Genomic DNA, 57,671 nt, shown 5'->3' on the forward strand with positions numbered 1-57,671 from the left:
TCCGTTGTCGAACTCCTTTAGGATCTTTGCGATCTGCTGTGGTGAAAATTTACTCTTTCTCATAATACTGTCTAAATTAAGATAATTATTCTACTTTTAAACAGTTCTGTTTTAGGGGGAGCTTACACATTAGATATCTTAATGGCCATTTCCATTTTAAACCTAATTGGGCAATAGCATATTGTTGTTCTCTTCCAAGCCACTCAATAATAACAAATATGATGACTAGAAGAAATATAGGTTTTACAAAATCATCTTTCTCGTATATAGGAATTCTAAATAGCGAACTTGAGAAAATTTCAGAAATGTAACTAAAAGCATGACTAATGTTTTCTGCCCTAAAAAATATCCAAGCAAAAACAGTTAGCCCAAAAGTTAATAGCATTGATAACAACTCTTTTAAGTTTGGCAAGTATTTGCCTTGAGCAACAACATTTAAATTATTTCGATTGTTATTAGTAATAAAAATAGGCAAGAAATACAAAGCATTTAAAGCTCCCCAAACAATAAAAGTCCAATTTGCTCCATGCCAAAATCCACTAACAATGAATATTATAAAAACATTTCGAATTTTATTCCAAGTTCCACCACGACTGCCTCCTAAAGGAATATACAAATAATCTCTAAACCAAGTGGAAAGTGATATGTGCCAACGTCTCCAAAATTCTGCAATGTCTCTTGAAAAGTACGGAAAGGCAAAATTTTGTTGTAAATTGAATCCAAATAAGCGTGAGGTTCCAATAGCTATATCTGAATAACCAGAAAAGTCACAATAAATTTGAAACGTAAAAAATATTGCTCCAAGAACCAAAGTGCTTCCCGAATATTCAGATGAATTATTGAAGATGATATTTGCATATTGAGCGCAATTATCAGCAATTACAATTTTCTTAAATAATCCCCAAAGTATTTGTCGCATTCCGTCAACAGCTTTTGAGTAGTCAAAATGTCGTTTTGAGTAAAATTGAGGAAGTAAATTAGTTGCTCGTTCTATTGGTCCAGCAACCAGTTGAGGAAAGAAACTTACAAAAGCAGAAAAAGCAATAAAGTCTTTAGTTGGTTCAAGTTTTCGTTTGTAAACGTCTATTGTGTAGCTTAATGTTTGAAAGGTGTAAAAACTAATTCCAACAGGCAAAATGATGTTCAGGGAATTTGCATTTATTTCCGTTCCAAAAAATGAAAAAGCATTAATAAAATTATCAAGAAAGAAATTATAGTATTTGAAGAAACCAAGAAATCCAAGATTTACTAGAATGCTGGTCCACAATAGCATTTTTCTTTTTGTTTGATTTTCTTGTTTTGAAAGACTAATTCCAATTAGATAATCTACTATTGTACTAAAAAGGATTAATGATAAGAACCTCCAATCCCACCATCCATAAAAAATGTAACTTGAAATTACAATTAATAAGTTTTGTGATTTTAGGTTTTTATTAGTGACAAACCAATATAGAATAAAGATAATGGGCAAGAATATTGCAAAGTCGATTGAGTTAAATAGCATTCTTTTATTCTAAATGTTCAATGGCTTCGAGGTTTTTCAGCATGCCGCAACTTATATTTACAAGCACTAAGAACGCTCATATCTGCCGTCTCTAAGCCAATAGGAGCAACTTTAATGTTTCAAATTTCAAATCCCCAATCTACCACCTTTCCACATACTTTCCTATAAGTAGAACTACGTATATTTTAACTAAAAATCTACATTTTCCTTAGCCATCTCCCAACATCCTCCCACAATCCTCCCAAAAAATCGTATTTAAAGAACCCACACCCGAACCATTGTCGAACAAAACTGGGAGAAAACCCCTGAAAAATCGTCCCAACCAGACAAAAGCAGACAAAACCCGACATGACCAGACAATACCCGACATTACACGACACGGTGTTGGTTATCAGTAAATTGCGTTCTACTTTGGTCGGGAGTTTAAAAATCATATTAATCTAAATCGTTAAAATTATGGCGGTATTTGAGAAGGGAATCCTAGGCGGATTCTCCGGAAAAGTAGGCAACGTGGTAGGTGCACGTTGGAGAGGTAAGAACATCATGAGAAGTTTACCTCAACGGGGCAACTATGTCCCAACAGAAGAGCAATTGATCCAGCGCGAAAAGTTCAGTGCCGTGATCAAGTTCCTAACGCCCCTAAAACCTATTGTGGGCAAGTATTTTGGCCAAAAACAGGGTCACAAGTCCATTTATAATTTGGCCACTTCCTACCATCTTAGGGAGGCCTTGGTGGACGATGGGGGCGTGTATCGGATAGATTACCCAAAAGTATTGATCAGCAAGGGCGAGTTGCGCGGACTGATGGATCCGGCAGTGGCCATGGCGGCAGGGCAGGTGTTGGAACTTGCCTGGTCCGACAACAGTGGTCAGGGCTATGCCCATGACAACGACCAGCTGATTGTGGTGGTGTTCAGCCCTGATGCCGATCTGTATCAGTTGTCCATTGCTATCGGTAGGCGTGATCTTGCGGGTACCAGCATCGCTCTGCCTGCATATATGGCTGGGCTTGATATACAGGTCTGGGCTACTTTTGCAACCGCCAATGGCAAAGTGGCGGCCATCAGTATGTATCTTGGCGAGCATACGGTAAGCTGATCATGCCTTTTTCTTCAATCCAAAAACCGCTCAAGCGTTACCATAAAGGTAGCACTTGGGCGGTTTTGTTGGCATGAATGTTGCCTTCTGCTCGTTTTTGAGCGGTCATCCCTCTTTTTTAATGGTCTTATTTGAAGAGATCGGGATTGATCTTATTGATCATCATTTTGTTGAGGAGATTTAAAGGGTAAAACACGGTGCCACTTACTTTAGAAAAGGGGATTTGACGGGCGTTGCGCCAGCGTAACAAAGTGCGGTCACTCACGTTGAAATGACTCATGAGCTGAGCCGTGTTGAGCCAATTTTCGTTGGTTGGCAAGACAGTTTGGGTATGGGGTTGCAGATGGGGTTCGGTGTTAAGCGCAGCAGCTTTACCAGAGATAATGCGTTTCATAGTTACGGGTTTAGTTTAAATTAGAATGACGAATATATATAAAATAAGCATACGAATAACATTGGTCGCAAACTTATGTGTCTGATTTTCAGCATTTAAACCTTGTAATGCCTATGTCATGCGGTGTTGCACCATTTGGAGATGTCTTGAGGTTTTGAGTATCTCAGCTTGGATGTGACTTGGATAAAGGATTAAAGTAGGAAACCTAGTCTGAATTAGAAGTGGTGATAGGGGTTGTGGCCTAAAAAATTGAAAAAAATGGTTTTAGGACAAAGGGCTACAGAATAACTTTTTTCAAAAAGATTCAGCCTTCGGATTAAAGTGCCAATAGACCATCTAAGCATTAAAATTGGCGTTGAAAAATCAAGCATGTTTCTTAAAATAGGCTCTTATTTCCCGCGCGGTATCCCGGGCGGTTTTCCCTACGCCATAGATGGTCCCCGAGGCAAAGCCGGTCCACGAGCCATAGCCCACCAACCAAAGCTGCGGTTCTTTTAGGGAGCGGGTATCTTTGGTGGCGATGCGATTGTTTTCCACCACATCCAAAGCTTCCAAATGCTTAAGGTTTGGTTTAAAACCGGTGCACCAGAGCACCGCATCAAAAGCTTCCTTGTTGCCGTTTTCCCAAACCACGCCGTCCTTATAAAACGAGACAAATGGTCTGACCGCATGGTACACATCGCGTTTGAGGCCATCCCGAACACTTTCCACAAGGACAATATCACTTAAGGACACCTGCCGATTAAAGGCCTCGGTGGTCTCGTCAAAAAAATTGGAAGTGGCTTGATTGAACAGGTAGCGGCCATCAATGTTTTCAGGTAAAAACCGCGGAGGTTCCAAGGTGACCCAAGTGGTGTTGGCTACTTTGGAAACTTCGGATAGGATCTGGGCGCCAGAGTTGCCACCGCCTATCACCATCACTTTTTGATCTTTAAACGCGTCTCCACTCCGATACTCCACCGCATGGCGTTGTACGCCTTGATAAACATTCTGATTGGGATAGGATGGAAGGTAGGGGTTTTTGGCTGTTCCCGTCGCACTGACCAGGGTTTTGGCGTAGAAATTTCCGTTGTTGGTTTCTATCTTGAACAATTCATCTGCCTTGGTGACCTGAAAAACAAAAGTATTTCGTTGCACCGGAAACTTATAACGGGCTTCGTAGGCTTTGAGATAGGCGATAAATTCGGCCCTCAGCGGGTATTCGTGATCGGTTTCCGGCATTTGCCATCCAGAAAGGGAACTGTAATCGGTAGGTGAAAATAATTTTAGGCTGTCCCAATAGTGCAACCAGGCGCCACCAGATTCCTTTTGATCGTCCAAAATGAGATAATCCAAACCGCTTCGTCTTAAAAAGTAGGCCACAGAAAGGCCCGCTTGTCCGCCGCCGATGATGATAAGATCGTATATCTTCACTCTAAATTGTTGTTATAGCGTTGTGAAATAGTGGTGTTCTTGGTGTTTTCATGGCATTACTTATCTGACCCTATTTTGTGATTTTAATTCCGGAATTGACTTTTAACAAGTCGGCAATCAATTCGTCGTTATTTTCAGGCGCCATATAGATTTCATCATATTTGTTGAACTTAATAATCAGTCCGTTTGTGGCCATGGCTGCCTTAATGCCGCTCCACATGGTTTTATTGACCACTATTTCTTTGATGTCTGAAATGTCTATGCGCCCTCTTAAAAATCCAGAACGGTAAATTAATTGATGCTTTTCAATTTTATAAAACGTATCAAAATAGATCCATAGCACCAGAGCTAACGGACTCAGCAATGGCAGAAGGATGTATGGGTTTTCGGTAAAGGTATCTTTATCGAGAAAGAAGATGGCTATGGGTAATAGCACCACGCCAATCAAGAGATAATTGATCAACCCTTTTCTATTTGCCTTATATGTTTTCATTTCACTTGATTATTAAAAGGTAGCTTGGTGCTGTGTCTTTTAGGATGGGACCTCGTTGCCCATAGCTTTTATGCGTTGGGCGCAGTCTGAAGCAATGATCAACCCAGCCGCCATCATGATGATGTCTTTTAAGACCAACCGTCCCGCCCCAGAGAGGTAAGGAAAGCCGTAATACGGGGTGGGCATATCGCCGCCTAAATTGGGCACATACACCTCGGGCGTGGTGATGAGAAAGGTGAGAGTCACTATAGACATCCCGAAGGTGAGCAGCCCACCCCAAAGTCCGATCTTAGGAAACCAGATGCCTAAGAGGGTTAAGAATCCAAAGATCACAATAACAGCACCCAGTCCGTATGAGAAGATATAGGTGCCGTTTGATTCGTGCCAGGCAATATTCTTTGCCACCATTTTACCTTCAGGGTTTTTGTGCAAGTGATAGGCTGCCACCGTTTTGCCTTCAGCATTGACGGCGGTGTCGTTGGTGTGATTATAGAAAAAACTCATAAAAGGGCTATTGGTAACAAAAGGCACGATGCCGTCCGCTTCATATTGAAAGACTTTTAAGCCACCAATCCACACCATCACGATACAAATGGCGATGCGAATAAAGTTGATAAATAGCGATTGTCCGTTGCTTAGAATGTTGAGTAGGTTTTGCATTGTAAAAAAAATTAATGACAAACATACAAATAACCCAACAGTAAATCATGGATGGCTATTAGAAGACTTCTGCAGATTCTGGAGCAGAAGTCCCTTCAGGGCTTAAGCTGAAACGGTTCAATCCATGGTCAATAAGATTTTTCCAATATGCGTGCTGCTTTCCATAAGTTGCTGGGCTTCAGACGCGGCCTTTAATGGAAATGTTTTATAAACTATAGGTTCAATTTGTTTAGAACGAAAGAGTGGCCAAATGGTCTGTTCCACGGCTTCTGCAATCATGGTTTTGACGGCATCGGATTGTGGCTTTAAGAGACTGCCGGTCAGCGTTAGATTTTTGCGCATCACGGTGAGCAGATCAATTTGAGCGTCCATACTTTTCATGCCGTTGATGTTAACTAGACGCCCCTTGTGGTTCAGGAGGTCCAGATTCTTTTGGGTGTAGTCGCCACCAACCATGTCTAAAATGACATCGATGTTTTCGTCTTTTAAAAGCGTTTCAAAAGCTTGTTTCTTGTAGTTGATGACCGTTCCGAGCTGCCTTGCATTTAAGAACGCCATTTTTTCATCACTGCCCACGGTGCTGTAAATTGTGGAACCTAAAGCTTTGGCCATTTGTAAACCTATGCTGCCAATACCACTCGTGCCGCCATGGATCAATAATTTCTCTCCAGGCTTCAGTTGACCCAAATGAAAGACGTTGAACCACACCGTGAACACAGTTTCCGGTAGGGCTGCCGCGTCAATTAAACTGATGCCTTCTGGAATGGGCAAACAATGCGAACTCTCTACGGCAACGTATTCGGCATACCCACCGCTGGGGATCAGGGCACAGACCTTATCGCCAATTTGGTGATTCGTTACGGTACTGCCCATTTCAACGATTTCGCCCGAAACTTCCAGACCGGGAATCATGGTTCCTGTTGCAACATTGCCATAAGCGCCCAGATTTTCACGCGTGCTGATATCACTCCTATTGAGGCCTGCGGCTTTTACTTTGATCACTACTTGATGGCTTTTTGGTAGTGGTATGGGGGTGTCCTGTAATTGTAATACTTCAGGGCCGCCAGACTTTGTAATATGTATCGCTTTCATGCGTTCTTTTCTATTAGAGTTCCCTAAAGATAAACTATTTAGACGTGAGGGACATTGGCAAGAATCGCTTTGATCCTGCAACGGATTTGATTAGTGAAATTGTTGCGGTCCATCTCTGATTTCAAAAGTGTATGCCATCATAAAATGGTCACATCTTTGTTAATATATTATGATTATTTATTGTTTTATAAATCCATAAAAATGTATTTTCGTTTTTCTTAAACAATTTTAAATGCTAGTGACTGAGTTTAGACCCATTATAAAGGTTATTGAAGAAGCGTACGAGATCCCGCATTTGAAGGCCACACGCAAGATTTCAGCCTTATTGCCGCACGATTACTATACGTCAGAAAAGCATTATCCTGTGCTTTATCTGCAGGACGGGCAGAATTTGTTTGACCCAATGGCGCCTTTTGGTGATTGGGCCATCGATAAATCATTGGAAAAATTAGCGCAAGAAGGATTTAGCGATATCATTATTATTGCTATTGATCACGGAAATAATGAGCGTATCAATGAATATCTCCCTTATTATCATCCGCGTTATGGCGAAGGAAAGGGGAACCATTACATTCAATTTATCATTGAGAAACTCATTCCTTACATCAATAAAAATTACCGAACGCTCACCGATTTTGAAAACACCGGCATTGGTGGAAGTTCTTTGGGTGGGTTGATCAGTTTGTATGCAGGTCTGTCAAACCCAGGCGTGTTTGGTAAAATGATGATATTTTCTCCGAGTCTATGGATTGCAAAAAAGATTTTTAATCAAACCGAGTCCTTTCAGCCCTTGCAAAAATCGAAGATTTATCTCTATTCTGGTGGGATGGAAAGTGAAGAGCATTTGCCAAATGCCAAGCGATTGGAATCTATTTTTAGGGCAAAGATGGTGGAGAACCATGATATCGATTTTAAATTTTCAATCAACGAAATTGGCGTTCATGCCGAAAAATATTGGAGACACGAGTTTCCGAAAGCCGTTAAATGGCTCTATTTTAATTAAATACTATGATTTTCAAACACGTTTCAACAGTTAATACCCATAAAGATGTGATTGTGCCTTGTAGAAAAGGCCAATTGGCGCATCTGACAAAATTTATAACCATCAAAGAACCTGATTTTAATGGCGAATTCTCTACCGTCCAAATGCTGTATGGTGCCGAAGGGAATCGCGTTTATCTCTTAGGTCTTGGGGAAGAAAAAGATGCCGTAAAGATTGATGAGGCCTTTAGAAAGCTGAGCTTTGATTATAAGAAATACTGGAAAGCGCCAGTTCAGGTAGTGTCTGATGATTTGTCTGAGGCAGAACTACAAAAAGCAATCCTCGGACTTGAAATGTCGGCGTATGACATTGGAACTTTTAAAAGTAAAAAGGACGAGGCCAATGCCATCACTTTTGAGATGGTCAATGCCAATGACATTACCAATATTCTTGAAGAAGCGCAGACCATCGGTGCGACCATCAATCGTATTAAAACCTTGGTAGATGCTCCCGCAAATCAGAAAACCCCTGAGTTTTTGGGCCTATGGGCTGAAGAATCGGCTAAGGACTCCAATTATAAATGCATCGTTCTGCACGAAAAGGAACTCAAATCACAAGGGTTTCATGCCGTGATGGCCGTGGGTCAGGGCAGTGTGAATCAGCCAGTGGTCATCGTGACCGAATATATGCCGAAAAAGGATGGTGGGGTTGATATTGGCTTGGTAGGGAAGGGGATCACCTTTGATACCGGAGGTCTGTCCATAAAACCTTCTACCAATTTACATTATATGAAAAGTGATATGGGCGGTGCCGCAGTCGTCTTGGGCGTGGTGGAACTGGTCGCAAAATTGAAACTCAATGTCAATATCGTTGGCGTGGTTGCTTCTGCAGAAAACGCTGTGGACAGCAATAGCTACAGACCTGGAGATGTCATTAAAAGCTATTCAGGAAAAACCATTGAAATTATTGATACCGATGCCGAAGGGCGCTTGGTATTGGCCGATGGCTTGAGTTATATCATTAAGGAATTTCAACCAAAACAAGTGATCGATCTGGCTACTTTAACCGGAAGTGTGGTGCAAACCTTGGGCTATACTGCCGCCGGCATGTTCACCAACAATACAGAGATGGCACAAACACTCTCTAAAATAGGCTTTGACCTTAACGAACGGGTGTGGCCCTTGCCATTGTTTGACGATTATGAAAGTGATTTGCATAGTGATATTGCCGATTTACGTAATTATAGCGGCAAGCCCGTGGCGGGAGCTATTACGGCAGCAAAGTTTCTGGAAGCGTTTACCGACGATCATAAGGCGTGGATGCATTTGGATATTGCTGGAGTTTCCTTTGGAGATTCACCGTATTCAAAGATGAAAAGTGCCAGTGGCTATGGCGTGCAATTAATTGTAAATTATATTAAGCAGATTTCAGGGAACTAAATGTTTATTTTGTATTTTGTATCAGAATTTAGATTTTATAATTCATAGCTTCACTTTTTTAAATCTTAAATCATCTAATTGATTTTTGATGTTCAAAGCTCCGCTACTCAAACGCCAAAACACTATGTCAAATAAACGACCACTTAATTTTCTATGCGTAACCACCTACCATAAAGGTGCCGATTTCATTAAAAGCTGTAAGGCAGAAGGAAATAACGTTTATCTCCTGACCAAAAAGAAGTTGGAGCATGAGGTTTGGCCTTGGGAAGCCATTGATGATGTGTTTTATGTGGAGAATTGGAACCAAAGTGATGTGACCAAAGGCATCGCCTATAAGTTCAGAACGATAAAGTTTGATCGTTTTGTGGCTTTGGACGATTTTGATGTTGAAAAAGTAGCACTTTTACGCGAGCATTTTAGAATGCCGGGTATGGGACGGACAACGTCGCACTATTTCAGGGATAAATTGGCCATGCGCGCAAAAGCATTGGTTGAAGGTATCAATGTACCAGAATTTACAGCCTTGTTTCATGACGCAGATATCAATGCTTATGTAGATCGGATAGATCCGCCTTGGTTGTTAAAACCGCGTTTGGAAGCTTCGGCAACAGGGATTAGAAAAGTCAATTCTAAAGAAGAGCTGTGGCAAATTATTGATGTGCTGAAGGATGAACGCGATAATTATTTGGTTGAGAAATTTGCGCCCGGTGATGTGTACCATGTGGACAGTTTGGTCGTGGACAGTAAAGTCATTTTTTCCCGTGCGAGCAAATATTTGGATACCCCATTTGAAGTGGCCCATGGTGGTGGTGTGTTCAGATCAGCAACGTGCAAAATAGGCTCTAAAATTGAAAAAGCGCTGACCCAAATGAATATTGATGTCATGACCGCTTTTGGGATGCAGTTTGGTGCGTCGCATACAGAATTCATTGCGTCTAAGGAAACTGGCGAATTGTTTTTTCTAGAAACCTCTTCAAGAGTAGGCGGTGCTAATTTAGCCGAAATGGTAGAGTTTGCTTCAGGAATCAATCTTTGGGGCGAATGGGCACGGATTGAATCGGCTACCTTAAGAAAAGAAACGTACACCTTGCCTGAGGTCAAGAATCAACATGCGGGTATCGTGGTGTCCTTAAGCAAGTTCGAGCATCCAGATACGTCCAGTTTTAACGATACTGAGATTGTTTGGCGCATGGATAAAAAGTGGCATATTGGGATGATTGTGGTGTCTGATAGTAGTGAACGCGTTATGGAATTGCTGGATAGCTATACGCAACGCATCGCTACCGATTTTCATGCGAGCATTCCTGCGCCGGATAAGAGCCTGTGAGGAAGGGATTGGGTATTAGGTATTAGGTATTAGGGATTAGGTATTAGGGATTAGTGGTTCAGGGTAAAATTAATTGAATCACGAAATTTAAACGCAAGATTTTTGACACAGATTTCACGGAATCGGTCATCCCTTTAAATCCCCGTAGAAAAGCAAAATCTCTTTGTGGAACTCTGTGCCTCCTCTGTGGAACTCTGTGAAATAGCTCTTCAATCATCCATGAGTTAAGCCTCATTATAACGTCGAGAATCCATCAAAATCAGTGAATATCCGCCTAAATCAGTGTCATCAGCGTTCCATAAAACCATCAGCGTTCCATCAAATCAAGGCTCAAAAAACCCCGTGCTACCTCCAACCCAAGTTTTATCCTTATTGTATTTCACACCCACCATTTCACCCTTACTCAAACGCATCAAATTACTGACAATTTGTGTTTTGTTGGTTTTACCGTTATGGAGCAACATCATTCGGATTTCACATTTCGCAGGATCATCCATCGTTTCGATAATAGGGGCGTAAGCTACCTTTTCTTGCAATAAATAATTCGATTTGTCTGCCACAGCATCAATCATCGCTTGGTCCACATGAATCTGAACCCCGGCACCCGCAAAAGAATACAGTGGTTTTAGTACATAATTCTCTAAATCGGTTGGGATGGTTTCAAGTTTGTCTAAGTAATAAGATTTCGGCACATAATCGCCCTTTAACAAAGGCATCGTGTATTTACTGATCCTGAAAAACCAATTGGGATGTCCAATCCATTCAATATCCACCTCGTCCTTAAAATCAAATTGGCGACTTAAATCGGGACGCTGGTCCAATTCGTCAAAAATAATACGGTTGTAAATCTTTAATACTTGAATCTCAGAGCCATTATCATCCACATAAAATAATTGCTTTCCTCTTTTGATCAGCTTGGAAATGCACAATACTTTGATGCCCAATAAGGCTTCTGTAGCGAAAAAATCAATGGCAGTCGCTTGCAGTTCTGGCTCAATTTCTAAAAGAATCACTTGTTTCGGATCGGTGTCACCCACAATCTCCGTGCGTAAGGATTCGATATAGGCCTCTGAGGTCAATCCGTTAAGGTGTTGCGAATAATTTTCCGGAATGCCGTCATAATGTTTGCGGTACATGCCGCCTACCAATTCCTGAAAAAAGTAAAGTGACGGGAAGCCTTGCAATTCAATAAGCTTTGGGGTTAAATTGCCTTTTTCATCTAGACAAACACCAAAATCGAGTTGAATGAATTTGGAGTGTTCATCTTCATTGGGCACTCTCATGCTATCTTTGAAAAATGCGCCTTCAGTCAGCTCTTTAAAGTTAGGCTTATCGATGACTTTCATAATATCCTCACAAGCTTCAATTAACTTAGTTTTTAATTCCTTGGGAATAAATACCGGTGTTTCGGCGATTTTAAACTTAGGTGTATAGTTAAATTGCGAGCTGATGTCTGCCAGCATGCCAGCATACTTTTCTTCTGAGAACTGAGCGTTAAACTTGTGGCGTAAGGAGGCAATCATAGTGTTTTATGAGATTAGTTGTGCTGACAATTGTTTCATGGCGCGTTCTATGAACTTTGGTAAAATAATTTTGTGGGTTCTGATGATTTTATCTGGATCGTCCATTTTATCCATCATATCATCATACTTTTCTTCACCAAAATTGGCAATGACCTTATACTTATTGGCGTCGGCGAGAAAATGTGCTCTCATGCCAACCGGGTCTGCTTCAGGATGAAATTGGGTGCCTACAAACTCTTTTGAGAAACGAACCGCCATAATGGCACGTTCATAACTCACATGGCTTCGTAATTTTTCAAGACTTAAAATGGAAGCACCTTGCTCCTTAAAAACCTCTAAACGTGGCTGAACCAACTGCCAGTCACGTGAATCCACTGCATAAAACGGATCGTCCAAGCCTTCTAAAAGTGGATCTTTTAAACCCTTTTTAGTTTTGTGAATCGGTAAAACGCCAAAAGATGTGCTCCGTCTTGGCTTCATTTCTCCCAATTTAAAATAGTCGCATACCACCTGAAACGAATAACAGATAAAGAACATATATTTCTTTTGGTGCTGTGAGGTTTTATTAAAATCCCACAGGTCTTGTACTAATTTGAGATAAGGAATACGCCATGGGCCATCTTCAAGCGGACTGTCAGGACCGCCACTGGAAATATAAATATCAAAAGAGGTGTCAGGTATTTCTTGAGCACCTCTTACATTAAATATGGTGTATTCCACCTCTTCTTCATAACCACCCACAATATCAGCAATACAACGCAAACCTTGATTGGCTTGGTTGTTATTCATATCGAGAATGGCTACTTTAAATTTATCTTTAAGCATGTGCGTTTTTCTAAGTTCCTAAAATGGTTTGCTCCATAATATAGTCTACCACTTTAGTCAAATCCTTGGTTTCCTCGAAAACAGCAAGTTGTCGGTCAGCGCCCGTGCCATTTTTTATCATGGTTTTGACATGTTCTATTTCTTTTCGGGAACCGAGCTCGTCCACAACATCATCTACGAAATCAAGCAATTCGAGCATTAATTCTTTTGTGTTTACTTCACATTCCTTGCCAAAGTCGATCATACTGCCATCAAGTCCGTATCTACTGGCGCGCCATTTATTCTCATTGATCAAGGCACGATGGTAGAGCATAAAGTTGAGATTTTGTGTTCTCAGCTTATAAAGTTTCGCCACTAAGGCCTGAACCAATGCGGCAATACTCAAGGTTTCTTCAATGGTCATCGGTACGTCACAAATACGCACTTCCAAGGTTGGGAAAAACGGATGGATACGAATGTCCCACCATATTTTCTTAGGGTTGTCAATACACTTCGTTTTGATCAGTACATTGATATAATGCTCATATTCCGCAACAGTTTGGAAAACTCCTGGAATTCCTGTTCTTGGAAACTTGTCAAATATCTTTGAGCGAAATGACTTGAACCCTGTATTTCGACCTTCCCAAAACGGTGAATTGGTTGATAAGGCGTATAAATGTGGTAAGAAATAGCGCATGGCGTTGGTTAAATGCAAGGCTAATTGCTTGTCTTCAATGCCAATGTGAACATGGAGTCCGAAAATTAAATTAGAGCGCGCTGTATCTTGCAGCTCATCAATAATTTCGGCGTAGCGCGGATTTGGTGTGATCAGTTGGGTTTCCCATTTCGTAAAAGGGTGGGTTCCTGCAGCACCAATCCTAAACCCTAATGAATTAGCTATTTCAGAAATCGATTTTCGCAAATGGGTAAGATCCGTTCTGGCCTCTGTAATATCATTACAGATATTGGTGCCAACCTCTACCACAGCTTGGTGCATTTCTGCCTTGACTTGGTCATTCAGTATTTTTTCGGCTACGGTAACAATTTGTTGGTCATGGGAGATGAGTTCCCGTGTTTTTGGACAAATGACCTGATATTCCTCTTCAATGCCTAGTGTGAATTTCATATGATAGTTGGTTATTTAAAAACCTTTCAGTCCCGAAATGTCGAGACTGAAAGCTTAGTGAATCTCTATTTAAAAACAGTCTTTTTACCAGTAATCTGATCTTTAACAAATGTGCCCCAAGTGAGGTTCATTTTGTCTTTCTTGTATTGTTTTGCTTTGTTAATGGCCATGTTGGCAGCGTTTTCTACAATCCAGTCGAAGTTTTCCTGACCAACAGAATGGATATCCGCATCCGGTGCTGGATTACAGAAATCAATGGCATAAGGGATGCCGTCACGAATGGCAAACTCAACCGTATTAAAGTCGTATCCCAATGCCTTATTCAAGCGGATACAATAGTTTTTAACCAAGTCTAAAATCTCTTGTTTTACAGGAGGCCCATCAATCACGTAGCGTAAATGATGTGGGTTTCTTGGCTCATATTGCATGATATGGACGTTGTCTGTATCTAAAACATAGCATCTGAAATACTCCGTAAAATTGATTTCTTCTTGCAGCATCATGACCAAATTCTCTGTTTCAGCATGTTTTTTCCATAAATCTTCTGGGTTCTCAACACGATACACGCTCTTCCAGCCACCGCCATCATGAGGTTTCATATAGGCTGGGAAGCCAATGGTATCAAACATATGTTCCCAAGCAAATGGAAATTTCATGTTGCGGAATGAATTTTCATCGGTATCGGGTGGACGATGGGAAGTTGGTAAAATAAAGGTTTTTGGTACCGGTACGCCTACTTTTTCTGCCAGCGCATTATTGAAGAACTTTTCATCAGCACTCCACCAAAATGGATTGTTGATGACTGCAGTTCCTGAAATGGCCGCGTTTTTTAAGTAGGCCCGATAAAATGGAACGTCCTGAGAAATTCTGTCTATAATAACCGCGTAATCAGTAGGTTTAGCTTGCTCTACCATATCTATGGAAACAGCTTCTGCTACAATCCCCTTTACTTTTTTTTCATTGACGCGATCAATAAAGGCTTGAGGGAATGTATTTTCTTTTCCGAATAGGATGCCTATTTTTTTCATAAATTTAAGTTTTTCATTTCCCCAAAAGGAGGAAATCTATTTAATAGTTGTTTTGGTTGTTTGTTTTTAGAAGTTAAAGTTTTGAAAGATATTCTGGAAACATTTGACGCCATAATGGCCAATCGTGTTTTGCCCATTTGCGCACGTCATACCAAAAAGGAATGTTCTTGTCATGGAGTATTTTGGCCATTTTGTCATTGGCTTCCAGACAAATATCCCATTCGCCAACGCCTAGAATAATTTTCATTTTCCATAAATCGGGATGGTTGTTGCCCGGAAGATAGTCTATGGGATTGTTAAAGAATACATTGTCATCATAATGCCTTCCAACAAACGACGTGATATCAAATGCACCACTCATACTGAACATATGACTGACTTTATCAGGATGTTTGAAGGCGAAATTTGACGCTTGGTATCCTCCAAAGCTTGGTCCGGCAACGGCTACTTTAGATAAGCCTTTTTCATGGCAAATGGAGTTGACCACTTCATTCAATATAAACTGATCATACCAATTATGGTTTTTGGCCCGTTGTGCGGGATGGATTTGTTTGTTATACCAACTCAACTCGTTGATGCCGTCTGGACAGTAAATCTGTACTTTACCTTGTTCAACAAACCATCGGACGGATTCCACAAGTTTCATGTCTTTACATTCATTGTGTTTGCCCATGGTTGTTGGGAAAAGTATCACGGGATACCCTGAATGTCCAAAAACAAGCATTTCTATGTCTTTACTAAGGGTTGGTGAATACCATTTAAAATGTTGTTCTTTCAATATATTAGCTTTTAATGGGTTAGGGTACCGTTGTAAACTATGAGCGGATGCTTCCTTTTTTTGCAGAAGTTTAGTATGCTCAATTACAAATAAACAAGTACAACAATATACTTTTTTTAATTATAATTACAATAGCATCCATCAGGATTCTTAAATTTTTATGAATAATCTAAAGAATACGGATTAATCTTATTTTTTGTGACGCATTTTTAAGTATAAAAGTCGATTAACTTCATTATGGACCATTATTTAATCCAGTGCTTTTTTTGAGTAAATGTAATGAAGGTCATTTATTTACAGTTCATCATTCTAATATGACGGTTCAGAAACCCAAGTTTGAGGAATTTATAGAGTAAAAGGATATTTGATCTTATAAACCAATACTTAATAAAATGAAACATTTAATTATGATTACCGTATTATTAGTGACCGGGATTTTATCGGCACAAAGTAATTATGACAAAGGCATGGAAAAAGCTTTTGAACTTTGGAAAAACAATCAATTGCCCGAAGCCGAGCAACTTTTTGAACGCATCGCTGCCGCCGAACCTGATGCATGGTTGCCAAGCTATTACAGTGCCCAGATGAACAGTTTAAAAACCTGGGGAGAAAAGGACGCTAGCAAAGTAAAGGCGCAATTGGAGAAAGCGCAGAACTTTCTCAATGATGCCATGGCTATTGAAAAAGACAATGCCGATTTAATTGTCATGCAAGCACAGATTTGGACCAATTGGGTGGCTTTTGACGGAATGACTTATGGAATGAAATATTCCGCAAAAATAACAGACCTCTATAATAAAGCCTATGCCTTGGCACCCAATAATCCTATGGTGGTGCTCGGTAGGGCTGAGTGGAATATGGGAAGTGCACGTTTTTTTGGACAGGATATCAAACCGTTTTGTAAAGATGTGGAAAAAGCAATTCAACTTTTTGTTAACTTTAACCCCGAATCACCGTTCCATCCCAATTGGGGACGAGAGCGTGCCCAACAAGTCGCAGATTCTTGCAAAGACTAATGCGTTGATAATTAAATGAGCAAACAAGCTAAAAATATCATCATCACCCTAATTATAGGTCTGGCAGTCTATATCATCGGGAATTTGATGTCTAACGGATTTCAATATGATAATGTCAATGACTTTTTAAAGGATTTACTGTTTTATGAACTCTATGCGTTTGTATTGGGGTATTCCAACATGACGTTTCATGATCTATTATCGCGTCGGAAACCAGGTTCAAAACCATCTCGTATCATTATTGGTCTTATTGGTTCAGTGATCATTACTATCTGTGGTCTTTTTTTACTGCGGATGTTTACCGCGATGGTCTATCAGAACCAAAGTTTTGCCACATTTATTGAAAACGATAGTTTCAGAAATTACCAATTCGGACTTTGGGTATCGCTCACGATTGTTATTATTTTCCATTTCATTTATTTTTATAACGAATATCAAAAAAATAAATTAAAGGAGCAAAAGGTCATCGCCACTGCGGCCAGTGCTCAATTTGAAAGTTTAAAAAATCAGATCGATCCCCATTTTTTGTTCAATAGTTTGAATGTATTGACCTCACTGATTGAAGAGAATCCTGATAATGCCCAACGTTTTACGGTGTCTTTATCAAAGATTTACAGATATGTTTTAGAACAAAAGGATAAGGAACTGGTGACGTTAGCAGAAGAACTTGAGTTTGCCAAAACCTATATGAACTTGTTGAAAATGCGTTTTGAAAACAGTCTTACTTTTGAAATTCCAGAACATTTCAACAATGAAGACGCCAAGGTGGTGCCTTTGTCCCTGCAATTACTTTTGGAAAACACCATCAAGCACAATACGGTGAGCGAATCAAGACCCTTGCACATCAAAATCACGGTGGAAGATAACTATTTGGTCGTGCAGAATAATTTACAGAGAAAAGAAGTCCTTCAAACCAGAAAAGGCGTGGGACTGCAAAATATTGTCAATAGATATGATATTCTAACCAAACGGAAGGTGTTGATTGACGAATCAAGCGCATTCTTTAAGGTGAAAATACCAATATTGACCAAACAAATTTCAATCATGGAAACAAAATATTTATACAACGAAGACACCGCCTATTATCGGGCAAAAAAGAGAGTGGAAGACATCAAAGGCTTCTTTGGGAACTTAGTGTCTTATTGCGTCGTCATTCCGTTTTTAATATTTATCAATTATAAAACCTCATGGAACTATCAATGGTTCTGGTTCCCAATGTTGGGATGGGGGATGGGCGTGATCTTCCATGCCTTTGGTGTATTTGGTTACGGCAAGGAATGGGAAGAACGAAAAATAAAAGAAATCTTAGAAAAAGAACAACAGACTAATACCTGGAACTAATGGAAACCAATTATTTTGAAAAAGAACGTTACGAGCGCGCAAAGAAACGCGTTAAAAAGATCTCCGATTTTTACAGCCACCTCTTGGTATATGTTGTGGTCAATTTAATGATTGTAGTCATTAATGTCCAGCAATTGGATCCCGGTGAAAGCTATTTTAAATGGCAGAACTTTACCACCCTGTTTTTCTGGGGCATCGGACTTTTGGCACATGGCCTGTCGGTATTTATGCCGTATATTGTTTTAGGTAAGAATTGGGAAGAACGAAAAATAAAAGAATTTATGGAGAAAGAGCACAAGAGTAAATGGGAGTGAGGGTTCGAGATTCCAAATTCCAAATTCCAAATTCCAAAAATCAAAAATCATCAATCACCAATCAACAATCATCAATCATCAATCAACAATCACCAATCATCAATCACCAATCATCAATCCCTAAAACCTCACACCTCAAACCCATTTACTAATCCCTAATCCCAAATCCCTAATTCCATTCAAAAAATGAAAGTAATCATCATAGAAGACGAAAAACCATCCGCAAGACGTTTGCAGCGCATGTTGGCCAACTTACAGATAGAAGCCAAGACCATGTTGCATTCTGTTGAGGAATCCATTGCTTGGTTTTCTGAAAACCCTCATCCCGATTTGATATTTTTAGACATCCAACTGAGTGACGGTCTGTCTTTTGAAATCTTTGAAGCTTTAGAAATCAATTCGGCAGTAATTTTTACAACCGCCTATGACGACTATGCTTTACAGGCCTTCAAACTCAATAGCATTGATTATTTATTGAAACCCATTGATGAAGAGGATCTCGCAAAGGCCGTTGAAAAGTATAAGACGCGGGTACCGATGCAGAAATCGGTGGTGATTGATTTTGACGAGATTCGGAAAATGTTGGTCAATCCTTTGGATCGAACCTACAAAAAACGGTTTTCCATTAAAGTGGGGCAGCATCTCAAATTGATTGCTGCAGACGATATTGAATGTTTTTACAGCGAAAACAAAGGCACCTATGCCCATACCAGCGACGGAAGAAACTATCTTTTAGACGTGAGTTTGGAACAATTGGAACCAGACTTAGAGCCGAAAGTGTTTTTTAGGGTCAGCAGAAAGTTCTTTGTCAATGTCGATGCGATTAAGGATATGATCAGTTATACCAATTCACGGATCCAAATCAAATTAAAAACCTTTAACGAGCAGGATATTATCGTGGCTCGAGAACGGGTCAAGGATTTTAGGGAGTGGCTGGAATAATTAATTATTGATCCTATTGTCATCAAAGGCCGATGGCAATAGCTTTGGAATAAACTTAATGAATAAAGGCAGCAAAATGGCACCACCAGGCAACATGAAAATGGCCAAACTTGGAATGGACTTGAAAATATCCAACAGTTGTTCCTGAATCTTTTTGTGTTCTTCATCCGTCAGATCTCTCTGGGTGGACTGGGTCAATAGCACCATCAATTCTTTGCTTTCCCTAAGTTCCTTTATCAAACGTTTACTGTTTCTGCTGATGAGCTTGATTACCATCTTGCTGGAATTGTCATAAAAACTCTGAACAAAATTCTTAGAGCCTAAAGAGGCGATGCGATTGTCATTATGTGAATAAAAGTTATCGATATCAAGAATGGATTGTTTTAAAACGGATAGCTCCAGATTTAAATGACTGCAAAACTGTGTCAAAAATTCATTCTCACTTTGGTCAACGGTTTTATCCGTCCAAGACGCCATACAGGCCAGATCTATAGTGTATTGTTTTTCTAAAGAAGTTTTAAGTGCTGTGATCGCATCGCCATAATCCATAGGATGGTTATTGTGGTAACGTCTTGAGGCTTTGAACAACTTGGTCAAGCTATCATCATATTTGCTCTTTTGATGCTTGGATTCAAAAACTTCAATCACAATGGTTTCTATAGCATTTTCTATATTTTGTAAGTATTGGTCTGAAACACTATTGGTCTCTAAAAACTTTTCATACGCCAGCACATCAACAAACAACAGCGCATTGATAATAAAATAATTGAAGTTTTTGGTAAAGATGTTGTCATCAATATGAATCCGCTTATGGATCAGATCTTCCAGAAGTGCAGCAGATTTCTTCTTGCCCAAAATGGCTTTAAAAATCGAGGTTTTACTTACCGTAATGGCACTATAAAAACTGATGACACTATCAATAAATTTTTCTTCGGAAGGGTTGTTTTCGTAAAAATAAAAGAACGCCAATATGAGATTTGCCTTGCACAGTTCTTCATCGGTGAGGTCGTTTTTAGGAACCACATTGCTCACAATCCCCACATTACTTCCATAAATAAAGCCACAAAACTTAAGTTCTTGATAGAAAGATTCGAGTGGTTTATGCACAAAGGTTTCCTCTCTTGAAACTTCGTTGAGTAGTTTTTTTATCCAGCCAGATGCAGAAGGATTCATAATTAACGATCAATTAGGCTGCAAAGATACTTAATTTAATGAGCTTGATGTTTTTTTTAGTTATCGATTCTAATGAAAAACCAAGGCTTTTCCTTCGCCTAGAGCGACCAATCTCACTTTTTTTTCATTTTATTTAAGTTTTTACAAAACCGTGATTTTTATTTTTCCGTAGGTATGCACAGAGACATTAATAATTAACAAAAATCTCAATATTATGAAAAAAACAAAAATTTTATTAGGAGTAGCAGTTATCACGGTAGCGGGCTTCTTCGCACTTGCGGCAGATCACATGGATGCGCCAGCAGTGACCGGTGGAACAAATGACATCACCGACTTCTATGCCTTTCAGGGGCAAGACAACAACAACATCGTCTTTGTAACGAATGTTCAGGCGCTTTTATCTCCAACCGACACTCAGTCGGCTATGTTTGATGAAAACACGATGATTGAAATCAACATTGATACTAATGGCGATGCGGTAGAGGATTTAGTTATTCAAGCCATTCCAAAAGACGGGAAGATGTATTTCTTCGGTCCCGTAGCGCCAGCTCAGGCAGGTTTGATGAGTACCGTACGTACTTCAGGAATGGCGTCAAGTGTGGCCATCACAAAACCGGGTGCCAATGCGACCATCGTAACCAACGCAGGCATGAGCTTCTTTGCAGGCCCACGTGATGATCCCTTCTTTTTTGATGTGGACCAGTACAAAGCCATTATTGCAGGTACGGCTACGGGATTTGAAAATCCAGGTACAGATACTTATGCAGGAACAAACGTGATGTCTGTAGTCGTGGAAGTACCAAAATCAATGATTGGCGGCACAGGAAGCATCAACTCATGGGTAGAAACAAAAAGAAAACAATAAACTCTAAAAAACTTAATTATGAAATTCAATAATATGAAAATAGCTGCAATAGCAGTTTTAATTTCACTCACTGCATATAACTGCAGTAATGACGACGACTCGAATGGACCAAAAGATCCAGAATTCTCTGGCAATTATGTCCAAGAAGATCAAATGGCAAGACCAGCCATCAACACGGTATTTGTTGCCATGGCGCAAAAGGATGCTTTTAACGTTACGGTCCCATCCAAGCAAGGAGCCGCTTACCAAGCAAGTTTTGAAAGTAGATTGTTGGCTTTGAATCCAGGTTACACTACCAATGCTTTAGGAATGGACGCAGCAACTTTTACTGGAGCATTGGCTACAGATGTTCTGACGGTGTCTTTAGATGGAACGACCACATTTTTTGATGGCACCAATGTGCTGACCGGTCGTACTTTGGCGGATGATGTGATTGATGTGGAACTGCTTTTGATCTTTGGTGGCCCAATGGGTGCCGATAACGGTACGTTATCCAGTGACAATGTAGATGCGAATGATAAACCATTCTTGAGCTCATTTCCTTATTTGGCAACGCCACATATGTAAAATTACCAACCCTGAAATAATGTCCCACGTTATTTCAGGGTTATTTTAAACGACAAAAAAACTCAGAAAAAACTCAAAAAACACAAGCACATGAACTCAAAATATATCTTAGCACTCTGCTTTTTAGCTATATTAAGTAGTTGTACTACGTCTTCAAAAAAAGTTTCAAACACGTCCGATTACAATCGCTTTTTGGATTTGGCTGAAAATAAAACTTGGAATGATGCCCAAAAAGATTATAATTTTTGGAGTATAAAACTAGAAGCCGCACCCAACCAATATAGTTACTTAAGTAAAATTGCGAATACTAACGGTGCCATGTTTGCATCAACAGGAAAAATAGATTACTTGAAATCGGCAGAAAAAAACCTCAGAGACCTTAACGAGATAAGAAATTATAAATCTTCCGGTCCTATGAAAAGTTTAGCTGCCAATTATATATCCCAACACAAATTTAAAGCAGCCTTACAGTTGTTGAATAAGGCCGAAATGAATGGCGATAATCTTCTTGGCACTCAAAAAATGTTATTTGATGTCCATTTAGAATTGGGAAATTATAAAATGGCCAAAGCCTACCTGGAGAAATTTAAAAACATGTCAGATTTTGATTATCTGATCCGATTGGCCAAATGGAGTGATCATCAAGGCAATTTGGATGCTGCTATTACCTATTTGGAAAAAGCCAAAACTATTGCAGAGTCCTCAAATTTAAAAGGCATTAAACAATGGGCTTACACCAACTTAGCCGATTTTTACGGACATGCGGGTAGAATTGAAGATTCCTACACCCATTTTTTAAAAGCATTAGAAATCGATCCAAATGATGCTTATGCTAAAAAGGGAATTGCTTGAATTGTCTATTCACATGAAAAAAATCCAGACGAAGCCTTACGGATTTTAAATTCGGTGATGAAGGATTACCATGCGCCCGATTATTATTTATTGAAATCTCAAATTTATGAGTTCAAAGGTGATATGGCAGCCAAAAACGAACAATTGAAATTATATATCAATGCGGTTAAAAATAGGGACTATGGCGATATGTACAACCAATACAATGTGCAGTTGTACACCCATGAAAATCAGAATTTGGAAGCAGCTATTGCCATTTCTAAAATTGAAATAGAAAATAGACCAACCGCACATTCCTATGATTTATTGGCATGGTCCTACTTTAAAAACGGAGCATTGCAAGAGGCGCTTTCTCTGACCAGAAATCACGTGCTAGGATATACTTCAGAACCTGTGGCATTATACCACAGCGCAGAAATTTTAAAAGCCGCTGGCGAACTTGAAGAAGTAAAAGCACTAAAACCAGATTTGATGGCAAGCGCTTATGAATTGGGTCCAATAATGGCAGAAAAAGTAAGCCAACTTTAATCAGACATAGATATGAAATTTGCAAAATCAACAACACTGTTTGTAGTGTTGGGTGGCATAGCTATGACCCAAGCACAACAAATAAAAGGAAAGATTACAGACACGAAAAATCAGCCATTGGAAGCAGTTTATATTTATAATCTCAACAGTAAAAGTCATGCACACAGCTCTGAAAACGGTTTGTTCATTATAGATAACAATGCGATAGGAGATAGCCTTAAAATAGGATTACTGGGTTACGGAACAAAAGTTATTGCGTTGAACACCTCAAATTTTAACGACATCATCACAACCATATTGGAAGAGAAGGCTTTTCAACTGGATGAGATGGTCCTGACGGAAGAATTGAATCCCGTAAGTACAATCAGTCGTTTGGATTTGAATACCAATCCGCTTAACTCGTCTCAGGAAGCATTGCGAAAAATTCCAGGGATGATCATAGGTCAGCATGCGGGAGGAGGAAAGGCGGAACAAATCTTTTTAAGAGGATTTGACATTGATCATGGAACGGATATTTCTATTTCAGTGGACGGCATGCCCGTAAATATGGTCTCTCATGCCCACGGACAAGGTTATAGCGATTTGCACTTTTTGATTCCAGAAACCGTGAATAAAATTGATTTCGGAAAAGGACCGCATTATGCCAATCATGGCGATTTTGCAACCGCTGGCTATGTCGATTTCTCAACTAGGGATTATCTAAAAGAAAGTTCGATCTCTGTAACAGCGGGACAATTCAATAGCTTGCGCACCTTGGGATTGTTCAATCTTTTGGAAAACACAAAAAACCAAAATGCTTACATCGCAGCAGAATATCTGGCCAACGATGGGCCGTATGTGTCGCCACAAAATTTTGACCGGGTCAATATCTTCGGAAAGTATGTTGCGTTCTCACCTAATAATGATAAAATATCAGTTACAGCTTCCCATTTTACGAGTCGCTGGGACGCTTCTGGCCAAATTCCGCAAAGAGCTGTTGATGATGGAAGTATCGCACGATTTGGTGCCATTGACGATACCGAAGGTGGTGAAACCGAACGTACCAATGTAAACGTAGAATTCAATAAATACATCTCAAATAACACCAGGTTTAAAACCAATGCGTTTTACTCACATTATGCTTTTGAGCTGTATTCTAACTTTACTTTCTTTTTGGATGATCCTATTAATGGCGATCAAATTAAGCAAAAGGAAGACCGCCAGATTTTTGGATTGAATACGACTATTGTTCATGATACCAATTTGGGCGATACGCCATTAACGCTTACTTCAGGTTTGGGATTTAGACAGGATCGCGTGGATGATATCGAATTGTCACACACCTTGAACAGAAAGACCGTTTTGGAAAACATCCAATTGGGCGATTTGAATGAAACAAACCTTAATGCTTTTGTAAACGCCGAATTTGAATTCGGTAAATTCAGAATCGCCCCAGCTATACGTTTGGATTATTTCAAGTTTTTATACGATGATCAATTACAGACCGAATACCAAAGTCTGTCAGAAACGAAAACGATAGTTAATCCGAAATTGAATTTCTATTGGGATGTGAAGGACAATTACCAAGTCTTCTTAAAGTCGGGAATAGGCTTTCACAGCAATGACACCCGCGTGGTGGTGAGCAATCAGGGCAAAGATATTTTACCAAGAGCCTATGGTTTGGATTTGGGCGACATTTGGAAACCGCTTCCAAACTTAGTCGTCAACACGACCTTATGGTATTTGTTTTTAGAACAAGAGTTTGTATATGTTGCGATGCGGGAATTGTTGAACCAAGTGGAAAAACGGAACGTTATGGATTGGATTTTGGGTTTAGATATCAGTTTAACGATTGGTTGTTTTTGGATACCGATTTGACCTTGACCCACGCCAGAAGTATTGATGACCCAAAAGGACAGAATTATATCCCGTTGGCACCTGCTTTTACTATGGCGGGAGGTATGTCCGTCAATGATTGGAAGGGTTTTTCTGGCGGATTGCGGTACCGATTCATCGATGACCGTCCGGCAATCGAAGATAATTCTATAGTGGCTGATGGCTATTTTATCGCCGATTTCAATGCCAATTATAGTTTTGACAAGATCACAATAGGTTTTGCCATTGAAAACTTGTTTGATGTGGATTGGAATGAAACCCAATTTGCTACGGAATCACGACTTAAAAATGAAGCGCAATCCGTAGAGGAAATCCATTTTACTCCTGGAACGCCATTTTTTATTAAAGGCTCCATTGCCTACAGATTTTAAAGTGAAAGATTTTAAGTAGTGTTAATTTGAGGGAGTTAACATTCGCGGAAAAGAACCATGTTCTTTACTGTAATGAGACCACGTGAGTTGTGGTAGTTTTTTAGAGTTTTTTGTTAGTGGAAAGTGCTTGGCTATAACGATATGGTCATGTGCTTTCTTGTTTTAAAGAGTTTGCTGCATCAGTCCATCAATGGTGCGATTCCCATTTTATATTGAAATTAAAATCAGTAGTGCCCTCTTAATCTTCGCTTTCGTCGCTAATATTGAAAATACGTTCTTTAGCCTGTTTTGTGTAATTGCGGCCAATAGGGATTTTTCTATTGGAAATTTCCACCGTATTGCCTTCCAACGCATCTATTTTATTGATGGAAACCGTATACGACCGATGGATGCGCATAAAATTAGATGTCGGCAATTCTTCGGTGATGGCGGTGAGCGATTTGTGAACTACATAATCGCCAATGACGGTAATCACCTTAATATAATCCTTCAGACTTTCGATATAAAGAATATCGTTGAGGTTGGTCTTGATAAGTTTTTTGTTGACTCTTAAAAAGATGTGCGGTTCTTGCTGTAATCCTGGGTCGTTTTTGGTGGTGCTGGCGTAAAAATGTTGATAGACTTTATTTATGGTTTTTACAAACCGATCAAACGGAATGGGCTTTACCAAATAATCCAAGATATTGAGTTCAAAACTTTTTACCGCATATTCACGATAGGCCGTTGTAATGACAATTAAAGGTTTGTAGCTCAAGTTTTCAATAAATGCAAATCCAGTGAGTTGAGGCATGTTGATATCGAGAAAAATGAGGTCGATTTTTTCTTTTTCCAAAATCCGATAGGCATGTAACGGATTTGTAAACGTGGCCACAATCTCTATATCATCAAAACTCTTTAAATGGGTTTCAATCACAGTAATGGCCAAAGGTTCATCATCAATAATTAGGCACTTAATTTTCATTTTTATTATCTTTTAATCGGGTGATGTCATTTTATGTCCAAGCTAACTTTATCGTCATAAATCTCCCGCGCAGTCTGCATAACAAACCCTAATTATACGGGAATTTTCAAGAACAAGGTGTAGGTATCGTTTTCAACCTTCGTTTCTAATACAAAATTATTTGAAAACAGCAACATCAATCGTCGTTTTGCATTTTCGATACCAATCCCGCTCGTCTCTTCTTTGGTAGCTTCGGGATTGAAATTGTTGGTCATCGTCACTTCCAAATAGCCTTTTTTGGAGACATTGAAACTCATGTTTATTTTTAAGTGTTCATTGTCTTTCATACCATGTTTAAAGCAGTTTTCAGCAAAGGAAAGTAATAATAGTGGTGGCACTTCAACGTCCTCAATATCGCCAGTAATGTCCACTTCGGCGTCCACGCGATCTTCAAACCGAAGCCGTTCAATATCAATAAAATTATTGATATGGGTGATTTCTTTTAATAAGCTGGCTTTAGAACTTTTCACTTCGTATAAAATATACTGCATCATATCAGATAGCTTGATCACCAATCGAGGTGCGTTGTCAGATTTGTTTAAAGTAAGCGCATAGAGATTGTTCAACGTATTAAAGAAAAAGTGCGGTTGTATTTGGGTGCGTAAATATTTGAGCTCGGTGCTCATTTGAAGTTGGGCCAAGTCTTCATTTTTTCGCTTTTCAATGGACCAATCGATCACCAATTTTATGGCCGAAACAAATCCAATCACATACAGTTCACCTAAGATCACTACAATAATATGGTTCAGTTCCATGAATTGACCAGATTCGCCTGCTTCCGGCCAAATGTTTTTAGTCACCAAAAAATAGATAAGCCCAGTTCTGATCATATAAATCAAAGCCAACATAAATGACAAGGATGCAATGTAATTCCAGTACTGTTTGCGAAGGATAAATTTTGGAATCAGATAATAGATATTGATATACACCAGAATGATGTGGATTGGAAATTCCACCAAGTTGGATTTAAAAGAATACCAGTAATCATCAAAATAACTTCCCCATCTCACAAAATTAAAAATGAAATATACCAGCCAAAACATGACATGGTATCTGATGGGAATGGTGTCGCCTATTTTCTTTTTGAATAGTGAAATAATTCTTGATTTTGATTGGATTTATTGCATAAAAACCCAGCTATTGTGTGGCAATTTTAGTGATATAATCAGTAATTAACAATTAAATTGACAAATCTTTATTTGGTTGAAATCGCTTGTCGAGTTTATCATGCCGTCTATGAGCAAAAGCATGTCGTTGATATAAATTCTTTTAAAAATATTTTTTTAATGGATAGTTTGGCAAGACTAAACAAAAACGAAATAATCAAATTATGAAACAAAACTTACGTACACTTTTCTTGTTTTCTTTTTTGTTGTTGACTGTCCAATTGATGGTTGCACAGGAAAAGGAAATTAAAGGAACAGTAACCTCCAAAGCAGATGGCCTTCCGCTTCCGGGAGTTAATGTCATTGTGGAAGGTGCCTCTAAAGGGGTTCAAACCAATTTTGATGGGCATTATGGCTTATCCGTAAATGTGGGTGACATACTTCACTTTTCATATATCGGAATGAAAACACAAACGGTCAGCGTTGGCGCAAATGCAACTATTGACGTGACTATGGACGAAGCTCTAGAATCGCTGAGTGAAGTGGTTGTGACGGCCTTAGGGATTAAACGACAAAAGAAAGAATTGGGCTATGCTGTCCAAGAGGTTCAAGGTGACGACTTGAACCGGGTAATTACAACCAACGTGGCGTCATCACTTTCAGGAAAAGTGTCCGGTGTAGATGTGTCCATGCCGTCCACCGGTGTTGGCGGAACTACCAGAGTTATTATTCGTGGGATTTCTAGCATTGGAGAAAACAACCAGCCTTTGTACGTTGTTGATGGGATTCCTATTGACAATAGCGGCCTTTCTAATGATAGTGAAGCCACCAGTCAGTGGTTTAATGGGAGTGACGATGGCGATGGGATTTCAAGTATCAATCCGAATGATATCGAAAGTCTTTCGGTTTTAAAAGGCGCAGCTGCGGCGGCACTTTATGGGTCTAGAGCGTTAAATGGTGTTGTTTTGATCACTACAAAAAAAGGAAGTTCAGGGAAACTTGAAGTGGAACTTATCAGTGGGATCAGTGTTGATCTTGTCAACGCCAATTATAAGGACTTTCAAACCGATTACGGTTCTGGAACCAATGGTCGATTGCCAAATCCTGACAGAGGACCTTCTGAAGTTTATGGCTATACCACCAGTGCATGGGGACCAAAATTCTCCAATAGTGTTGGACAATCTTTGGTGATTTTTGACGGCTCAACCAGACCATACGAAAGAGTCGATAATATTAATGATTTTTTCAGAACGGGTTACACCACCAACAACGGCATCTCGTTATCGGGCGGGAGCAAAAATGGATTTATCCGATTTAGCTATAACAATATAAAAAACGAAGATGTCATCCCTAAAGCTGGATTGGAAAGAAACAACTTTAGTTTAAACGGAACTCTAAAAACCGAAAAATTTACCTTTGATGCGAAAGCCAATTATATTACTGAAAGCGCAAAGAACAGACCGGAACTGGGAGATTCACCCAATAACCTGGGTTATTCTTTAAGCGGTATGGCGCCAAATATCGATCAAGCGTGGTTGAAAAACTACAAAGCAGAGGATGGCACTATTTACAGATGGAACACGAACGATTATTTATTGAATCCGTATTACGTGTTGAATGAAAACAGCGGCGAAACAAAAAAAGATCGTTTTATTGGCTATGTCAGTGGTTACTATCAAGTAAACAAATGGCTTGGTGCCAATTTCAGAACAGGGATAGATACCTATAGCTTTGGTTCAAAATATTTTATGGGCAGCGGTCACACCTGGCCAGGTCGTGCCAATGGTTATCTTGGTTTAAATAATATCAATGTATCCGAAATCAATACCGATTTAATCTTCAATATTGATGGGATTAAGTTAGCGGAAAACTTAACCTTCTCCAGTATTTTGGGTTTAAACAGAAGGGACTTTTTTAGAGAACAAAACTCTAGATTTGGAAACAATATTATAGAACCAGGCACAAAGTATATTAGCAATTTTGCCATTCAAACAGAAAACGCACCTTCGGAAACCAAAACACGGACAAATTCGGTATTCGGATCGGCTAAGTTTGATTATAAAGGGTATCTATATGCTGAATTTACAGGAAGACAAGATTGGTTCAGTGTCATTGATGATGCTGCATTTTACCCAGCGGCATCGTTGAGTTTTGTGTTTTCTGATGCTTTTGATGCTACGGGAGACGTTTTTTCTTATGGTAAATTCAGATCCTCATGGGCGCAGGTGTCCAACGCGCCAGGTGCTTACAAAAACGCTTTAAATTATACGGTACTTCCTTCTTTTAACGGGAGTAGTGTTATCAATATTAAAAATGATGCTGCACCAAATCCTAATTTAACCTATCAATCAAAAACAGGGATTGAGTTTGGAGTCGATTTAGCATTTTTCAAAAATCGCTTAAGAGCCGACTTCACAGTATACCGTGAAGATATTGATGATCAAACTATGGATTTGCCATCTTCGGCAACCTCAGGATATGAATACATTTCTGTAAATGCTGGAAAATTACGCAACGAAGGTGTTGAAGTACTTTTATCAGGGTCACCTATTAAAACCAACGATTTTACATGGGAAGTCACGTTGAACTATAGTAAAAACAAAAACGAAGTCATTTCACTCCATCCAGATATTGACACCTATGTCATCTCTGAAGCGCGTTGGGCAGGAGCAGCGATAGTAGCACCAGTTGGTGGGCAATATGGCTCTATTGTTGGAAAGGATTTCTTAAGAACCGATGCCGGTGAAGTAATCCACAGTGCCAACGGCCTTCCATTGTTTACGAATGATAAGGTCGTTTTAGGGAATGGTATTCCTGATTGGACTGCTGGTTTAAACAATCGTTTTTCATATAAAGGATTAACACTTCAGTTTTTATTAGATATCAAACAAGGCATGGATGTGTATTCTATGACCAATTCTGTTGGAGCCACCAAAGGTCTTTTAAATGTGACCACTGAGGGTAGAGATGCCTTTAACACCGCAAGAGAACTCGCTGAAGCTGCCGATCCGGATTTTAATATCAATACTTGGGTGCCTACGGATGGTTATGTATCTACTGGAGTCGTCAATACAGGTACAGCAGAAAATCCTGTTTATGTTCAAAACACAACGCCTGTAAATCCACAGAGTTATTGGAATACGGTTTTCAATAATACACCGGCACCATTTATTTATGATGCCTCGTACGTAAAGTTGAGAGAATTGAGTTTAGGCTATGATTTTCCTAAAAACCTTGTAAGTGGTCTAAAAATGACGTCCCTTAACATGTCTTTTTTTGCAAGAAACTTGTTGACGTTCAGTAAAGACTTGCCAAACATTGATCCAGAATCGATGTATACCTCAGGTAATGGACAAGGATTTGAATATGGTTCCTTACCATCACGTCAATCTTATGGCTTCAATATTAAAGTTACATTTTAAATAAAATAATATTATGAAATATAAACACATCATAGCTATAGTAACGATTCTTGTTGCTTTTAGTAGCTGTACGAAAGATTTTGACACCCTGATCGAAGATCCGATTGCCCTGTCTCCAAACCCTGACGGACAACTTTCTTTTGTTCAGTTAAGTATGTCTGGCGACCGATATTACCAATGGCGCGCCAACTTGATTTATTCGGGTGGTTTTGTGCAACATTATTCTGGAGCTTGGAACGTTACGGAGTTTGGCGGAAGATTCAAGAAAAACGATGATTATGCACATGCTTATTGGAGAAGAGCGTATTCCATTGAAATGAAAAACATTGTGGATATTATTGCAAGAACCAATGATATTCCTGAAAAAGCAAATATCAATGCGATTGCAAAAATTGTTCGTGTGATGATCGGACAACGTTTAACCGATTTATACGGCGATGTGCCTTACTCTGAGGCCGGTGTTGGCTTTTCACAAGGCATTGTAGCTCCAAGATATGATAAACAAGAGGAAATCTACAGGTCATTCTTTGTTGATTTGGAAGAAAGTTTCAATCAGTTGAATGTTGATGGTGGCACAGTTACTGGCGATCTTTTTTATAATGGCGACATCACAAAATGGAAGAAATTAGCGAATACCTTGCGTTTACGAACAGGAATGCGTATTTCTGAAATTGCACCTGCCGAAGCAGAAAAACAAGTCAAAGCAGCTTTGGCCAATGGCGTTTTTGAAAGCAATGCCGACAACTGTATCATGCGCCACGGCGATATCGCATTTAATGGGGATTTGTCCGATTACCGAGGCAATGGTTTGGCACATGCGTTTATTGGAAATGATAATGCCGATCACTTTACCTCCTTGTTGATTGACTTTTTAAAGGATCATGACGATCCGAGATTACCAATGATTGCAACCCCAAAAACATCAAGTGGTGTGAGTTGGGGCGGACCAATTCAGCCAGGTGAAGATTTATATGTAGGCGTTCCATCCGGCTCTTTTCAATGGGATGTTTTTGGTGGCGCTGCGGCAACTTCGGGAATCCAAGATTATTTAAAAGAAAACACCACGCCATTTCTACATGTGAGTTATTCTGAAACTCAGTTATTGTTAGCTGAGGCCGCTTTTAGAGGTTGGGTTTCTGGATCAGCCGCCGATTATTACCAAAACGGTGTGGAAGCGGGAGTTAAACAATTGGCACTTTATGGGGCGGCAGAAGCTTCTCAAGGAGATATTAATAGCTTCTTAGCGGCAAACCCATTACAGACAGGTAAGGAATTGGAGCAGATCAACACCCAACTTTGGGTGACCTATTTGTTCAACAGTATCGAAGCCTATTCCAACTGGAGACGGACTGGGTTTCCAGTATTGGACCCAATCACCGTACCTGACTCTGAAACAGGAGGCGTCGTTCCAAAACGTTTGTATTACCCGAACGATGAATTGCAGAAAAATGAAACCAATTATTTAGAGGCTATTGGTCGCATGGGAGGCAATAACGATTGGTTGAACAAAGTTTGGTGGGATGCTAATTAATTAAAATTTAATTCACATCACCCTAATACATTTTTAATAGCAAGTTTATAAGCGAGGCGATCTTTTTCTCCTCGCTTATTTTAAAATAATCAGACATGAAAATTAAATTACTAGTTCTAACAGACCTTATCTTTTTTCAACAGCAGATTAAGGTGCAAGTGAACCAAAATCACTTAAGCCCAACTTTTGCCATACTAAGGTGGCTGTATTGGACGCTATAGACCCACGCATTTTAAATGCTAAGACCAGTTATTTACTACCTTAACTGTAACCGTTAGCTTTACTGTTTTAAAACCTTAATTTTATAGACATTTAAACTTGGTAATATGAAAAAAAGTTCGATTCTAATAACCCTTATGCTCGCTGTTCTACTTCTAAATGGATGCGGCGCTGGCCATTCTAAGGAATACGCCAATATAAATGACCAGGAGAAGGAAGTTGCCAAAGTGGTCATTGGATATATTCCGACTTGGAAAGACATGCGGAAAACAATTGATGCTACCGATTTGAACATCTTGACGCACATCAATTTATCTTTTCTTAATCCTGATGCATCAGGAGCATTTTTGTTGAACGGCGAGCCAATCTGTAGTGATGGTGCTTCGGCGGATATAAAATATGTGGTGAAAAAAGCCCACGATAACGGCGTCAAAGTATTGGTATCTTTAGGCGGCGGAACCATTCCCCAATGTTCTGGAGATTGGAAGGGGCTCTTGCAATCGTCTCATAGAACTACCGTGGTCAACAATTTGAAAGCCTTGGCAGATTTCTATAACTTGGATGGCATTGATGTGGATATTGAAGGTAGACTATTGAATGATATCAGTGAAGCTGGCGATTATACACCGTTTATCCAAGAGTTAAGAGCCGTGCTTCATCCGCTTGGTAAATTGGTTACCTGTGCCACGGCAAGTTATGTTGGAGGGATGATTCCAAAATCGTCCATTCCTTATTTTGATTATGTCAATATCATGGCCTATGATAACCATTGGATGCGTGCTGAAAATCACGCCACTTTTGAAGATGCGGTGAGAGATATGGAAATGTGGCTCGATTTAGGTTGTCCAGCGGATAAATTGGTGTTGGGCGTCCCATTTTATGGATATATGGGAACCGTGGGAAGTGGTGGCGTAGCCTACAAAACCATTGTCGAACAAGATCCCAATGCCGCACAAGTGGATGCCTATAAAGAGTATAAGTACAACGGTATCCCAACCATGCAGGCCAAAACAGAATATGCCATCAAACATGGCGCTGGAATCATGATTTGGGAAATTTCAAATGACGCTTCTGATAGTTTAAGCTTATTGCAAGCCATCGGAAAAAAAACTAAAATAAGGGAAGACCGTTATAAAAAGGGCAGGGGTTAACCAACTGCCCTCATTTTAAAACAATAAAAAGAATTTTGTCCGATTTGATCATCGCAAGGTTCTTGTGGAAATGATCTCAGACCTATTTTATTGAATATTGAAAAACTTTTAAATTCCTTTTTAGTACATTCAAAAAACCACCATAAAAGATATCTACTTAATAATCTGCTTCTTAATTAACAATTCAACTGTAAAATACTTATTTGATGAAATTTTCTGTCGTGTTCTAGATGCTGTCTATCTGCCAAATAACGTCGTTGATATAATTTCTTTTAAAATCATCTATTTTAGTGATAGTTTGGCTAAGCCCTCCATTCTATTTAATGTAGAAAAAATTAACTGACTAGGAATCAAACGGAATATTATTGAAAAGTATTTGCAATCAATGAAACGCCACATTTTTAAAATTCAAATTTAAATGAACAAAATAATCTTAATTCTTATCCTTATCTGCTTTTCAAATCACCATGCAAGCGCTCAGAATGTCTTGTCAGAAAGCTTGGATTTAATGCCTTGGCCCAAAAATGTAGAGAAAAAAAACGCTGAGTTTATTATTGATAATAGCCTGAGCATTTCAATATCTCCTTCTGGTCAGGGACGCGTCCATCATGCTGCGGTTAATTTTTTAAGACGTCTCAGTGGCAGAACTGGAGCGTTTTTAAATGAAGGTTTTCCTGTAACAGACCAGCAAGGTGCCATCCAAATTACTTTTGAGAAGGTATCCAATCTAAGCATTGAAAACGACGAATCTTATAGCCTAGATGTTGGTAATTCGGGCATAACCATCACTGCCAAAACCGATGTTGGCGCCATCAGAGGCTTGGAAACCCTTTTACAATTGATTCAAAATGACGGTACGAACTATGTTTTCGCAGGAGTGACGGTCAACGATACACCCCGATTTGTTTGGAGAGGTTTGATGATTGATGCCGCAAGACATTTTCAACCTGTAGGTGTTATAAAGCGGAATTTGGATGCGATGGCCGCCTTAAAAATGAATGTGTTCCATTGGCATTTAACCGATGATCAAGGCTGGCGGGTAGAATCAAAAGTATATCCTAAACTTCACGAAGAGGCTTCAGACGGTTTGTACTATACACAAGAACAAATAAAAGACGTGGTGGCGTATGCCGATAATTTGGGCATCCGGGTGATTCCTGAATTTGATGTGCCGGGCCATGCCTCCGCTATTTTAACCGCCTACCCAGAATTGGGAAGTAAAGACGGTTATGACTACTCAATTGAGCGTTTTTCTGGGGTGTTCGATCCCACGCTGAATCCTACTATTGATATTACTTACGAGTTTTTGGAGCGATTGTTCACCGAGATGTCACCCTTATTTCCAGATGATTATTTTCATATTGGCGGTGATGAAAATGAAGGCAAACATTGGGATGAGAGCAAGGCCATTCAGAAATTCATGAAGCAGCACAATTTAAAAACAAACCACGATTTACAGACCTATTTCAATATCAAATTGGAAAAGATTCTCAATAATTTAGGCAAAAAGATGATGGGCTGGGATGAGATCATGACCGCCAATATGCCAACCACAACGGTCATTCATTCCTGGCGCGGTCAAAATGAAGGTTTCCCTGAAGGCAACTCGTTGATTTCTGCTGCAAAAAGAGGCTACCAAACGGTGTTGTCAAACGGATACTATATTGATCGGATGGAGCCAGTGGAGAAGCACTATTTGGTAGATCCTATTGGTGATGTAAAATTAACAGACCTAGAGCGTTCCCGTATTTTAGGTGGCGAAGCGACCATGTGGGCCGAATTGGTCACCCCATTGACCATCGACAGCAGAATCTGGCCAAGAACCGCAGCAATTGCCGAACGATTTTGGTCGCAAGCTGAGGTCAAGGATGTGGACAACATGAAAAAACGTTTGAAGCAGGTGTCTTTCAACTTAGAGGAATTAGGGATCACCCATATTAAGAACCGAGATGTTATTATAAGAAATATGACCGACAATCAGGATATTTCAGCGTTGGTCACCTTATCCAAAATTTGCGAACCTTTAAAGATCTATTCCAGAAATAAAGGGGGCATTGAATACAAAACCTATTCGCCGTTTACACTTTTTGCCGATGCTTGCGTGGTAGATGCTGAAGACGCTTTACCTTTTAACCGCGCAGTCCATCAGTTTACGAGTGATCGAAGCAGCGTTAATGCCAGTCAGGTTTTAGCCTATCTAAACAGCTGGGCTGGTAATCATGAAGCATTTAAAAAATTAACTAAAAATCCAAAACTCACACCATTGGAACCTTTGTCCGAGAATCTGTCTTCCACCGCTCTTTTACTTTCAAAAGCGCTGGAAAGCAAATCGCTGACCTCAGAAAATCTCACCAAAATTAAAGAGGGGATGCTTATTTTAGAACAACCTTTTGCGGATGTTGAGGTGGCGGTTTTAGACGGATTGAACAACTTAATGGCCTTTTGTGTAAGTCATTATTTAGTGAATTAGTTTTTATGTGGCCTTTGTCAATGAAATGCCTGCGGTGGCAACTGCAGGCTTCATTGGCAAAATTAACCCAGTTACAAATCTACCACTTCAAGATTGCCTCTATCGGCCATGGTGATGTAACATTTTTTATAATCGTTGCTGAAGGTGATGTTTGAAACATTCTTGCCTATCAATTCTATTTCTTTCACTATTTCTCCTGAAGGCGACAATACCACCACGGTTCCTTTTCCGTAACGACAGACATAAAGATTTCCGCTATCGTCAAATCGCATGCCGTCCAATCCAAAATCGTCAAAGGAAATAAATTCTTGTTTATTTTCGATAAAACCAGTGTCAAGAATGTCATAAACCCATATTTTTCTCTGGACCGATTCATTGACATATAGTTTTTTTCCATCTGGACTTACTTCAATCCCGTTGGTCGTTCCCATATTATCCTCCAACAATTCAAATCCGTTTTCTCTGGTCACTTTCCATAGTTTACCGGTATTGTCTGTCCAGTTTGGATCGCTGGCGTACAGCGTGCCATTTGGTGCAATGGCGATATCGTTTGGTTGATTGGCGGTTGGCTCGTGGGCAAATACGGCTATGTTTTTGCTTCTCAAATCAATTTCCAGAATGTTGTGATTGACAAAATCGGCCACAAACATCTGGTGTTTTTCGCCAAACCGTATGCCATTACCAATGCTGCCATTGGGCAACTTTACAAAAATAGTACTTTCGCCACTTGGCGTTACTTTTCCGATAGTGCCCTGTTCTTCAAAATTTACCGCATAAATATTGCCTTCGTAATCTGTTGCTGGACCTTCAACGCCGCTTGTAAAACTTCCTTCTTTTGTGAAATCGCGGCTCTTTAACTGTTGGGCGAATGAACTGGATAGGACGAGTAATAAAGCTAGATTTGTAATTAATTTCATTGATATGTTGATTATATAATATGTTTTTAAGTAATTTCTACATGCAAATTGTTGAGTACCGACTCTAAATCTACTAAAGAATTTTCTTCGATAAGATTGGTGTCGATGATCAATTCATCAGTATCGGTTTTGAGTTTATAATCTCCGGCAAACTTTCTTATGCCCTTAATGTCCACTAGATTTATTTTTTTTGAAATCAGATGGTTTTTGGTGATGGTTCCGTTTTCTATGGTGAGATATTGCTTGTTGTATTCAAAAAGATAGACGCAGAAATATAAAATCCCAAGAATTAAATAGCCATAATTAAAAATGTTGTCAGAAAAAAAGATCACGGCTGTAATTCCGAAGATTACCCACATTATTCCAACGATCATTAAATATTTGAGGCGCTTTTTTTTGAATTTAATTTTCATTTTTGAGTTGGTATTTATAGGTGATAATTCTTGCATATTCGAAGATCTAAAATACTAAAATTAACCGAGGTTCTTGAGAATTTGAAGGGTTTTCCAAGTAAGCATAGACCAAGCGATAGCTTATACACGCCTTTGTTGGCAACTGTAATTTAGTCACTATCGTATGTCACTGTTTCCCCTTTAGCTATGAACACTAATGCGTCAAAATGATTTAATAAATTAATTTTATTACTTTTTAAATTAAAAATATACATGTCATCAAAAATCTTATTTCCTAGTGATATATTTTCGGAAGTCAAAGTTTTTGTGTCGACAAAGTAATTAATGTCCAAAGATGGTAAAAGTGATAAAATACTATTTTTATTTTTGCTGGCTTTAATGATAGATTTTTCATTTCGATTAGGTAGTCTTATTGAAGCAACAGCAATGTGATATGAACTATTTGGGTTTAATTCTCTAAATTGATATCCCATCGTTTGACCTTCCATTGATTCGTCATTAGATTTTGACATATGACCATTTGCCAACCAAACAATAAATTTTTTATTTACATTTTGTCTAACCAAATAATCAAGATTTTTAGCCATTTGCTTGTCTCTTATTGGAATGCCATTTTTGTGGGATATATTGTCTTTTACGGTATAAAGTTTAATTGCAGATTTAAAATTCTCTAATATTTGATACCAGAGTTTATTCGCTTTAATAGCCTCGTCGGATTGTATTTCTACAATATAATTTCTAACGTAATTAATTTCTTTTTGGGATAATATCTTTCTACTATCAAATTGATTTGCAATAATTAGATTGGTTATTCTTATAAATTCATTATCAAGTTTGATTCCGCCGTCATTTAGAATTTCCGATAGTTTGGTAGTGAAATTATTACGTGAATAATCAGAATGTAACTTATTGTCAAACCCCCAGATTGTTACGTTATTCTTTTTAAGAAAATCAAAAAGTTCCTCACATTGATTTGACTTGCTCCACAATGGATATAGATTCGATTTATTGTGGTCAAATAGTAGAGCAAAAAAGTCACTTTCAAAGGCGATATCCTTGTATTGATGTTCAATTACTAAATATTTTATAAATTCAGTTTTAGCAAGAAAATCTGTACCGCTGAAATGTACAGCCTCTCCAAGAAATACAGTTTCTTTTTCACTAACGTTTTTGTCAATGATTTTCTTAACCTCTTCGGTTAACAAATTATTTATTGAATCCAATTCATAAATATCTTTCACGATTTGAGAAAAGATAATATGATTTGAGAAAATTAATATTAATAGTAAGAATGCTTTTTTCATTATTGTTGCCAACTTATATATACAGCCATCTAATATACTGAAAACATCCAAGCACGTGGGTATATAGTTACTCTACAATAATCTTTAATCGAATTAGTTTCGCAATAGAGGTATGGTTTTTCAACTTATCAATGATTGCCCCACCAACAGCACACCAATTCCAATTAATCCCATATAAACATAATTTAAAAAAGCACCATCTTTTAGTTGATGGTTCAAATATCTGCCTAAAAAAATAGCAGGAATGATCACGGGAATTGAGATCAAAAAATAATAGGTGACCGTCCAACTCCATAGGCCTTGATACCAATACCCTAACATGCCAATACTGCTGACAGGTAGAAAATAACCTTGAAGCGTAGCTCTGAAGTTTTTAGGCGTCCAATTTCGAAGATTACCGTAAATAACAATGGGTGGGCCATTCAATCCATAGGCTCCGCCTAGGATTCCCGATAGAAATCCGCAAACAAAAAGCCAAGTTTTATGATCGGTTTTTAATCTGAAGTTGCTTTTTGAAAGTAGGGAATAACTTGAATATAGGATGATCAGTAATCCCAAGATCGTTTTTATGATGTTTTCACTGCCATAAATAAGAAGGTATAAGCCTATCGGAATTCCCAGAATCGCAAAGATGATGAGCCATTTCGCACTCTTTAAATGGATTTGTTTGCGGTCTTGTACAACCACGATCGCCGCCACAAAAATGGAGATCAATACCGAGAGCGGGACGGCAATTTCAATGGGAATCAATAGAAGTAGTAATGGCACGGCAATTAAAGATTCGCCAAAACCAAAGGTAGAACGGACTAATGTTGCAATGAAAACGATGAGTAGAATGTAAAAAGTTATTAAATCCATAGGTCATTAAAACTTCCTGTTTTTTGATTTGAGATCCATATTGTTTTTTGGGGAAATGATTTTCTACTCTTGTTCTGTTAGAAGTTGCTCCTCTGGAGCTATGTATCAATTGGATGTTTCTATCTGTAAATATAGCCTCCGCTGGAGCTCAAAGAATCAGATATTTGTCATGTTTATTTAGTCCGGTTTTTTAAAAACTCCTGATGTTTTTACCCAAACTTTTGTCCCAGTCTCAATAATTTATTTCTCTGGATCAAATAAAAGATGGTTGAGATTGAAGGCATAATGAATAGCGTCAAAATCCAAAAAGTCTTGTGGTATATTTTGTTCTTTACCATATCACTCAAAATAATGATCCAAGTGGAGAAGAATAGCATTAATCCCATGCTCAAAAGGATTTGCGAAAACTCCCAATGTTGAATTTTAGCCAAAGCTCCAACAAGTGTTAGAATAAAGTTTCCTATCACTAACACCCATACTGTCTTAATACCAATTTTAAAGTCTTGATTTTTCATGGTAAAGGTTCTTGGTCGTTTTTATAAATCGTTTTTACGTCTATTTTATCTGCCTTCAATAATTTTGAATTTGTAAAAGTAAATCTACTCCCTCAAACTCCAAATCTCATTGATAGGATCACCTTTGCTTGAGAATCCTTTATGATGCCATTGCCCATCAATCAGTTCATAATTAAATTTCAAGCTCATTCCCACTCTGGAATTGTCTCTTGAAAAGAATTCGATGTTCTCCGTATAGTCGCCATTTATAGTGGTGTAGCTGCCACCGCCGGTGCCCATAAATTCCTTGGTTTCTGTATTGTAGGCGATCCATTGGAATCGGGTTCCAGAAAGAATTTTCATTGTTTTACGTGGGCCGCTAGTGTCACGGGTTTGAGCTTCACCATCTACCATACGACCGGACATTAACCAAGCACCTTGCAGTTTTCCTGGTTCGCCCTGATCTATTCTTGTGAATTTTATTTTCGAATCATGAATTTCGAGTTCATTATCGGTAACATTCACTTTATAACTTATTTCAGTGCCAACATGTTCAGGATTATCGGTGTCAAATTCTATTTTTTCTGTGAGGACATCTCCTTCTAAGATCCAACTGCCGCCATGGGTTTCAATAAATTCACCCGTAATGGCATGAAACGTTGTTGACACTTGATAGCCATTCACAAAAGTGAGCACAGTTTTGAGTTGATCACCATTTTCAGAAGTGGAATGGTTTTCCCAGGCACCAGTAATACTTTGTGCATGAATTCCAAAGGACAGTACCATGCAGACGAGCGCTAAACTTATTTTTTTCATGATTTTAGATTTTTATGTTCTTTTAAAAATGAATTGCTTTAAAATAATCTGGATCTTTTCATATTTAAGAATGTGTCAATAATGAAGACCAATTGCTACAGTCATGCCTCTAATATACTGAAAATATCCAAGCTTATTGTTCTATAAACAAGCCAATGGTACTACTGATTTTTGTAGAACCGTCGTCAAACGTTAGGAAATGAATGCGATAGCATAGGTCATGAAAACACGGCTAATTTGAGGGGCAATAAAAAATCAAAGAAATAGAAATCTTAATAAGATTTAAAGATAGCGCGGATACCGTATTATCTGGGCGTTGAAGCTGCCATTTTAAGAGGTTTTCGCGTATTTGGGATGGAACAGACATTCTTCAACTTTTTCGTAATCTGCTGGATTGTCTGCAAGCACCATTAAAACATCATTGGCTTTAATAACGGTAGAGCCTCCAGGACGAATATATTGATTGCCGCGTTTGATCATGACTATAAATGCTTCTGCAGGAAAATGTAAGTCAACGATCCGTTTATTTATTGGGGAGAATTCGGGCGAAATGGTGAATTCCTGTAATGCCGATTTTGGGAGGTCTAAAAGGAGTTCGTCTATTGGCGTGATCTTTTTTGCTTGTTCAGGGATGCCTACTCTCAGCCATTTTGCCACAACTCCCAAGGATGTGCCTTGAATGAGAACAGAAGTCACCGATATAAAAAATACGATACTAAATATCATATCGGCTTTTTCAATTCCTGCCAAAAGAGGATAGGTGGCAAACACAATCGGAACCGCCCCTCGCAAGCCTACCCACGAAATATAGAAGCGTCTTCGCAATTTCATTTTGAAGAAAACCAAGCTAATAAAAACGGCAACTGGACGGGCAACAATGATTAAAAATAACGAAATGAGCATTCCCACCCCGATATAAGGCACTATTTGAGAAGGGAAAACCAGAAGGCCTAATGTTAGGAACAACACAATTTGCATTAGCCACGCCAAACCATCATACATTTTTAAAATGGTTTTCTTTTGGATAATGTCTTGGTTTCCTAGATAAACTGCACAAATATAAATCGCTAAAAAGCCGTTGCCACCAACAAAATCCGTTGCCGAAAAGGTGATGAACATCAGCGAAATCACCAAAACAGGGTATAGCCCTTCAAAGCCAAGATTGATGCGGTTAATAATGTGTTTGCTGGCAAAACCAAATCCAAAACCAGCAGCGGCGCCAACAACCATTTGTTTTAAAAACATGGGCACAATAGAGACGAGACTTTGATCTTGATTGATGACAAGGGTCAAAAATGCAATTGTAAGTGCATAGGCCATTGGGTCGTTACTTCCACTTTCCAACTCTAATGTGGGTCTGATATTTTTTTTCAGGGCAAGGCTTTTTGAACGTAATATTGAGAATACCGCAGCGGCATCGGTTGAGGAGACGATAGAGCCCAAAAGCATACTTTCATAAATGGTAAAATCGGTAACGTAAAACACAAATCCGCCCAAAGTAAGGGCGGTCAGTAAAACGCCCAAGGTTGATAAGAGGATCCCTTCTTTAAGAATGGGCTTAATGGAACTCCAATGTGTGTCAAGACCACCAGAAAACAAAATGAAGTTAAGTGAAATTACGCCAATAAGCTGTGCGTTCTTAGGGTTGTCAAATCGGATGCCACCAATGCCTTCCGAACCTGCCAACATGCCTATGGCCAAGAAAAGTAATAAGGTGGGAACACCAAATTTATAAGAAGTTTTACCAACAATAATGCTTATAAAAAGCAATATAGATCCAACTAATAGAATGTTTTCAATGGTTAAACTCATAGTTTTTACTTCCTAAATCGGTTTGCGCGAAGATACTTCTTTTTATTTTTATGAAATAAGTTTTTGGAAGTGGTGTTTGAAAAATTTGGTTCCACTTTATAATAAGACACTTAGAATAGGAGTGGGGTTTTAAATAGTTATTTAACGGACTTTTAGAAGTGCGAAAATTTCATGAAAAAACATCTCAGCTGAAACACTTGAAAGGTGGTTGGAATTGGTGTCTTGTTTTTAATTTGACGGAAAATTATAGGATTTCAATTCGTTTTCAAAGGCTAACAATGAAGTGGGGTCTGCAATTTGAGCATTAATTATAAACGTTCCGTTGTCTGTGATTAATTTTATATCACCTGCAAAACTTCGGACTGATTTTATGTCGGAAATTTTTACCTTTTTAGGAAACAGCGTGTTTTTTACTATTTCGCCATTTTTAAGAGTCAGGTATTGTTTTTTGTTTTCAAAGAGATACACTAGAAACATGAAAATGCCGACAAAAATTTGTGCAATGCCAATAGTTTCCAAGGAAATATGGTTCCATTCACCCATGCCCTCAGATAAAACTATAAGAAGAATTCCAATGGAGATAAAGACGATTCCCATGCTTAAATTACTTTTTATTCTTTCTTTAGAGTATCTGATGGTCGTCATGGTCAAAGGTTTGCTATGGTTTTTAGGACCACTAATATACTTATTATCCAATAGGCTGTAACTTATAGTTGTAAGATATTTCATTCATTGGAAATTTTCACATTCATACATACGACAGATTTTCGTATTTAACCGCTACTTGATTTGAAAAAACGCCTATTTATTCCTGCTAAACGCGATTTTACCGGAATCAACATCTTCGGATGGGGATTAAAAATTTAAGTTTTTATAATGGACTCTATTAACAATTCTAAAACTGTTACGGTATCAAATTTCTGATGGCGTTATTAAATTATCGGTTTTAAATATTTAGAAAAACTATCGATTCCATTTAGTCTTGTTCTAAATAAGGCTTAAATTTGCATGAAATTTAAAAAAAATCAAATTTTATGAAGAAGTTAGTTTTATTGAGTGCTGTTGTTTTTGGATTGGTATTTTATTCATGTTCCAGTGATGACGATAACGGCACAGAAGAAACCGTCAGCTTAGTAGGCGACTGGCAATTGACCAATGTGGATTTTACAAGTATAAATGAAGAAGGGAGACAAATTCCTGCCAGTGATCCTTGTATTGTGGAGATTGTTGCAGGGTACCGATTTTTCGCTGATAAAAGTTTCTTTTTTATTTTAGGTGAAGCTGGGTCATCATTCCCTACAAAGGGTGATTATTGGTCTTGGGAAGGTGATACCGATGATTTTAAAATTACACAAAAAAATCTAGCCATGCCTCCTTATAACTTCGGTTTAACACCTGAGCAGCTTGTAGTCAAAGAGGTTAATGGAAAAACTCAAATGACCTTTACTTCAGTAATGGGCAATGGTTCGACTGCAAAATTCAAGCTTGTAAAAGAGGAAATCGATCCAAACAAGTTACCAAAATTGACGGCTCCTGATGATCCAGATTTTTATTGCGGATTTTTTGATCCTAAATAAGTAATTTGTAGTAACTAATAGAAAGCGCTTTTGAAGTGCTTTAAATGTCTGTCCGGGCGCATCCTAAATGCATCTTTTACATTGAGATGTTGGGATGCGCCCGACGCAGGCAAAATAATTGGGAGTTTAAAATCGCTCCACCTTTCTATGTTAAGGAAATTTACACTTTTCTCTTTTTTATTGTTCTCTCTATGTTCCATCGCACAAAATACAGGAACACTCCGTGGGAAAATAATCAACTCTCTCGATGATCAGATAGAAAACATTGAAATTCGTTTGGTTGAAACCAGCGCGCGTACGCTGACCAATAAAGAAGGAGAGTTTGTTTTTAAAAACTTACCTCCAGGTAATTATAATATCTATCCAGTACATGACGGATTTCAATTTGAAATTAAAAACATCCAAATCAATGCTGGTGAGGTACAAGAAGTGACGCTGTACATCGAAATGATGACTTATAATTTGGATGAAGTAAAACTGCGAACGCTCAGTATCAGTGAAAAGTTGAAAAGCAGTGCCATCAAAGCGAATATTATTTCTGTGGAGGCCAATACCAGGCGTGCCAATTCGGTGGAGGATTTGGTCGATAAAAGTCCAGGAGTAAAAATACGTAATGTTGGTGGTCTGGGATCAGCGAGCAATATTATTGTTGGCGGATTTACGGGCAGTGCGGTGAAGTTTTTATATGATGATATCCCCATCGATTATTTAGGATCCAATTTCGGTCTAACAAAAGTACCTACCAATGCCATCAGCCGCGTAGAAATTTACAAAGGTGTGTTGCCTACAAAAATAGGGGTGGACGCCTTGGGAAGTGCCATCAATATCATTCCTAAAACCAGTAAAAAAACTTCGGGTACCGTGTCTTATGAAACGGGATCCTACAATACCCATATCGCTACGGCCAACGCGAATATAAAATTGAACGAGCATCTGTTTTTGGGAGTCAATAGCTTTTATAACTATTCAAAAAACAATTATAAAGTAGATAATCTGCCCTATAAAGATCCCAATAGCGGTCAGGTAACTTACATTAAAGAACGCTTATTCCACAACGGTTTTAATCAACATTCCTTAGAGTTTTCTTTAGAAGCACGACAATTATCCTGGGCCGAATCCATTGAGTTTAAGGTGAATTCCTACGGATTGAAAAGAGATATTCAAAACGATCCATTTTCTAGAGCCAGACCTTTTGGAGAGGTCTACAGACAGGAACGCGGCAATTTTATTCCTTCCTTGAAATATAAAAATCATTTTTTTGAGAACAAATTGAGCCTCAATCAGTTTTTGGTATATAGTAATATCGATTTTGAGATCTTTGATCAAGGCAAAAACGTGTATTATGATTGGAAAGGTGTTGCCCACAGCACAAATTCGGCTTCAGAAATGGGGAATATGCTCCTTCAGAATGGCTATATGCACACTAATTTTGAGCAATTCACCTCCCGAACCAATCTTAATTATTTGATCACCAATTATCTTCAAATAGAAAACAATACGGTTTTCAGCAATTACAATCGAAAATCCAATCTAGGTGACCAGAACCTTAATGGTACCAACTATAATAAGCTCATTACCAACTTTGCGTTGAATGCACAGTTTTTTGATCGGAGATTGGAATCTAACACGCAATTCAAATATCTCTATGGGAATTTCGCCGGACGGTATAATGCGTCAGACAATCCATTGGAGGATATTATTGTAGATAAGGAAGTAGTCAATACAGGATTGAGTTTTTCGCAGGCCTTAAAGTATAATATGAATGAGAAGAGCTATGTTCGGATTTCTTATGAAAACACGTTTAGATTGCCAGAACAGCAGGAGTTGTTTGGTGACAATAACTTTATTGTAGCCAATTATGAATTAATTCCCGAGGAGAGTAAAAACTTAAACTTGGGTTACACTTACACTGCAACGGATTTTGGTTTTGAAATAAACACCTACTATCGGGATACCCAGAATCTGATTCGGTTAAAGGATTTGAACCAATACCAGGCCATCCATCTCAATCTTGATAATGTAAAAGGCTTGGGCGTAGAGTTGCAGGCTAATTACGAACCTGTAGAAAAGTTACAGTTATCGGGAAATTTAACTTGGAATGACTTTCGGTTACAATCGACCAAAGACAAATATTTAAACAATCAGCATTTCAAAGATGCACGCATTGCCAATATGCCGTTTTATTATGGAAATATCAGTGCTTCCTATAATATCAAGGAGTTGCTGAAACTTTCTACCGATTTATCATTTTTTTGGGATTATTCTTATGTGCATCAGTATTATCTCGATTATATCGAAAAACAATTTGAGCCGGATGGTTTTTTAGGCCTCTTCGGAAACTCCAAAATTAATACCAGCCGAATTATTCCGAATCAACACACCCACAATATTGGGTTTATCTATGTCCGTGATTTTTCAAAACAAAGCGTATCTTTTAGTGCAGAACTCAAAAATGCCTTTGACGAGAATATTTACAACGAATTCAAGATGCAAAGCCCAGGCAGACATTTTAGAATGAAAATAACCTATAGTTTTTAAGTGTATGAAGTTCCCATTTATATATAAAGTCTTTGTTGGTCTTTTGTTGTTAGGACTGATTGCTTGTGAAGTTAAAAACCTGGACGATGAGAATAAAAACCCAAAGACGGAGTACTCTTCTTTTAATTATGTTTTAGCCACTGAAGATGCCTCAACACCCGATATTACTCGATTTTTCAGTTTTAATTTGGAAGGATTAGATGCCAACAAACCTTATGATTTGATTCAGGACAATCAAACGTTTATCAATTCCGATCCATCAACATCCTCAGGGCATCATTCTTTTAATAACTATATCTTTAGTATGGCTAAGGATAAAAGAGGCTATTCGTCCACACCTGGACTTTTTCGGCTCACGCTGAACACTTCAGATCAAGTGTTTATCGATAGCGAATTGTATATCGGTAAGGATAATATTTTTCCATCGCGCAAGTTGGCTTTGGTAAACGATACTCTGGGTTTTTATTATAATGAAGATAGTGGGGGTCAAACAATTCAAGCCTTCAATCCCTTGACGATGCAATTGGGAGACGCATTGGATTTACGTCCTTTTATAAAAGCGTTTCGCCCAGAGGTTGAATTTGAGGACGACTACGGAAATAATTTGGTGCGAACAGGATCTTTGGTCATGGATTATAAAGAGGATAAACTCTATGTGAGCGTCGTTTTTTTGGAGGAAGCCAGGTTTAATCTGATTTCAGACAATGAAGAGAATTTCTATTTGGCGGTGATTGATATCCCGACTTTTAGTTTTGAAAAAATCATCCAATATCACGGCGTCAAAACGGTGGGCTTTTTTGTTTCGGAAAACAATCCTACCACGAAGGATGAGGCAGGAAATCTTTATTTCTGTTCTTGGGGTTGGAATCAATTTAACGACCATAATCCTTCAAAAATCTTTAGGATTAAAGCTGGAGAAACGGAGTTTGATACGGATTGGGAAATCGATATTGAATCGTTGTTCGGGACCGGGAGGATTGCCCAATCCATTATGTCCTATAATAACAAATTGTATTTACACATTTCCGAAGCACCCTATTTATTTGACTCCAGCGAAGAGGTCGAAACCAGGAATGCTTTAAAACTCTCTTATTACGAATTTGACACCACTTCCACAGAAAATTACACCAAATTGGCCGTGCCAACTTCCAATCCAGCTTCGCGCATGAATGTGTTCAATATTGTAGACGACCGTCTTTTTATGGTGGTTCCCAATGCTATTGCTCCCAATTTTAACGGCGTTTATTCCATAGATCGCCAGGGAACTCTAAAAAACGAAATGCAGCTTTCGAATAAATACCGACCAACGCGATTTTATAAACTTGGGGAATAATAGTTATGCTTGGGGAATAATATCTATGTCGCCCTTTCAGGGCTATTTGGTGTATCGGTGTTTTTTATTAGCATAGGTCTACGCACTATGCTAATATATGACGCTCCTTCAGAGCTCCCGAATGCGAGAGGTACATTATTGTTTTTCAGAGTGGAATGCAGCCCTTAAAGGGCGTTATATCATAACTCAAGACTTTCGTCTTGAGTTATGAATGTCATGAGAAATTAAGCCCTGAAAGGGCGGAACATTATCGCTCATGGCGTTTAGCCTTGAGTATAATGAGAATGAATAACCATCAGTCACAAAGCCCTGAAAGGGCGATATATTCTTTGTTATAATTCTAATAATCAATATCACTCCGAATTCTAATCCCACACATAGCGCTCATCAAACTCTATCTTATTACTCACCATGTATGCGCGGAACTCATCCTGAAAAGTTTTACGACTATGGTGTTCTTTCTGCCTTGCGATATACTTAATGACCACATCAACTTCTGAAGCTTTCACGGAAAACGCAGCATAGCCATTCTGCCAATAAAAGTTGCGATAAGCCTCTCCTTTCGTCTTCATCCATTTTGAGGAATTGGCCTTCAATTTTGACATGAGCGTTGCTAAAGTGATGTTTTTGGAGAGCAAGCATAGCATATGAACGTGATCTTGATAGCCGCCGATTTTTATAGGAATACATCCGAGATTGTTAGCGATGCCGCCCAGATACATATATAATTCGTCTTCAATTGCGGAATCGATGAGCTTTTGACGGTATTTCGTGCTGAACACGATGTGGAGGTAGTTTTTGACTAATGATTGTGGCATAGGCTAGTGGTATCTCGCCCCTTTAGGGCTACCAAGGGGTTATCACCCTCGGTTAGGTTATGTCGCCCCTTCAGGGCTAACACCACACTAAAATACGATATTAACGGATGTTATTCCTATGTGTAAAGTTGTCAGTATCTTTGTCTAAAATCAATTGATCATGACTACTTATTATTTTAAGCGCTCTCAGATAGCGCTGCTTGTATTTGTAAGTTTATTTTTTAACGCACTTGTGGCTCAAGAATCTCTTCCGGATAACTTTGATGCATGGATAGAGTCAGGGAGAAAGGACTGGAAAATCCCCGGGATGGCAGTGGGAATTGTGAAAGATGGCGAAGTAGTCTATGCCAAAGGTTTTGGAGAAAAACGTTTAGGAGGCGGGGAGAAGGTTGATGCCAACACCATTTTTAGTATTGCGTCGGTCAGTAAAAACATGACCGCGGCAGCCTTGGCAATTTTGGTAGATGAAGGAAAAATAGATTGGGACGATAAAATTGTCCAACATATTCCGTGGTTTCAGTTAAAAGATCCTTGGGTAACTCAGGAAATCACTATTCGAGATGTTTTGACCCATCGTGTGGGATTAGGGCGGATTTTAGGAAATAGGCTTCAGTTTATGACCAATAGTTCGCGCGACAGTGTTCTTTATCAAATGCGATATATGGACTTGGAAAAACCTTTTCGCTCTTCTTTTGTATATAACAACGTCATGTATTCTCTAGCTGGTCAAATTATTGAATATGCCGATGGGAGAACGTGGGATGCATTTTTGAACGAACGTCTTTTTGCGCCTCTTGAAATGAATGCCTCGTCCACCAGTATTAGTCAGATCAATGCAAACTCTAATCAAGCCTATCCACATCAAGAAATTGAGGGGAAAGTCGTGGCCATTGCCAGAAGAAATTGGGACAATGCCGGACCTGCCGGAGGTGTAAACGCTTCAATAAACGATTTAAATAAATGGATGTTGATGCAATTGGGAGTTTCTGGCGAGTATAAAGGAAAGACCATCATTAGTGAGAAGCAGATGAACGAAATCCACAAACAGCAGATGGTTGTTCCACAAGCAAATGCAATGGCAGCGCAAGGCAGTTATGGTTTTGGATGGAATATTACCGATTATAAAGGAAAACGTGTGCTCACACACGGTGGGGCAACCGATGGCTTCAATACGGCTATGTATCTCATGCCTGAATTGGATTTGGGGATTATCGTCGTAGGAAATAATTTTAATAGTCTGGGTAATGCCGTGGCTTATCAAGTAATGGATGCCTATTTGGGCAATAATGAGGTGGATTGGAACGAGCGTTATTTACAAGGCTATAAAAGGTCATACGCTCGGGCGTCAGAAGCACGAGAAAAAATCCATCAAGCTCAAGTTTTAAAAACAAAACCAAGCTTAGACTTGGATGCCTATATCGGTGTGTATAAATCTGCAGGATACGGAAAAGTAGAAGTAAAAAAACAGGGTAAGGATTTGGTATTACATTTTTGGGATACCGAAGGTTTGGAAGCCAAACTTGAGCACTGGCATTACGATACGTTTAGAGCAGTGTGGAAAAATCCGGCCCAACGTGAAGAGTTTATGCAATTCCATTTAGGAAAAGACGGTAAGGTGGAAGCTCTGGATTTTGAGTTTTCCTTACGGCCTTTATCCTTGCAAGTGGGTGCTTATCCATCAAACTATACGCATACGGAGCGGTTTATAAAGCAGATATAAGATTCAGCACCTTATAATAAGAAATTGGCCATGATATATAGATGGTCTGGTATGGTTGGTGTCAGGCTTGATCTTGCGTTGCTCTTAACAGAACATTTCTGAGGTTATAATCTAAGATGTTGTGTGGGCAGAAAACCCTTTTCTAAGAATAATCAGTCATGCAAAGCTGAGCATTCCTTTTCCAAAACACCTTTTATGATTGTAGGAGGGGCGCTCCATCTTTTAATTATTGTATCCAACAAGATGGGAATATGAGAACTGAATCCGCCAATTTCTCCCGTGGTTATTCCCGCTACTATTATCGGAATTTTCATATGGCGGATCACATACGAACACATGATGCAAGGTTCGTGTGTGGTGTAAAGGATGCAGTCTGACAGATCTTGTCTTTCTATGCGTTTTGTTGCATCTCGGATCGCTTCAATTTCCGCATGAAAAGTGATGTCTATTTGCGTTTTTCCACTTTCAATCCCTTCGCCAATAATTTTTCCATTTTGCACGATGAGGGATCCCACAGGACTGTCTCCTCGTTTTTTTGCAATTTTGGCCAGATCTATACACCATCGCATATAGGATTTGTGTGCTTTTAAATCTACGTTATCCATTGGTCAATTCGAATTAATTCGAGATCAAAACGCAGCTGAACACTAATTGAAGAACGTAAATTGGATATCCTTCGGCATAAAATGAACACCTTTAAAATCGGTAATGGCTTCTATTTGATGCCTGACTTCTGGTGGTACAATAATCGTGTCACCTTGTTTTAGAACGTGTTCTTCATTGTTCATTTTAAAGATACATTCGCCCTCTCGGACAAAAACAATCGATTCAAGATTGGCAAGATGCTCTGGCAATAATTGTCCAGCGTCGGCCTCCATTTGTTTGGCGATTAATACACTGCCTTCCGCCAGTGTTGTTACTTTGGGTGGCGTTGCTTTTTTCATGTTTTTATAGTTTTAAATTTATTGATTCCAAAGGATAATATATTTATTTATCAGCCGATTTCAAAACACCTTTTAACGTTGATAGTTTGCCATCAACAGAATCAGGGATTTCCAATCCCAAAATGTCACAGATTAACGGATAAATATCAATGTTTTGAAATGAAGGTATTTCATATCCCGATTTAAAAGCAGGACCACTGGCGTAGAATATGCCATGCATATCTTTGTTTGTACTATCAAAACCATGCACGCCAATAGTTTTAATATTGTTTTGGTTTAAAAGCGCGATATTTTTTTCATTGGAAAAATAATGATCTGAATCGGGAATCAGTTGAATGTCACCCCAATCCTTGTTTTTTGGTGTGTATTCAAATCCTGGAGTCTCTTGAGTTTTATAAACTTTAAAATGCTTTTCTTTTTCTTTCAGATATTGAAATACGACGTCCGCTTCAATGCCATCATTCGGATGGATATTTACAATAGAACCATTATCGACCGTACGAAACAAATCATCATTTTGAACTGTTTCGATAGGAATGAGGTGGTCTGTTGCAACCGCTGCCATGCCATGGTCAGATACAATGATGATGTTTACGGGCAGACCTGATGCTTTCACGCCATTGAGTAAGACTCCTAAATTCTCATCTAAACTAGCGAGTGTTTTTTGTAATTCTACTTCGTTATTTGGTCCATAGCGATGTCCAGTATCGTCCATATCAGAAAAATACATCGTTATTAAATGCGGCCTTTGTTTTTCGGGTAAAGCCAACCACTCTAAAACCTGTGAGATTCGTGTTTCATTTTTTATTTTTCCATCATAATCTTTAGAATACGTTGGTCTTACACCTTGTATGTTTGCATCACTGCCCACAAAGAAATAACTCGCCGTTACCATATCATGTTTATCTGCTTGTATCCAAATTGGCGTACCTCCGTAAAAATCGCCATCAGAAACAATCTGTCGATTTCGGATGTTGTAGGTTGTGTTTTTCTTATGGCTATAAAAAGAATTACTTAAGATGCCATGATTATCAGGATACATTCCTGTTGCGATGGAATAATGATTGGGAAATGTTTTGGAGGGAAATGTCGAGATCAACGAGGCTGCACTGACGCCATTCTTACTAAAATCAGTGAGATGCTCAGGTTTGTATTTTTCTACATAATCCCAACGAAAACCATCCAGGGATATTAAGAGCACATAAGGTTTTTTTTGGGAAGCTTTCGAGTTAACAGTGGGTGCGGGAACGCCTAAACTTGAACTTGATCCACAGGATGTTATGGTTATCGAAAACAGCACAGAAATAAGGCCGTAAATAAAATATTTTTTCAACATTTGGTATGGGTTAAGGGTAAAGGTCTTGGTGTTTTTTCCAAACGACACAATTACAACAGATGAATTGCGAATTTAAAGAATTAATTTATGGTCTTCCAATTCTAAGCCTCATTTAGTAGGGCTATCCTAACTAACTGTGAAACTCCCGTTTACCTACTCGACTGTGATGCGTTATTTTATCAGGCAGATGTTGGATTGACTTGTATTTGTCCTCCGATTGCTTTTAATACTTTCATAATTGTAGCAAATTGAGGTTTCGCTCCATCAGATAATGCTTTATATAAACTCGTTCTGCTCAATCCAGTTTCTTCCGCAATTTTTGTCATCCCGATAGCTTTTGCAATATGTCCGATAGCATTAATTACATCTGCATTATTGCCTTCTTCCAAAACTGTATTAAGATATTCCGCAATCATTTCTTTGCTGTGTAAATAATCCGCTATTTCAAATCTTGTAGTTTCCATTTTTCTATTTATTTAATTTTCTCCAAATTTCTTTTGCTTTCGCAATGTCTTTTTGTTGAGTGGATTTGTCTCCACCGATCAGTAAAACAATAATCTTTCGCTCTTTTTCTTTGAAGTATACACGATAACCTTTTGCAAAATTTATTCGCATTTCGTGAATTCCATCGCCAACTGTTTTACAATCGCCAAAATGTTCGTCAGTTTCAAGCTTTTGAATTCTGAAAAGGATTTTAGCTTTTGCCTTTAAGTCGATTAGCTTTTTCAGCCACTTATCAAATTCGTTTGTTTTCTCAATAAAGAACATGAATATTGTATCTACTTGGATACAAAATTAGTAAAAAATTTTGGATAAATTCAGTTTAGAGTGAGTTTTAATGCATCACATTTAATTGTAACTTAAATTAGCTTTTACTATTAAAGTTATAAATTTAAGTACATAACCAGAAAGAACAAAAGAGAGAATTAAGCAACCCGCCAGAACGATTCTTTCGGGCTGGTTATTTTTACACGGTTTTGTTGGCAACTGGCTTTATTTAGAGTTACTATTTTCTATTAACTTTATTTTTTTACTATTCCAATTTAGAATTACTCGATAATTTCTAAAAAAATCCAAACCAAATCTTTGACTTAAATATTGCTCTGAATATATCTTTTGGTTAGTTAATATAGAATTTCCGAATTCGATTTCATTAATTATACCTGTATAAGAAACTCGTGTCTTATCTTGTTTACCATAAATTCCAATAGCACCATCCGTTTTAGTTTCTTTAAAATCTGAAATTTGACCACCTTCTTTTTGTTTCTCAAATTCGGAAAATGGTATAACTATGTCTCCGCTAAATCCAAAATCCACTGTAAAGTTCCAAATTTTCTCTCCATTTATTTTACAACCAATAGCAGGTGTTCTGTCATATCCAATAAATATCTTATTCTCAATTATTTTTTCAGGTAAATTCAATTTTGATTCATTGTCAGTTATAGTAATTTGGTTTTGGCTGAAATCAATGTCCCAAATAGCGTGTTGCATTAGATTTGATCCAAAAAACCCATCAATATCTAAAGAAGACCACATTGGTACAGAATTAAAATCATTTATCAAGGCTACTGTTCCCACAAAATCTACTGTTCCCATTCTGATTTTTTCAATTCTTGCATATTCGTTAGATTGTTTTTTATTAAAAACATCAGATGCTTTTACCGAATCAATAACTTTCAAATTTAAAGTTTCTGCAAGTTTTTTTGATACAAGAGTGGGTGTTCCTGTGTCTAAAATAAAATTATAGTGTTTATTTTCTATTTCTACTTTTACAATAATAAATCCGTTTTTTATTTCGAAAGGTAAAGTCACTTTAAAGTTTTCTTCAGACGTTTTTCCTTCTTTAAGGTACTTTACAGCTTTATTAACTCAACAGCTACTAATGGAAATAAATGTTATAAAAAAAATAAACACTCTTGCTAATTTCATATTTTCAATTTTTTAGAGGCAGTTTTTTGAGCTTGTTGCCAACGTGTTATAGTTGCGGTGGCAAGCACCTAAAATACTAAAATTGACTGAGCCTGTGGAAATTCCGTCCTGCAACGCTTTTGGCGTTGAGGAATTTCAAAGTAGGCAAGAACCAAGCAACCCGCCAGAACGAATCTTTCGGGCTGGTTAATTATACACGGCTTAGGGCACGTTTTTATGTTTCTCTTTTTATTATATTATAAGGAATATGTTTTGATTGAATATTCATTTTTTTTAATCCATAAACTCTTAGATTCCTTGTTTGATTTAATTTATCTATGGATTGAATAGCAATCATTTGTTCATAAAACTCGCCAAATAGAGTCCCGTTCAAATTAGTTCCTAAAATTATTTTACCATCAATAATACTGACATTTTTGTTTAAATCTTCAACTTTTTTAAGATTTTCGTTAATTGCCACAGATATTTTACCGTTTGGATATAAACAAATTTCTAAAAGAAAATAATCATCTAATAATTCTTTAATATCTAAAACAATTGTTTTAGAATCAGATATATGAAATATTAATTTATTCTTACTTTGATATATCCCGATACTTAATTCTTTATCTAATCTATGTCCATACCAAAGTATGTGATTCTTTTCAGATTTGTTAGAGCTTAAAAGTTTAATAAATAAAGAAATACGTATTCCCTTATTTTTCTTTTGCCTTACTGGGAACTGCATAAAAGCTCTTTTAAAATAAATCCCATCTAATATTTTTCCGTCTTTTGCAATCATTGCCTGGAAATTACTATTAGGTGAATGTCCATTATTGTCTCCAACTAGTAAAGAATGGAATTCATCGAATATTTCTAATAATATTTTAGAAATAGACTTTAATAGGTCAAAAGTGAAATCTGGAAATTTCTCGAAGAGATTTTCATAAATATAGATACTCTTATCCTCATCCTTTTTATCAGGTTTCATATGCAAGCCTCCATTGTAAGCTAACATTAATAAGAATTCTTGAATGGTAAAACTATATTCAGTTGTTTTAAGAATTATACTTTGAAAAAAATCCTCAAGCTTAATTTCAAGTATCTTTTTTTTATCTATTACTTCAATTTTTTTGTAAAGAAATTTTCCAATTAATGTTTTTTGGAAATTATTGAAATCAGAAGAAACGACAGCTAATCGTAAGAAATCAAAACGATTTATTTGTTCAATCCAAGGATTTGGTTGGTCCAAAAACATAATACGATAAAATAATGGCAATGAGTCAAAAAGTCTTTCAGATTCACTTTCAAAATCTTTTTTGAAATTTAAATAGTGTTTAACCCCTCGTATGTTTCTATTTAAATTTTTTTCCATTTTGATTTAATGTGCCCTAACGTTTATCCTGTATATGAGCTGTGTCGTGATTTAGCACGAATTTCTCCAAATATAAACTAACTTTGGGAAATCCGCAGGATTTACCAAGTAGGTAAGTACAAGCCATTGATTATACACATGTTGTAGCCAGTTTTTTACTTTATTTCATTGAATTCCAACCCAAATTTTGATTCGTTTTTTTTAGCTTGTATCAATTTTGTATTTGGATAATAATTCTTGATTATTTTAATTAATGTCTTTTTATCTCCGTCCGATATTTTGCAACCAAATATAACTTCTTTAAGAGAGTTGGGATTAAATTGATAATTTCCATTCTTATCTTTTAAAATTCTAACTTCGCCTTCATATTCCCAATCCTCTGACTTTGTGAAAAACATTTGATTTACGAAATCGTTTTTATCGTTCAAATAATCATATTCGGGATAATCTCTTGTATAGATTACTTTTTTTGCAGGTGAAAAGAATTCAATATCTTCTAAAATGTCAAATTTTAAACTTATTCCTTTATGCGAATTTGCATAATGTGCCCACATTAATAAATTTTCACAATTAGACATAAAACAAGCAACTCCTTTTCGTTGAGTTACTCTTTTTGAAACAATATTTATTAATTTTTCAAATTCTTCTCTTGTTATTCTGTTTTTATCAATTCCACTTAATTCTTTAATTCCGAAATGCTTGACCAAATATTTTTCAAAATAATTTTGAATTTTTTCTTGACTGGAATTTTGAATTTTCATATTAATATCACAGTCAAATGGGTCATTAAAATCAGATGGGTTTGAAAACCACATTTCTCCGTTTATTAAAGTGTCAAATAAATATCTATTTACAGTCCTCATTCTGTAGACATATTGTGGCAACTGTTTGTCTGTTACCATCTTTCGTACAAGTGTTTTATATCTACTTTCCATTTTTTCTAAAATTGACTACAACGTTGTTGTGTATGGACCGTTGCGTGTAAAAGCACGAACCATTAAAGATACAAAACTACGCTGGAAAATACCCAAGAATTTTCCAGATGAGCACAGACCCAGCAATGGTTTATAAACGGCTTTTCGTACTTTTCTTATTCTAAATCAT

General features: G+C 38.2%; 52 protein-coding genes and 1 pseudogene (1 of these 53 running past the window's edge). 21 read left to right on the forward strand and 32 right to left on the reverse strand.

What is annotated here, in order from left to right; translation table 11 throughout:
* Positions 1-85 precede the first annotated feature (85 nt).
* The gene (locus ESZ48_RS08480; protein ID WP_129016917.1) at positions 86-1,504 is read right to left on the reverse strand and encodes an MBOAT family O-acyltransferase; all 1,419 of its coding nucleotides are present in this window, start codon (positions 1,502-1,504) and stop codon (positions 86-88) included.
* A gap of 456 nt (positions 1,505-1,960) precedes the next feature.
* Between ESZ48_RS08480 and ESZ48_RS08485 the strand changes: the two genes are divergently transcribed.
* Complete coding sequence (locus ESZ48_RS08485; RefSeq protein ID WP_129016918.1) at positions 1,961-2,602, forward strand: DUF6266 family protein; 642 nt, start codon at positions 1,961-1,963, stop codon at positions 2,600-2,602.
* A gap of 127 nt (positions 2,603-2,729) precedes the next feature.
* On the opposite strand, the gene ESZ48_RS08490 is transcribed toward ESZ48_RS08485, so the two are convergent.
* The 5 genes from ESZ48_RS08490 to ESZ48_RS08510 all read right to left on the reverse strand — a co-directional run bounded on the left by ESZ48_RS08490 (position 2,730) and on the right by ESZ48_RS08510 (position 6,654).
* On the reverse strand, positions 2,730-2,996 hold the full coding sequence (locus tag ESZ48_RS08490; protein ID WP_129016919.1) for a helix-turn-helix domain-containing protein: 267 nt from the start codon (positions 2,994-2,996) through the stop codon (positions 2,730-2,732).
* Positions 2,997-3,359: 363 nt separating this feature from the next.
* Positions 3,360-4,409, reverse strand: a complete 1,050-nt coding sequence (locus ESZ48_RS08495) for an ArsO family NAD(P)H-dependent flavin-containing monooxygenase (protein WP_129016920.1) — start codon at positions 4,407-4,409, stop codon at positions 3,360-3,362.
* A 70-nt stretch (positions 4,410-4,479) separates the two neighbouring features.
* On the reverse strand, positions 4,480-4,902 hold the full coding sequence (locus ESZ48_RS08500; protein ID WP_129016921.1) for a PH domain-containing protein: 423 nt from the start codon (positions 4,900-4,902) through the stop codon (positions 4,480-4,482).
* A 39-nt stretch (positions 4,903-4,941) separates the two neighbouring features.
* Complete coding sequence (locus tag ESZ48_RS08505; protein WP_129017265.1) at positions 4,942-5,562, reverse strand: DUF417 family protein; 621 nt, start codon at positions 5,560-5,562, stop codon at positions 4,942-4,944.
* 117 nt (positions 5,563-5,679) lie between these two features.
* Positions 5,680-6,654 carry an NAD(P)H-quinone oxidoreductase gene (locus tag ESZ48_RS08510; RefSeq protein WP_129016922.1) on the reverse strand — a complete coding sequence of 325 codons (975 nt, stop codon included), beginning with the start codon at positions 6,652-6,654 and terminating at the stop codon, positions 5,680-5,682.
* Positions 6,655-6,886: 232 nt separating this feature from the next.
* Between ESZ48_RS08510 and ESZ48_RS08515 the strand changes: the two genes are divergently transcribed.
* The 3 genes from ESZ48_RS08515 to ESZ48_RS08525 all read left to right on the forward strand — a co-directional run bounded on the left by ESZ48_RS08515 (position 6,887) and on the right by ESZ48_RS08525 (position 10,402).
* Positions 6,887-7,657 carry an alpha/beta hydrolase gene (locus ESZ48_RS08515; RefSeq protein WP_129016923.1) on the forward strand — a complete coding sequence of 257 codons (771 nt, stop codon included), beginning with the start codon at positions 6,887-6,889 and terminating at the stop codon, positions 7,655-7,657.
* Between the two features lie 5 nt (positions 7,658-7,662).
* Entirely contained in the window at positions 7,663-9,075 is a 1,413-nt protein-coding gene (locus ESZ48_RS08520; RefSeq protein ID WP_129016924.1) for a leucyl aminopeptidase family protein, read from the forward strand.
* A 124-nt stretch (positions 9,076-9,199) separates the two neighbouring features.
* Complete coding sequence (locus ESZ48_RS08525; protein ID WP_129016925.1) at positions 9,200-10,402, forward strand: ATP-grasp domain-containing protein; 1,203 nt, start codon at positions 9,200-9,202, stop codon at positions 10,400-10,402.
* Positions 10,403-10,725: 323 nt separating this feature from the next.
* Here the strand turns inward: ESZ48_RS08525 and ESZ48_RS08530 are convergent, their stop codons facing one another.
* The 5 genes from ESZ48_RS08530 to ESZ48_RS08550 all read right to left on the reverse strand — a co-directional run bounded on the left by ESZ48_RS08530 (position 10,726) and on the right by ESZ48_RS08550 (position 15,661).
* Positions 10,726-11,925 carry a hypothetical protein gene (locus tag ESZ48_RS08530; protein WP_129016926.1) on the reverse strand — a complete coding sequence of 400 codons (1,200 nt, stop codon included), beginning with the start codon at positions 11,923-11,925 and terminating at the stop codon, positions 10,726-10,728.
* Positions 11,926-11,931: 6 nt separating this feature from the next.
* Positions 11,932-12,750 (reverse strand): type 1 glutamine amidotransferase, encoded by an 819-nt coding sequence (locus ESZ48_RS08535; protein ID WP_129016927.1) that lies wholly within the window; start codon positions 12,748-12,750, stop codon positions 11,932-11,934.
* Positions 12,751-12,760: 10 nt separating this feature from the next.
* Positions 12,761-13,855 (reverse strand): carboxylate-amine ligase, encoded by a 1,095-nt coding sequence (locus ESZ48_RS08540; protein ID WP_129016928.1) that lies wholly within the window; start codon positions 13,853-13,855, stop codon positions 12,761-12,763.
* A gap of 65 nt (positions 13,856-13,920) precedes the next feature.
* Positions 13,921-14,883, reverse strand: a complete 963-nt coding sequence (locus ESZ48_RS08545) for an ATP-grasp domain-containing protein (RefSeq protein WP_129016929.1) — start codon at positions 14,881-14,883, stop codon at positions 13,921-13,923.
* 73 nt (positions 14,884-14,956) lie between these two features.
* Positions 14,957-15,661, reverse strand: coding sequence for an alpha/beta fold hydrolase (locus ESZ48_RS08550; RefSeq protein WP_129016930.1), 705 nt, complete (start codon positions 15,659-15,661; stop codon positions 14,957-14,959).
* Positions 15,662-16,053: 392 nt separating this feature from the next.
* Here ESZ48_RS08550 and ESZ48_RS08555 point away from each other — a divergent pair, with 392 nt between their 5' ends.
* The 4 genes from ESZ48_RS08555 (at position 16,054) to ESZ48_RS08570 (ending at position 19,274) form a co-directional block, all read left to right on the forward strand.
* A complete protein-coding gene (locus ESZ48_RS08555; RefSeq protein WP_129016931.1) occupies positions 16,054-16,677 on the forward strand; it encodes a hypothetical protein in 624 nt (207 codons plus the stop codon).
* Positions 16,678-16,692: 15 nt separating this feature from the next.
* Positions 16,693-18,018 (forward strand): 2TM domain-containing protein, encoded by a 1,326-nt coding sequence (locus ESZ48_RS08560; protein WP_129016932.1) that lies wholly within the window; start codon positions 16,693-16,695, stop codon positions 18,016-18,018.
* The gene (locus tag ESZ48_RS08565; protein ID WP_129016933.1) at positions 18,018-18,332 is read left to right on the forward strand and encodes a 2TM domain-containing protein; all 315 of its coding nucleotides are present in this window, start codon (positions 18,018-18,020) and stop codon (positions 18,330-18,332) included. The genes ESZ48_RS08560 and ESZ48_RS08565 overlap by 1 nt, the downstream gene beginning before the upstream one ends.
* 186 nt (positions 18,333-18,518) lie before the next feature.
* A complete protein-coding gene (locus tag ESZ48_RS08570; protein WP_129016934.1) occupies positions 18,519-19,274 on the forward strand; it encodes a LytR/AlgR family response regulator transcription factor in 756 nt (251 codons plus the stop codon).
* On the opposite strand, the gene ESZ48_RS08575 is transcribed toward ESZ48_RS08570, so the two are convergent.
* Positions 19,275-20,447, reverse strand: a complete 1,173-nt coding sequence (locus ESZ48_RS08575; protein ID WP_129016935.1) for an LETM1-related biofilm-associated protein — start codon at positions 20,445-20,447, stop codon at positions 19,275-19,277.
* 214 nt (positions 20,448-20,661) lie between these two features.
* On the opposite strand from ESZ48_RS08575, the gene ESZ48_RS08580 reads away from it, so the two are divergent.
* The 5 genes and pseudogenes from ESZ48_RS08580 to ESZ48_RS08595 all read left to right on the forward strand — a co-directional run bounded on the left by ESZ48_RS08580 (position 20,662) and on the right by ESZ48_RS08595 (position 25,505).
* Positions 20,662-21,312 carry a DUF4331 family protein gene (locus ESZ48_RS08580; RefSeq protein ID WP_129016936.1) on the forward strand — a complete coding sequence of 217 codons (651 nt, stop codon included), beginning with the start codon at positions 20,662-20,664 and terminating at the stop codon, positions 21,310-21,312.
* A gap of 18 nt (positions 21,313-21,330) precedes the next feature.
* Positions 21,331-21,879 (forward strand): DUF4331 family protein, encoded by a 549-nt coding sequence (locus ESZ48_RS08585; RefSeq protein WP_129016937.1) that lies wholly within the window; start codon positions 21,331-21,333, stop codon positions 21,877-21,879.
* 90 nt (positions 21,880-21,969) lie between these two features.
* A complete protein-coding gene (locus ESZ48_RS19725) occupies positions 21,970-22,731 on the forward strand; it encodes a tetratricopeptide repeat protein (RefSeq protein WP_317127985.1) in 762 nt (253 codons plus the stop codon).
* Between the two features lie 57 nt (positions 22,732-22,788).
* The gene (locus ESZ48_RS19730) at positions 22,789-23,259 is read left to right on the forward strand and encodes a hypothetical protein (protein WP_317127986.1); all 471 of its coding nucleotides are present in this window, start codon (positions 22,789-22,791) and stop codon (positions 23,257-23,259) included.
* A gap of 12 nt (positions 23,260-23,271) precedes the next feature.
* Positions 23,272-25,505, forward strand: a pseudogene (locus ESZ48_RS08595) (TonB-dependent receptor).
* Between the two features lie 238 nt (positions 25,506-25,743).
* Here ESZ48_RS08595 and ESZ48_RS08600 read toward each other — a convergent pair.
* Both ESZ48_RS08600 and ESZ48_RS08605 read right to left on the reverse strand, forming a co-directional pair.
* Positions 25,744-26,466 (reverse strand): LytR/AlgR family response regulator transcription factor, encoded by a 723-nt coding sequence (locus ESZ48_RS08600; RefSeq protein ID WP_129016938.1) that lies wholly within the window; start codon positions 26,464-26,466, stop codon positions 25,744-25,746.
* A gap of 92 nt (positions 26,467-26,558) precedes the next feature.
* Positions 26,559-27,548, reverse strand: coding sequence for a sensor histidine kinase (locus ESZ48_RS08605; protein ID WP_129016939.1), 990 nt, complete (start codon positions 27,546-27,548; stop codon positions 26,559-26,561).
* Positions 27,549-27,835: 287 nt separating this feature from the next.
* Between ESZ48_RS08605 and ESZ48_RS08610 the strand changes: the two genes are divergently transcribed.
* The 4 genes from ESZ48_RS08610 to ESZ48_RS08625 all read left to right on the forward strand — a co-directional run bounded on the left by ESZ48_RS08610 (position 27,836) and on the right by ESZ48_RS08625 (position 36,404).
* Positions 27,836-31,033, forward strand: a complete 3,198-nt coding sequence (locus ESZ48_RS08610) for a SusC/RagA family TonB-linked outer membrane protein (protein WP_129016940.1) — start codon at positions 27,836-27,838, stop codon at positions 31,031-31,033.
* 13 nt (positions 31,034-31,046) lie between these two features.
* Positions 31,047-32,564, forward strand: coding sequence for a SusD/RagB family nutrient-binding outer membrane lipoprotein (locus ESZ48_RS08615; RefSeq protein WP_129016941.1), 1,518 nt, complete (start codon positions 31,047-31,049; stop codon positions 32,562-32,564).
* 326 nt (positions 32,565-32,890) lie between these two features.
* Positions 32,891-33,934, forward strand: coding sequence for a glycosyl hydrolase family 18 protein (locus ESZ48_RS08620; protein WP_129016942.1), 1,044 nt, complete (start codon positions 32,891-32,893; stop codon positions 33,932-33,934).
* Positions 33,935-34,352: 418 nt separating this feature from the next.
* Complete coding sequence (locus tag ESZ48_RS08625; RefSeq protein WP_190246222.1) at positions 34,353-36,404, forward strand: beta-N-acetylhexosaminidase; 2,052 nt, start codon at positions 34,353-34,355, stop codon at positions 36,402-36,404.
* Positions 36,405-36,475: 71 nt separating this feature from the next.
* On the opposite strand, the gene ESZ48_RS08630 is transcribed toward ESZ48_RS08625, so the two are convergent.
* The 8 genes from ESZ48_RS08630 to ESZ48_RS08665 all read right to left on the reverse strand — a co-directional run bounded on the left by ESZ48_RS08630 (position 36,476) and on the right by ESZ48_RS08665 (position 43,747).
* Positions 36,476-37,321: an SMP-30/gluconolactonase/LRE family protein gene (locus tag ESZ48_RS08630; protein WP_129016943.1), complete on the reverse strand. Its 846-nt coding sequence runs from the start codon at positions 37,319-37,321 to the stop codon at positions 36,476-36,478.
* A 26-nt stretch (positions 37,322-37,347) separates the two neighbouring features.
* A complete protein-coding gene (locus ESZ48_RS08635) occupies positions 37,348-37,734 on the reverse strand; it encodes a hypothetical protein (protein WP_129017267.1) in 387 nt (128 codons plus the stop codon).
* Positions 37,735-37,883: 149 nt separating this feature from the next.
* The gene (locus ESZ48_RS08640) at positions 37,884-39,038 is read right to left on the reverse strand and encodes an erythromycin esterase family protein (protein ID WP_129016944.1); all 1,155 of its coding nucleotides are present in this window, start codon (positions 39,036-39,038) and stop codon (positions 37,884-37,886) included.
* A gap of 120 nt (positions 39,039-39,158) precedes the next feature.
* Positions 39,159-39,896: a sulfite exporter TauE/SafE family protein gene (locus ESZ48_RS08645; RefSeq protein ID WP_129016945.1), complete on the reverse strand. Its 738-nt coding sequence runs from the start codon at positions 39,894-39,896 to the stop codon at positions 39,159-39,161.
* Between the two features lie 209 nt (positions 39,897-40,105).
* Positions 40,106-40,411, reverse strand: coding sequence for a GldL-related protein (locus ESZ48_RS08650; RefSeq protein ID WP_129016946.1), 306 nt, complete (start codon positions 40,409-40,411; stop codon positions 40,106-40,108).
* Positions 40,412-40,495: 84 nt separating this feature from the next.
* Positions 40,496-41,206 (reverse strand): membrane or secreted protein, encoded by a 711-nt coding sequence (locus ESZ48_RS08655; protein WP_129016947.1) that lies wholly within the window; start codon positions 41,204-41,206, stop codon positions 40,496-40,498.
* A 330-nt stretch (positions 41,207-41,536) separates the two neighbouring features.
* Positions 41,537-43,018: a potassium/proton antiporter gene (locus tag ESZ48_RS08660; RefSeq protein WP_129016948.1), complete on the reverse strand. Its 1,482-nt coding sequence runs from the start codon at positions 43,016-43,018 to the stop codon at positions 41,537-41,539.
* Positions 43,019-43,246: 228 nt separating this feature from the next.
* Entirely contained in the window at positions 43,247-43,747 is a 501-nt protein-coding gene (locus ESZ48_RS08665) for a hypothetical protein (RefSeq protein WP_129016949.1), read from the reverse strand.
* 305 nt (positions 43,748-44,052) lie between these two features.
* On the opposite strand from ESZ48_RS08665, the gene ESZ48_RS08670 reads away from it, so the two are divergent.
* The 3 genes from ESZ48_RS08670 to ESZ48_RS08680 all read left to right on the forward strand — a co-directional run bounded on the left by ESZ48_RS08670 (position 44,053) and on the right by ESZ48_RS08680 (position 48,466).
* Positions 44,053-44,595 (forward strand): hypothetical protein, encoded by a 543-nt coding sequence (locus tag ESZ48_RS08670; protein ID WP_129016950.1) that lies wholly within the window; start codon positions 44,053-44,055, stop codon positions 44,593-44,595.
* 147 nt (positions 44,596-44,742) lie between these two features.
* Complete coding sequence (locus ESZ48_RS08675; RefSeq protein ID WP_129016951.1) at positions 44,743-47,133, forward strand: TonB-dependent receptor; 2,391 nt, start codon at positions 44,743-44,745, stop codon at positions 47,131-47,133.
* A 4-nt stretch (positions 47,134-47,137) separates the two neighbouring features.
* On the forward strand, positions 47,138-48,466 hold the full coding sequence (locus ESZ48_RS08680; RefSeq protein ID WP_129016952.1) for a hypothetical protein: 1,329 nt from the start codon (positions 47,138-47,140) through the stop codon (positions 48,464-48,466).
* 365 nt (positions 48,467-48,831) lie between these two features.
* Here ESZ48_RS08680 and tnpA read toward each other — a convergent pair whose 3' ends face one another.
* Entirely contained in the window at positions 48,832-49,284 is a 453-nt protein-coding gene (tnpA, locus tag ESZ48_RS08685; RefSeq protein ID WP_129016953.1) for an IS200/IS605 family transposase, read from the reverse strand.
* 160 nt (positions 49,285-49,444) lie between these two features.
* Between tnpA and ESZ48_RS08690 the strand changes: the two genes are divergently transcribed.
* Entirely contained in the window at positions 49,445-51,004 is a 1,560-nt protein-coding gene (locus tag ESZ48_RS08690; RefSeq protein WP_129016954.1) for a serine hydrolase, read from the forward strand.
* A 152-nt stretch (positions 51,005-51,156) separates the two neighbouring features.
* On the opposite strand, the gene ESZ48_RS08695 is transcribed toward ESZ48_RS08690, so the two are convergent.
* From ESZ48_RS08695 to ESZ48_RS08735, 9 genes are all read right to left on the reverse strand, one after another.
* Entirely contained in the window at positions 51,157-51,609 is a 453-nt protein-coding gene (locus ESZ48_RS08695; protein ID WP_129016955.1) for a nucleoside deaminase, read from the reverse strand.
* Between the two features lie 42 nt (positions 51,610-51,651).
* Positions 51,652-51,948, reverse strand: a complete 297-nt coding sequence (locus ESZ48_RS08700; RefSeq protein ID WP_129016956.1) for a cupin domain-containing protein — start codon at positions 51,946-51,948, stop codon at positions 51,652-51,654.
* A 43-nt stretch (positions 51,949-51,991) separates the two neighbouring features.
* Positions 51,992-53,284, reverse strand: coding sequence for an alkaline phosphatase family protein (locus ESZ48_RS08705; RefSeq protein WP_129016957.1), 1,293 nt, complete (start codon positions 53,282-53,284; stop codon positions 51,992-51,994).
* A gap of 179 nt (positions 53,285-53,463) precedes the next feature.
* Positions 53,464-53,748: an addiction module antidote protein gene (locus ESZ48_RS08710; RefSeq protein ID WP_129016958.1), complete on the reverse strand. Its 285-nt coding sequence runs from the start codon at positions 53,746-53,748 to the stop codon at positions 53,464-53,466.
* A 4-nt stretch (positions 53,749-53,752) separates the two neighbouring features.
* Positions 53,753-54,052, reverse strand: coding sequence for a type II toxin-antitoxin system RelE/ParE family toxin (locus ESZ48_RS08715; RefSeq protein ID WP_129016959.1), 300 nt, complete (start codon positions 54,050-54,052; stop codon positions 53,753-53,755).
* Between the two features lie 225 nt (positions 54,053-54,277).
* Complete coding sequence (locus ESZ48_RS08720; RefSeq protein ID WP_223266399.1) at positions 54,278-55,096, reverse strand: retropepsin-like aspartic protease; 819 nt, start codon at positions 55,094-55,096, stop codon at positions 54,278-54,280.
* 331 nt (positions 55,097-55,427) lie between these two features.
* Positions 55,428-56,567, reverse strand: coding sequence for a hypothetical protein (locus ESZ48_RS08725; RefSeq protein ID WP_129016960.1), 1,140 nt, complete (start codon positions 56,565-56,567; stop codon positions 55,428-55,430).
* Positions 56,568-56,722: 155 nt separating this feature from the next.
* Complete coding sequence (locus ESZ48_RS08730; RefSeq protein WP_190246223.1) at positions 56,723-57,469, reverse strand: DUF2971 domain-containing protein; 747 nt, start codon at positions 57,467-57,469, stop codon at positions 56,723-56,725.
* Positions 57,470-57,657: 188 nt separating this feature from the next.
* A protein-coding gene (locus ESZ48_RS08735; RefSeq protein ID WP_129016962.1) for a hypothetical protein crosses the window boundary here: on the reverse strand, positions 57,658-57,671 show its 3' end. The gene runs 772 nt beyond the window's last position; the window shows 14 of its 786 coding nt (coding positions 773-786); its start codon lies off the right edge, out of view; the stop codon is at positions 57,658-57,660.

Source organism: Gelidibacter gilvus (genome assembly GCF_004115975.1).
Lineage (GTDB): Bacteria > Bacteroidota > Bacteroidia > Flavobacteriales > Flavobacteriaceae > Gelidibacter > Gelidibacter gilvus.

What these genes read in the sequence shown, in the direction of transcription:
- ESZ48_RS08480 (WP_129016917.1), bottom strand. Translation starts at nt 1,504, where the DNA reads ATGCTATTTAACTCAATCGACTTTGCAATATTCTTGCCCATTATCTTT.
- ESZ48_RS08485 (WP_129016918.1), top strand. Translation starts at nt 1,961, where the DNA reads ATGGCGGTATTTGAGAAGGGAATCCTAGGCGGATTCTCCGGAAAAGTA.
- ESZ48_RS08490 (WP_129016919.1), bottom strand. Translation starts at nt 2,996, where the DNA reads ATGAAACGCATTATCTCTGGTAAAGCTGCTGCGCTTAACACCGAACCC.
- ESZ48_RS08500 (WP_129016921.1), bottom strand. Translation starts at nt 4,902, where the DNA reads ATGAAAACATATAAGGCAAATAGAAAAGGGTTGATCAATTATCTCTTG.
- ESZ48_RS08505 (WP_129017265.1), bottom strand. Translation starts at nt 5,562, where the DNA reads ATGCAAAACCTACTCAACATTCTAAGCAACGGACAATCGCTATTTATC.
- ESZ48_RS08510 (WP_129016922.1), bottom strand. Translation starts at nt 6,654, where the DNA reads ATGAAAGCGATACATATTACAAAGTCTGGCGGCCCTGAAGTATTACAA.
- ESZ48_RS08515 (WP_129016923.1), top strand. Translation starts at nt 6,887, where the DNA reads ATGCTAGTGACTGAGTTTAGACCCATTATAAAGGTTATTGAAGAAGCG.
- ESZ48_RS08520 (WP_129016924.1), top strand. Translation starts at nt 7,663, where the DNA reads ATGATTTTCAAACACGTTTCAACAGTTAATACCCATAAAGATGTGATT.
- ESZ48_RS08525 (WP_129016925.1), top strand. Translation starts at nt 9,200, where the DNA reads ATGTCAAATAAACGACCACTTAATTTTCTATGCGTAACCACCTACCAT.
- ESZ48_RS08530 (WP_129016926.1), bottom strand. Translation starts at nt 11,925, where the DNA reads ATGATTGCCTCCTTACGCCACAAGTTTAACGCTCAGTTCTCAGAAGAA.
- ESZ48_RS08535 (WP_129016927.1), bottom strand. Translation starts at nt 12,750, where the DNA reads ATGCTTAAAGATAAATTTAAAGTAGCCATTCTCGATATGAATAACAAC.
- ESZ48_RS08540 (WP_129016928.1), bottom strand. Translation starts at nt 13,855, where the DNA reads ATGAAATTCACACTAGGCATTGAAGAGGAATATCAGGTCATTTGTCCA.
- ESZ48_RS08545 (WP_129016929.1), bottom strand. Translation starts at nt 14,883, where the DNA reads ATGAAAAAAATAGGCATCCTATTCGGAAAAGAAAATACATTCCCTCAA.
- ESZ48_RS08555 (WP_129016931.1), top strand. Translation starts at nt 16,054, where the DNA reads ATGAAACATTTAATTATGATTACCGTATTATTAGTGACCGGGATTTTA.
- ESZ48_RS08560 (WP_129016932.1), top strand. Translation starts at nt 16,693, where the DNA reads ATGAGCAAACAAGCTAAAAATATCATCATCACCCTAATTATAGGTCTG.
- ESZ48_RS08565 (WP_129016933.1), top strand. Translation starts at nt 18,018, where the DNA reads ATGGAAACCAATTATTTTGAAAAAGAACGTTACGAGCGCGCAAAGAAA.
- ESZ48_RS08570 (WP_129016934.1), top strand. Translation starts at nt 18,519, where the DNA reads ATGAAAGTAATCATCATAGAAGACGAAAAACCATCCGCAAGACGTTTG.
- ESZ48_RS08575 (WP_129016935.1), bottom strand. Translation starts at nt 20,447, where the DNA reads ATGAATCCTTCTGCATCTGGCTGGATAAAAAAACTACTCAACGAAGTT.
- ESZ48_RS08580 (WP_129016936.1), top strand. Translation starts at nt 20,662, where the DNA reads ATGAAAAAAACAAAAATTTTATTAGGAGTAGCAGTTATCACGGTAGCG.
- ESZ48_RS08585 (WP_129016937.1), top strand. Translation starts at nt 21,331, where the DNA reads ATGAAATTCAATAATATGAAAATAGCTGCAATAGCAGTTTTAATTTCA.
- ESZ48_RS19725 (WP_317127985.1), top strand. Translation starts at nt 21,970, where the DNA reads ATGAACTCAAAATATATCTTAGCACTCTGCTTTTTAGCTATATTAAGT.
- ESZ48_RS19730 (WP_317127986.1), top strand. Translation starts at nt 22,789, where the DNA reads ATGAAGGATTACCATGCGCCCGATTATTATTTATTGAAATCTCAAATT.
- ESZ48_RS08600 (WP_129016938.1), bottom strand. Translation starts at nt 26,466, where the DNA reads ATGAAAATTAAGTGCCTAATTATTGATGATGAACCTTTGGCCATTACT.
- ESZ48_RS08605 (WP_129016939.1), bottom strand. Translation starts at nt 27,548, where the DNA reads ATGTTTTGGCTGGTATATTTCATTTTTAATTTTGTGAGATGGGGAAGT.
- ESZ48_RS08610 (WP_129016940.1), top strand. Translation starts at nt 27,836, where the DNA reads ATGAAACAAAACTTACGTACACTTTTCTTGTTTTCTTTTTTGTTGTTG.
- ESZ48_RS08615 (WP_129016941.1), top strand. Translation starts at nt 31,047, where the DNA reads ATGAAATATAAACACATCATAGCTATAGTAACGATTCTTGTTGCTTTT.
- ESZ48_RS08620 (WP_129016942.1), top strand. Translation starts at nt 32,891, where the DNA reads ATGAAAAAAAGTTCGATTCTAATAACCCTTATGCTCGCTGTTCTACTT.
- ESZ48_RS08625 (WP_190246222.1), top strand. Translation starts at nt 34,353, where the DNA reads ATGAACAAAATAATCTTAATTCTTATCCTTATCTGCTTTTCAAATCAC.
- ESZ48_RS08630 (WP_129016943.1), bottom strand. Translation starts at nt 37,321, where the DNA reads ATGAAATTAATTACAAATCTAGCTTTATTACTCGTCCTATCCAGTTCA.
- ESZ48_RS08635 (WP_129017267.1), bottom strand. Translation starts at nt 37,734, where the DNA reads ATGAAAATTAAATTCAAAAAAAAGCGCCTCAAATATTTAATGATCGTT.
- ESZ48_RS08640 (WP_129016944.1), bottom strand. Translation starts at nt 39,038, where the DNA reads ATGAAAAAAGCATTCTTACTATTAATATTAATTTTCTCAAATCATATT.
- ESZ48_RS08645 (WP_129016945.1), bottom strand. Translation starts at nt 39,896, where the DNA reads ATGGATTTAATAACTTTTTACATTCTACTCATCGTTTTCATTGCAACA.
- ESZ48_RS08650 (WP_129016946.1), bottom strand. Translation starts at nt 40,411, where the DNA reads ATGAAAAATCAAGACTTTAAAATTGGTATTAAGACAGTATGGGTGTTA.
- ESZ48_RS08655 (WP_129016947.1), bottom strand. Translation starts at nt 41,206, where the DNA reads ATGAAAAAAATAAGTTTAGCGCTCGTCTGCATGGTACTGTCCTTTGGA.
- ESZ48_RS08660 (WP_129016948.1), bottom strand. Translation starts at nt 43,018, where the DNA reads ATGAGTTTAACCATTGAAAACATTCTATTAGTTGGATCTATATTGCTT.
- ESZ48_RS08665 (WP_129016949.1), bottom strand. Translation starts at nt 43,747, where the DNA reads ATGAAATATCTTACAACTATAAGTTACAGCCTATTGGATAATAAGTAT.
- ESZ48_RS08670 (WP_129016950.1), top strand. Translation starts at nt 44,053, where the DNA reads ATGAAGAAGTTAGTTTTATTGAGTGCTGTTGTTTTTGGATTGGTATTT.
- ESZ48_RS08675 (WP_129016951.1), top strand. Translation starts at nt 44,743, where the DNA reads ATGTTAAGGAAATTTACACTTTTCTCTTTTTTATTGTTCTCTCTATGT.
- ESZ48_RS08680 (WP_129016952.1), top strand. Translation starts at nt 47,138, where the DNA reads ATGAAGTTCCCATTTATATATAAAGTCTTTGTTGGTCTTTTGTTGTTA.
- tnpA (WP_129016953.1), bottom strand. Translation starts at nt 49,284, where the DNA reads ATGCCACAATCATTAGTCAAAAACTACCTCCACATCGTGTTCAGCACG.
- ESZ48_RS08690 (WP_129016954.1), top strand. Translation starts at nt 49,445, where the DNA reads ATGACTACTTATTATTTTAAGCGCTCTCAGATAGCGCTGCTTGTATTT.
- ESZ48_RS08695 (WP_129016955.1), bottom strand. Translation starts at nt 51,609, where the DNA reads ATGGATAACGTAGATTTAAAAGCACACAAATCCTATATGCGATGGTGT.
- ESZ48_RS08700 (WP_129016956.1), bottom strand. Translation starts at nt 51,948, where the DNA reads ATGAAAAAAGCAACGCCACCCAAAGTAACAACACTGGCGGAAGGCAGT.
- ESZ48_RS08705 (WP_129016957.1), bottom strand. Translation starts at nt 53,284, where the DNA reads ATGTTGAAAAAATATTTTATTTACGGCCTTATTTCTGTGCTGTTTTCG.
- ESZ48_RS08710 (WP_129016958.1), bottom strand. Translation starts at nt 53,748, where the DNA reads ATGGAAACTACAAGATTTGAAATAGCGGATTATTTACACAGCAAAGAA.
- ESZ48_RS08715 (WP_129016959.1), bottom strand. Translation starts at nt 54,052, where the DNA reads ATGTTCTTTATTGAGAAAACAAACGAATTTGATAAGTGGCTGAAAAAG.
- ESZ48_RS08725 (WP_129016960.1), bottom strand. Translation starts at nt 56,567, where the DNA reads ATGGAAAAAAATTTAAATAGAAACATACGAGGGGTTAAACACTATTTA.
- ESZ48_RS08730 (WP_190246223.1), bottom strand. Translation starts at nt 57,469, where the DNA reads ATGGTAACAGACAAACAGTTGCCACAATATGTCTACAGAATGAGGACT.